The sequence below is a fragment of the Spirabiliibacterium pneumoniae genome (assembly GCF_014884995.1).
GTDB classification, from domain to species: Bacteria; Pseudomonadota; Gammaproteobacteria; order Enterobacterales; family Pasteurellaceae; genus Spirabiliibacterium; species Spirabiliibacterium pneumoniae.
This window is the reverse complement of the sequence record NZ_JABMII010000013.1, coordinates 1-57671: the sequence shown is the minus strand read 5'-3', so window position 1 is coordinate 57671 and position 57671 is coordinate 1. Positions and strand designations below refer to the sequence as shown.

50 protein-coding genes and 3 tRNA genes (1 of these 53 running past the window's edge) are annotated in these 57671 nt (G+C 48.4%); 19 read left to right on the top strand and 34 right to left on the bottom strand.

Features of this window, described 5'->3' with window-relative positions; genetic code table 11:
- A protein-coding gene (locus HPC38_RS08975; protein WP_208120957.1) for a TrkH family potassium uptake protein crosses the window boundary here: on the top strand, positions 1-1081 show its 3' portion. 362 nt of this gene lie to the left of the window's left edge; only the last 1081 of its 1443 coding nucleotides appear in the window; its start codon lies off the left edge, out of view; it ends in the stop codon at positions 1079-1081.
- A 107-nt stretch (positions 1082-1188) separates the two neighbouring features.
- Positions 1189-1593, top strand: coding sequence for a large-conductance mechanosensitive channel protein MscL (gene mscL, locus HPC38_RS08970; RefSeq protein WP_208120956.1), 405 nt, complete (start codon positions 1189-1191; stop codon positions 1591-1593).
- Positions 1594-1639: 46 nt separating this feature from the next.
- Here the strand turns inward: mscL and selB are convergent, their stop codons facing one another.
- Positions 1640-3496, bottom strand: a complete 1857-nt coding sequence (gene selB / locus HPC38_RS08965) for a selenocysteine-specific translation elongation factor (protein ID WP_208120955.1) — start codon at positions 3494-3496, stop codon at positions 1640-1642.
- Entirely contained in the window at positions 3493-4884 is a 1392-nt protein-coding gene (gene selA, locus HPC38_RS08960) for an L-seryl-tRNA(Sec) selenium transferase (protein ID WP_208120954.1), read from the bottom strand. Before selA ends, selB begins: the two co-directional genes overlap by 4 nt.
- Positions 4885-4949: 65 nt before the next feature.
- Between selA and HPC38_RS08955 the strand changes: the two genes are divergently transcribed.
- Positions 4950-5044 (top strand) — tRNA-Sec (locus HPC38_RS08955).
- Between the two features lie 134 nt (positions 5045-5178).
- On the opposite strand, the gene tusA is transcribed toward HPC38_RS08955, so the two are convergent.
- Complete coding sequence (tusA, locus tag HPC38_RS08950; RefSeq protein WP_208120953.1) at positions 5179-5418, bottom strand: sulfurtransferase TusA; 240 nt, start codon at positions 5416-5418, stop codon at positions 5179-5181.
- Positions 5419-5500: 82 nt separating this feature from the next.
- On the opposite strand from tusA, the gene pepQ reads away from it, so the two are divergent.
- The 3 genes from pepQ to hemG are packed head-to-tail and all read left to right on the top strand — an operon-like array spanning position 5501 to position 7970.
- Positions 5501-6817: a Xaa-Pro dipeptidase gene (gene pepQ, locus HPC38_RS08945; protein WP_408021852.1), complete on the top strand. Its 1317-nt coding sequence runs from the start codon at positions 5501-5503 to the stop codon at positions 6815-6817.
- Positions 6817-7422 carry a YigZ family protein gene (locus HPC38_RS08940; protein ID WP_208120951.1) on the top strand — a complete coding sequence of 202 codons (606 nt, stop codon included), beginning with the start codon at positions 6817-6819 and terminating at the stop codon, positions 7420-7422. Before pepQ ends, HPC38_RS08940 begins: the two co-directional genes overlap by 1 nt.
- A 17-nt stretch (positions 7423-7439) precedes the next feature.
- Positions 7440-7970 carry a menaquinone-dependent protoporphyrinogen IX dehydrogenase gene (hemG, locus tag HPC38_RS08935; protein ID WP_208120950.1) on the top strand — a complete coding sequence of 177 codons (531 nt, stop codon included), beginning with the start codon at positions 7440-7442 and terminating at the stop codon, positions 7968-7970.
- A gap of 107 nt (positions 7971-8077) precedes the next feature.
- On the opposite strand, the gene HPC38_RS08930 is transcribed toward hemG, so the two are convergent.
- Both HPC38_RS08930 and HPC38_RS08925 read right to left on the bottom strand, forming a co-directional pair.
- Positions 8078-8154 (bottom strand) — tRNA-Arg (locus tag HPC38_RS08930).
- Positions 8155-8185: 31 nt separating this feature from the next.
- Positions 8186-8262 (bottom strand) — tRNA-Pro (locus HPC38_RS08925).
- Between the two features lie 148 nt (positions 8263-8410).
- Here HPC38_RS08925 and folD point away from each other — a divergent pair.
- Complete coding sequence (gene folD / locus HPC38_RS08920) at positions 8411-9265, top strand: bifunctional methylenetetrahydrofolate dehydrogenase/methenyltetrahydrofolate cyclohydrolase FolD (protein ID WP_208120949.1); 855 nt, start codon at positions 8411-8413, stop codon at positions 9263-9265.
- 41 nt (positions 9266-9306) lie between these two features.
- Here the strand turns inward: folD and HPC38_RS08915 are convergent, their stop codons facing one another.
- Both HPC38_RS08915 and cysS read right to left on the bottom strand, forming a co-directional pair.
- On the bottom strand, positions 9307-11847 hold the full coding sequence (locus HPC38_RS08915; RefSeq protein WP_208120948.1) for an autotransporter outer membrane beta-barrel domain-containing protein: 2541 nt from the start codon (positions 11845-11847) through the stop codon (positions 9307-9309).
- A gap of 53 nt (positions 11848-11900) precedes the next feature.
- Positions 11901-13280 carry a cysteine--tRNA ligase gene (gene cysS, locus HPC38_RS08910; RefSeq protein WP_208120947.1) on the bottom strand — a complete coding sequence of 460 codons (1380 nt, stop codon included), beginning with the start codon at positions 13278-13280 and terminating at the stop codon, positions 11901-11903.
- Positions 13281-13380: 100 nt separating this feature from the next.
- Between cysS and HPC38_RS08905 the strand changes: the two genes are divergently transcribed.
- The gene (locus tag HPC38_RS08905) at positions 13381-13872 is read left to right on the top strand and encodes a peptidylprolyl isomerase (RefSeq protein ID WP_208120946.1); all 492 of its coding nucleotides are present in this window, start codon (positions 13381-13383) and stop codon (positions 13870-13872) included.
- Between the two features lie 28 nt (positions 13873-13900).
- Here HPC38_RS08905 and xerD read toward each other — a convergent pair whose 3' ends face one another.
- The 7 genes from xerD to carA all read right to left on the bottom strand — a co-directional run bounded on the left by xerD (position 13901) and on the right by carA (position 22371).
- Positions 13901-14794, bottom strand: a complete 894-nt coding sequence (gene xerD, locus HPC38_RS08900) for a site-specific tyrosine recombinase XerD (RefSeq protein WP_208120945.1) — start codon at positions 14792-14794, stop codon at positions 13901-13903.
- A 17-nt stretch (positions 14795-14811) separates the two neighbouring features.
- Entirely contained in the window at positions 14812-15735 is a 924-nt protein-coding gene (locus HPC38_RS08895) for a Dyp-type peroxidase (RefSeq protein ID WP_208120944.1), read from the bottom strand.
- Positions 15736-15744: 9 nt separating this feature from the next.
- Positions 15745-16392 (bottom strand): glutaredoxin 2, encoded by a 648-nt coding sequence (grxB, locus tag HPC38_RS08890; protein ID WP_208120943.1) that lies wholly within the window; start codon positions 16390-16392, stop codon positions 15745-15747.
- A 92-nt stretch (positions 16393-16484) separates the two neighbouring features.
- A complete protein-coding gene (gene carB, locus HPC38_RS08885; protein WP_208120942.1) occupies positions 16485-19679 on the bottom strand; it encodes a carbamoyl-phosphate synthase large subunit in 3195 nt (1064 codons plus the stop codon).
- A 1-nt stretch (position 19680) separates the two neighbouring features.
- Complete coding sequence (locus tag HPC38_RS08880; RefSeq protein WP_208120941.1) at positions 19681-20289, bottom strand: GNAT family N-acetyltransferase; 609 nt, start codon at positions 20287-20289, stop codon at positions 19681-19683.
- Between the two features lie 50 nt (positions 20290-20339).
- Positions 20340-21173 carry a PhzF family phenazine biosynthesis protein gene (locus tag HPC38_RS08875; protein WP_208120940.1) on the bottom strand — a complete coding sequence of 278 codons (834 nt, stop codon included), beginning with the start codon at positions 21171-21173 and terminating at the stop codon, positions 20340-20342.
- Positions 21174-21210: 37 nt separating this feature from the next.
- Positions 21211-22371 (bottom strand): glutamine-hydrolyzing carbamoyl-phosphate synthase small subunit, encoded by a 1161-nt coding sequence (gene carA, locus HPC38_RS08870; RefSeq protein WP_208120939.1) that lies wholly within the window; start codon positions 22369-22371, stop codon positions 21211-21213.
- A gap of 294 nt (positions 22372-22665) precedes the next feature.
- Here carA and HPC38_RS08865 point away from each other — a divergent pair, with 294 nt between their 5' ends.
- Together HPC38_RS08865 and HPC38_RS08860 are read left to right on the top strand one after the other, a co-directional pair.
- Positions 22666-23412 (top strand): MlaA family lipoprotein, encoded by a 747-nt coding sequence (locus HPC38_RS08865; protein ID WP_408021851.1) that lies wholly within the window; start codon positions 22666-22668, stop codon positions 23410-23412.
- Positions 23413-23425: 13 nt separating this feature from the next.
- Positions 23426-23920 (top strand): YfbU family protein, encoded by a 495-nt coding sequence (locus HPC38_RS08860; RefSeq protein WP_208120937.1) that lies wholly within the window; start codon positions 23426-23428, stop codon positions 23918-23920.
- A 38-nt stretch (positions 23921-23958) separates the two neighbouring features.
- On the opposite strand, the gene mtnN is transcribed toward HPC38_RS08860, so the two are convergent.
- Genes mtnN through HPC38_RS08835 form a run of 5 tightly spaced genes read right to left on the bottom strand, consistent with a single transcriptional unit; the run spans position 23959 to position 28720 of the window.
- Positions 23959-24648 (bottom strand): 5'-methylthioadenosine/S-adenosylhomocysteine nucleosidase, encoded by a 690-nt coding sequence (gene mtnN / locus HPC38_RS08855; RefSeq protein WP_208120936.1) that lies wholly within the window; start codon positions 24646-24648, stop codon positions 23959-23961.
- Positions 24648-25400, bottom strand: a complete 753-nt coding sequence (locus HPC38_RS08850; RefSeq protein ID WP_208120935.1) for a thioredoxin domain-containing protein — start codon at positions 25398-25400, stop codon at positions 24648-24650. The genes mtnN and HPC38_RS08850 overlap by 1 nt, the downstream gene beginning before the upstream one ends.
- Positions 25401-25441: 41 nt before the next feature.
- Positions 25442-27151 carry a single-stranded-DNA-specific exonuclease RecJ gene (gene recJ, locus HPC38_RS08845; RefSeq protein WP_208120934.1) on the bottom strand — a complete coding sequence of 570 codons (1710 nt, stop codon included), beginning with the start codon at positions 27149-27151 and terminating at the stop codon, positions 25442-25444.
- A 42-nt stretch (positions 27152-27193) separates the two neighbouring features.
- A complete protein-coding gene (gene dsbC, locus HPC38_RS08840; RefSeq protein ID WP_208120933.1) occupies positions 27194-27880 on the bottom strand; it encodes a bifunctional protein-disulfide isomerase/oxidoreductase DsbC in 687 nt (228 codons plus the stop codon).
- Between the two features lie 9 nt (positions 27881-27889).
- Positions 27890-28720, bottom strand: coding sequence for a formate/nitrite transporter family protein (locus tag HPC38_RS08835; RefSeq protein WP_208120932.1), 831 nt, complete (start codon positions 28718-28720; stop codon positions 27890-27892).
- 171 nt (positions 28721-28891) lie between these two features.
- On the opposite strand from HPC38_RS08835, the gene prfB reads away from it, so the two are divergent.
- A protein-coding gene (gene prfB, locus HPC38_RS08830; RefSeq protein ID WP_208120931.1) for a peptide chain release factor 2 occupies positions 28892-29990 on the top strand; the annotation gives its coding sequence in 2 pieces (ribosomal slippage) (positions 28892-28966 and positions 28968-29990; 1098 coding nt in all).
- Positions 29991-30032: 42 nt separating this feature from the next.
- Positions 30033-31541, top strand: a complete 1509-nt coding sequence (gene lysS / locus HPC38_RS08825; protein WP_208120930.1) for a lysine--tRNA ligase — start codon at positions 30033-30035, stop codon at positions 31539-31541.
- 61 nt (positions 31542-31602) lie between these two features.
- Here the strand turns inward: lysS and galU are convergent, their stop codons facing one another.
- The 5 genes from galU to uspA form a co-directional block, all read right to left on the bottom strand.
- Positions 31603-32493 (bottom strand): UTP--glucose-1-phosphate uridylyltransferase GalU, encoded by an 891-nt coding sequence (gene galU, locus HPC38_RS08820; protein WP_208120929.1) that lies wholly within the window; start codon positions 32491-32493, stop codon positions 31603-31605.
- A 103-nt stretch (positions 32494-32596) separates the two neighbouring features.
- The gene (locus tag HPC38_RS08815; protein WP_208120928.1) at positions 32597-33967 is read right to left on the bottom strand and encodes a phosphohexomutase domain-containing protein; all 1371 of its coding nucleotides are present in this window, start codon (positions 33965-33967) and stop codon (positions 32597-32599) included.
- A 21-nt stretch (positions 33968-33988) separates the two neighbouring features.
- Complete coding sequence (gene csrA / locus HPC38_RS08810) at positions 33989-34174, bottom strand: carbon storage regulator CsrA (RefSeq protein WP_208120927.1); 186 nt, start codon at positions 34172-34174, stop codon at positions 33989-33991.
- A 142-nt stretch (positions 34175-34316) separates the two neighbouring features.
- A complete protein-coding gene (gene alaS, locus HPC38_RS08805; protein ID WP_208120926.1) occupies positions 34317-36947 on the bottom strand; it encodes an alanine--tRNA ligase in 2631 nt (876 codons plus the stop codon).
- A gap of 140 nt (positions 36948-37087) precedes the next feature.
- Positions 37088-37513 carry a universal stress protein UspA gene (uspA, locus tag HPC38_RS08800; protein WP_208120925.1) on the bottom strand — a complete coding sequence of 142 codons (426 nt, stop codon included), beginning with the start codon at positions 37511-37513 and terminating at the stop codon, positions 37088-37090.
- A gap of 266 nt (positions 37514-37779) precedes the next feature.
- On the opposite strand from uspA, the gene yedE reads away from it, so the two are divergent.
- The 3 genes from yedE (at position 37780) to corA (ending at position 40564) form a co-directional block, all read left to right on the top strand.
- A complete protein-coding gene (gene yedE, locus HPC38_RS08795) occupies positions 37780-38991 on the top strand; it encodes a selenium metabolism membrane protein YedE/FdhT (RefSeq protein ID WP_208120924.1) in 1212 nt (403 codons plus the stop codon).
- Between the two features lie 8 nt (positions 38992-38999).
- The gene (gene yedF, locus HPC38_RS08790; RefSeq protein WP_208120923.1) at positions 39000-39233 is read left to right on the top strand and encodes a sulfurtransferase-like selenium metabolism protein YedF; all 234 of its coding nucleotides are present in this window, start codon (positions 39000-39002) and stop codon (positions 39231-39233) included.
- Between the two features lie 383 nt (positions 39234-39616).
- The gene (corA, locus tag HPC38_RS08785) at positions 39617-40564 is read left to right on the top strand and encodes a magnesium/cobalt transporter CorA (RefSeq protein ID WP_208120922.1); all 948 of its coding nucleotides are present in this window, start codon (positions 39617-39619) and stop codon (positions 40562-40564) included.
- Positions 40565-40593: 29 nt separating this feature from the next.
- Here corA and lpxH read toward each other — a convergent pair whose 3' ends face one another.
- Entirely contained in the window at positions 40594-41313 is a 720-nt protein-coding gene (lpxH, locus tag HPC38_RS08780) for a UDP-2,3-diacylglucosamine diphosphatase (protein ID WP_208120921.1), read from the bottom strand.
- 91 nt (positions 41314-41404) lie between these two features.
- On the opposite strand from lpxH, the gene HPC38_RS08775 reads away from it, so the two are divergent.
- Positions 41405-42133: a 1-acylglycerol-3-phosphate O-acyltransferase gene (locus HPC38_RS08775; RefSeq protein ID WP_208120920.1), complete on the top strand. Its 729-nt coding sequence runs from the start codon at positions 41405-41407 to the stop codon at positions 42131-42133.
- Positions 42117-43535 (top strand): multicopper oxidase domain-containing protein, encoded by a 1419-nt coding sequence (locus HPC38_RS08770; RefSeq protein WP_208120919.1) that lies wholly within the window; start codon positions 42117-42119, stop codon positions 43533-43535. Before HPC38_RS08775 ends, HPC38_RS08770 begins: the two co-directional genes overlap by 17 nt.
- Positions 43536-43554: 19 nt before the next feature.
- Here the strand turns inward: HPC38_RS08770 and HPC38_RS08765 are convergent, their stop codons facing one another.
- Positions 43555-44721, bottom strand: coding sequence for an FAD-dependent oxidoreductase (locus HPC38_RS08765; protein WP_208120918.1), 1167 nt, complete (start codon positions 44719-44721; stop codon positions 43555-43557).
- Between the two features lie 169 nt (positions 44722-44890).
- On the opposite strand from HPC38_RS08765, the gene miaB reads away from it, so the two are divergent.
- A complete protein-coding gene (miaB, locus tag HPC38_RS08760; protein ID WP_208120917.1) occupies positions 44891-46315 on the top strand; it encodes a tRNA (N6-isopentenyl adenosine(37)-C2)-methylthiotransferase MiaB in 1425 nt (474 codons plus the stop codon).
- A gap of 35 nt (positions 46316-46350) precedes the next feature.
- Here the strand turns inward: miaB and ruvX are convergent, their stop codons facing one another.
- Genes ruvX through glnA form a run of 5 tightly spaced genes read right to left on the bottom strand, consistent with a single transcriptional unit; the run spans position 46351 to position 50342 of the window.
- Positions 46351-46773 carry a Holliday junction resolvase RuvX gene (gene ruvX / locus HPC38_RS08755; RefSeq protein WP_208120916.1) on the bottom strand — a complete coding sequence of 141 codons (423 nt, stop codon included), beginning with the start codon at positions 46771-46773 and terminating at the stop codon, positions 46351-46353.
- Entirely contained in the window at positions 46773-47336 is a 564-nt protein-coding gene (locus tag HPC38_RS08750) for a YqgE/AlgH family protein (RefSeq protein WP_208120915.1), read from the bottom strand. Before HPC38_RS08750 ends, ruvX begins: the two co-directional genes overlap by 1 nt.
- Positions 47336-48070, bottom strand: coding sequence for a 16S rRNA (uracil(1498)-N(3))-methyltransferase (gene rsmE / locus HPC38_RS08745; protein WP_208120914.1), 735 nt, complete (start codon positions 48068-48070; stop codon positions 47336-47338). The genes HPC38_RS08750 and rsmE overlap by 1 nt, the downstream gene beginning before the upstream one ends.
- Positions 48071-48122: 52 nt before the next feature.
- Positions 48123-48920, bottom strand: a complete 798-nt coding sequence (locus HPC38_RS08740; RefSeq protein ID WP_208120913.1) for a TatD family hydrolase — start codon at positions 48918-48920, stop codon at positions 48123-48125.
- A 3-nt stretch (positions 48921-48923) separates the two neighbouring features.
- The gene (glnA, locus tag HPC38_RS08735) at positions 48924-50342 is read right to left on the bottom strand and encodes a glutamate--ammonia ligase (RefSeq protein ID WP_208120912.1); all 1419 of its coding nucleotides are present in this window, start codon (positions 50340-50342) and stop codon (positions 48924-48926) included.
- A 263-nt stretch (positions 50343-50605) separates the two neighbouring features.
- Here glnA and typA point away from each other — a divergent pair, with 263 nt between their 5' ends.
- Positions 50606-52456, top strand: coding sequence for a translational GTPase TypA (gene typA / locus HPC38_RS08730; RefSeq protein ID WP_208120911.1), 1851 nt, complete (start codon positions 50606-50608; stop codon positions 52454-52456).
- Between the two features lie 86 nt (positions 52457-52542).
- Here the strand turns inward: typA and HPC38_RS08725 are convergent, their stop codons facing one another.
- The 3 genes from HPC38_RS08725 to HPC38_RS10545 all read right to left on the bottom strand — a co-directional run.
- The gene (locus HPC38_RS08725) at positions 52543-52983 is read right to left on the bottom strand and encodes a hypothetical protein (protein WP_208120910.1); all 441 of its coding nucleotides are present in this window, start codon (positions 52981-52983) and stop codon (positions 52543-52545) included.
- Between the two features lie 18 nt (positions 52984-53001).
- The gene (locus HPC38_RS08720; RefSeq protein ID WP_208120909.1) at positions 53002-53268 is read right to left on the bottom strand and encodes a hypothetical protein; all 267 of its coding nucleotides are present in this window, start codon (positions 53266-53268) and stop codon (positions 53002-53004) included.
- 179 nt (positions 53269-53447) lie between these two features.
- Positions 53448-57671 (bottom strand): Ig-like domain-containing protein (locus HPC38_RS10545; RefSeq protein ID WP_208120908.1); only part of this gene is annotated, 4224 nt, incomplete at its 5' end.

The following is a 57671-nucleotide window of genomic DNA, read 5'->3' as shown; positions in this document are numbered from 1 at the left end:
TGCACCGAGTTTATTGATGTGGCGCGCGATGTTGCAATGGATTGGCGGTCTTGGAGTGATCGTCATGGCAGTGGCCATTTTGCCGTTTTTAAATGCAGGCGGCATGACGCTGTTTCGCGCCGAATCCTCTGATTGGTCAGAAAAAAGCATGCCACACACCAAAGACATTGCTAAAAATATTGTGCAGTTCTATCTCATCCTAACCGCACTTTGCATTGTCGCCTATATGCTAACAGGCATGAATTTATATGATGCGATCAACCATACCTTCACCACTATTTCAACAGGTGGATTTTCCTCACGCGATGGCGGTATGAGTGAGTTTTCAGCCACCACTCAGTGGGTATGCACGGTATTTATGTTTTTAGGCTCTGTCCCCTTTTTACTTTACGTTCAAGCGGCACATAAAAAACGCTTATCCGTATTACTGCGCGATCAACAAGTACGCGGCTTTTTCGCTTTTGTTATGGTAGTTGGCCTAGCAATGGCGGCGGTGCTTTATTTCAACCACACCTATAATTTGCACGACAGCATTCGCATCAGTTTATTCACCTTGGTCAATATTATGTCCACCACGGGTTACACATTAGTCGATTTCGATACTTGGACAAGCACCACCACGCTGGTGTTCGCCTTTGCGTTTTTGCTTGGCGGCTGCTCAGGCTCCACCGCAGGCGGCATCAAAATTTTCCGCTTTCAAATTATCTTCACGTTGCTTAAACGCGAAATCAAAAAATTGATCCACCCTAACAGCATTCATCCGATCCAATTTAATCGCAAAAAAGTTTCAGATGACACCCTCTTAGGCATTATCGTTTTTATTTTCTGCTTTTGTGGATCTATTGTCGTTTTGTCCATTTTGCTCTCTCTGACAGGGATGGCGCCACTTGATGCCCTCAGCAGCGCTATGACATCACTTGGTAATGTTGGGCCTGGATTAGGGCCTAATGTGGGGCCTAGCGGTAACTTTGCCGATGTGTCAGATATTAGCAAATGGCTGATGTCGTTTGGCATGCTGCTCGGGCGACTCGAAATCATGACACTGCTAGTGTTATTATTCCCAAGTTATTGGCGAAAATAATGTAAAGAATTAACAACATATAAAATAGTGCTTTACATTTTTTTAATAGTGACTATAATACCGCCAATCTTTTTTATAGATTATTTTTTAACCATTAAGGACAAATTATGAGTATGATGAAAGAATTCCGCGAGTTTGCCATGCGCGGTAACGTTGTGGATATGGCTGTCGGTGTTGTAATCGGCGGTGCGTTTGGCAAAATTGTAAGCTCATTTGTGGGCGATATTATTATGCCAGTGTTGGGCATGTTCACTGGTGGTGTGGATTTCAAAAACCTGCACATCGTGTTAAAAGAAGCAGTGGGCGAAACCCCAGCTGTAACCTTAAACTACGGCACCTTCATTCAAACTGTGTTTGATTTCGTGATCATTGCATTTGCGATCTTCATGGTGATCAAAGGCATCAACAAAATGAAAAAAGAGCAACCAAAAGAAGAGCCAGCCCCAGCCGCCCCTTCTGCGGAAGAAACCTTGCTCACCGAGATTCGTGACTTGTTGAAAACGAAACAATAATCAATCCTGTAATATAAAAAACCTTCTCATATGAGAAGGTTTTTTATTAGAATACATCGCCGTCACGCAGCACATGGCGATTACCCCGCCGCCACAAAAAACCGCACTTATCATAATATTCAATCAACTGCACCGTGAGCTTGCGCCCAAAGCCGAGCGCATCGCGCAATTCATTCACTGAAATACCACCCTCGCGCTGAATGTGCGCCTTGATGAGTTTCGCAATACGCTCAATCTCTTCGGTGAGGAAAAATCTGTCACGCACGACAGGGGTTAAATAGCCCAGTTTACCTGCTTTGTAGAGGAAATTGCGCATCTCCCGCTCGGGCAACTCAAATTGATTAGCCAAATCGCGTACCCAAATCGCCTGCGCGTGAATCACGAATTCCGCATGGACTTTTTGCCACAGTACGGCTTCGTCCGTACTAAAGGCAATTTTATGACTTGGCAAATGCAACCAGCCACGACTTTGCTGCAACGCTTTTTCACTGAGTAACTGCTCAATTAAATAAAACATCACCGCACTTGGCTGCTTAATAGCCGCCATACGCGCCAAACGCGCCTTTGCCACACCAAGCTGGTCGGGGTTATCTTGATGATATTGTGCAAGGCTCTCGAGCAGCCGCTCTCGTAAGCGCCGCCCCGTTGCCTCATCAAAACAAAAATCGTTCACGCAATGAAAGCCAAGCTGTTGTTGATAAGTGTAAAATTGCGCGGATGTAAGCTGCTCGACCCAGCATAAACGCGCCTTTTCCATGCTTTTTTGCTGTAAATAAGCGGCAATTCGCAACATTTTGCTCTTGGCAGCAACCAACTGATGCAAATACTGCAAACGCTGTGGTGTGCGTTTGTAACGGGTGGGGGAATCCGTTTCAAGCACATACGCGCCTGCCAATGTTTGGCTATTATCCGCACTGCGCAAGATGAGTTTATCCTGCGCACACAAAAAAAGCCCTTGCTGTAAAGTCAGCTCCGCCAGCACTTTTTTACCGATTGCCGCGCATTGCGCCTCCAGCAAGGTGCATTTGCCCACAATATGATTTGCTGCATGATAAATATGCACATCTTGTGAAGCTTTAAGCGCAACTACGGGATTGACAAGTACCGTGATACGATCCGTGGCGAACGCATTGGGGCTATCAAACAACCAATCACCACGCTGAATTTGGCTGCTTTCTTTGCCCACCAAATTGAGCGCCAAACGCTCACCCGCAAGCCCCACCACGCTCACTTGATTTTGTGCATGAATATTTTTTACCCGCACGGGATTTGCAGACGAGGAGGATAAAAATAACACATCGTCAACTTTTACATGGCCGCTAAATGCGGTGCCAGTGACCACTGTGCCAGCGCCTTTGATGGTAAAAGTGCGGTCAATAGCATAACGAAATGGGTGCTTGTGGATGTCATCATTATCCAGCCCAGAAAGCCGTTGACTCAGCTCACGGATACCTTGCCCCGTACGGACAGAAGTCACAAAAAAAGGACTTTTGCGCAGCGCAGCATAGCGTTGTTTAAGTTCAACTTGCAACGCCTCAACCGCACTTTGGCTGGCTTTATCGGCTTTGGTGATTACCACCATAATTTGCTTGAAATCGAGCAGGGATAAAATGGTCAAATGCTCTTCTGTTTGCGGCATAATGCCTTCATCCGCTGCCACCACCAACATCGCATAATCCACGCCGCCTAAGCCTGCGAGCATATTCGATAAAAATTTAGCATGCCCTGGCACATCAATAAAGCCTAACACACGCCCATCATCGAGCGGCAAGTATGCATAGCCTAAATCGATAGTCATACCTCGCTTTTTCTCATCGGGCAAATGCGCAGTGTTTTTGCCTGTGAGCGCTTCAAGCAGTGCGGTTTTGCCATGATCTACATGGCCACTGGTTGCAATAATCATAATTCATCTACACCAGATAATAACGCATCGATGTCCGCCACCGAACGCAGATCAAGCCACAATTTTTGCTGTTCAATGCGCCCGATAATGGGTTGACTGAGCTGTTTAAGGCTGCGCACCAATTGCATTAAATCCGCATTATGCCCCGTCAACGGCGCAACGGTCACCGCATAAGAGAGAAGCTGAAATGTCGGCTGGGAGCCACTGCCAATTTGCGCGTGGCTCGGGGCAATCTCAATGCAATAGTCTTGGTGCAATTTTTCCTGCAATTTCTGCGCCAAGCGCACCGCACTTTGCTTGAGACTGGCCACATCTTGCGTTAAATGCCGCAAGGTTGGGTTGTTCTCAGCGATTTTTTCGGGCAAAAGATAATCTCGCAGTGTGCCTTCAAGTGCACTTAAAATCACTTTATCACAGCGCAGCACACGCTTGAGCGGATGGCATTGAAGCTTGTCAATCATCACTTTTTTACCCACAATAATCCCCGCTTGTGGGCCGCCTAACAGTTTATCCCCTGAAAAACAGACCAAATCCACACCCGCATGTAGCATCGCTTTAGGGGTTGGCTCATAAGGCAAACCAAATTGGCTCAAATCCACTAATGCACCACTGCCCAAATCACTCACCAGCGGAATGTTGTGCTCTCGCGCTAATTGTGCAAGCGTGTGTTCCGCCACACTTTCCGTAAAACCTGTGATTTGGTAATTACTCGGATGAACTTTCATTAAAAGTGCGGTATTTTCAGTAATATGGTTTTGATAATCGCTCAAATGTGTACGATTGGTTGTGCCGACTTCTCTTAATTCACAACCCGCCTGCTGCATAATATCAGGGATACGAAATGAGCCACCAATTTCCACCAACTCACCGCGTGAAATGACGACTTCTTTGCCACGCGCAAACGTACTCAAAATCAACAAAACTGCGGCAGCATTATTATTCACCACACAAGCAGCTTCACAATCGCACAGCTGCGCCAACAAGTCACTGACAAAAATATCCCGATGACCGCGTGTAGCATTGTGCATATCATATTCTAGCGCCACATTATTTTTCATGGCCTGCATGGCCGCTTGCTGCGCACTCTCAGGCCATAATGCACGCCCTAAATTGGTGTGCAACACCGTACCTGTAAGATTATGAACAGAGCGCATCTGCACCTGTGACAACCGATTTAGATCATGTTGTAACTTTTTATAAAGAATTGTATGGTCATTCAAATAACGAGGAAAGGGCTGCTGATTAGCAATCGCCTGGCGTGCATGGTTCAAGATCAAGCGTAACTGTGCCACCACTGCACTATGCCCAAACTTGGTTACCAACGCTTGGCCTTCAGGGGCGCTTATCACCTTGTCGACGCTTGGCAGATCACGATAAAGCTGGGTCATAAAATTTCCTTTTGCGATGAGAATAATGCTATTTTAATGAAAATAGCGTATAATGCCACTGCTTTGGAAGGTCGTCGTTTCCGGTGAAGCGGCAGGACTTCAAATCCTGTTAAGGCTGCCAGCAGTCTTGGGTGGGTTCAACTCCCATGACCTTCCGCCACCACCTTTCAAATATGTTCTCATGACCGCCACTGCATGTTTTGCCATGATCGTATTCACTCAGCGCAAAAAACACCAAACAAAAGAGTCGCAAAACTGAAGTGCGGTTGACCGCACTTTAGCTCTTAAACTCAATTAGGCGCCCTTTCTAATCCAATAACGATAAGGCTTGCGATCGGATTCTGCGCGCAGTAAGGTGTGGTCCATAAATTGGCAAAAGCTCGGCATGTCGCGCGTGGTGGCAGGGTCGTCAGCGATCACTAACAGCACTTGTCCGATGGGCATACTGCGAATCGCTTTACGCACCAACATCACCGGCTCTGGGCAACGTAAGCCTTGTGTGTCTAAGGTTTTATCTGGATTAATCTGGCACATAGATCATCCTATTTTAGGGTTTTGCGCTATAATAGCGCGAAATCCGTTTTTTTTCTATTGTGAGGTGGCTATGGAAAACACGTTGACCGCACTTTTTAAACAGCACTTGTGCGCATTACAAACGCTATTTTCGCAAGTGTGTGATGTGTGTCGTGTTGAGCAGGTGTGGCTGCATTCTGGCAGTGAACAACACTATTTTTTAGACGATAATGCTCGCCCGTTTAAGGTCAATCCGTTATTTCGCTATGTTGTACCATTGAGTGCGCCTGAGTGCTGGGTGTCGCTCAATGGGCAGGGCAAACCGCACTTGTATTTTTATCAACCCGATGACTATTGGCATGCAGTTGAGCCACTGCCAGAAGACTTTTGGTGCGCAGAATTTGAGTGGACAGTAGTGCGCAATTTAGCGGAAATACCGCACTTGGTTAAGGGTAAAAACGCCCTTTATTTAGGTGAGAATACCACTTTGGCATCAACGTTAGGGTTCACTCACATTAACCTGCAAAAGGCGCTCAATCTTGTGCATTATCACCGCAGCATCAAAACGGAATTTGAATTGGAATGTATGCGCCGTGCGCAACTGCCTGCTGTGCTAGGGCATCTGCGCGCACGCGAGGCATTTATGCAAGGGAAAAGTGAGTTTGACATTAACCTTGCCTACCTGCACGCCAGCAGCCAACGTGATGAAGAGGTGCCTTATGGCAATATTATCGCGATAAATGAACACGCTGCCGTGTTGCACTACACCAAGTTAGATCGGCAAAAACCTAAAGTGCGGTCGGGCTTTATGATTGATGCGGGCGCAACCTATTTAGGCTACGCTTCAGACATTAGCCGCACATATAGCGCGCAAGATGATGAATATGCGGCATTAATTCAGGCGATGGATAAAAATAAACTGAGTATTATCAACGCGTTGCAAGTGGGTTATAACTATCTGTATTACCATACACAAATGCACCAAATGATCGCTGAACTCCTGCATGATTTTAACTTTGTGCGTATCAGCAGTGCCGATATTTTCGAGCAAGGCATCACACGCGCATTTTTCCCTCATGGATTGGGGCATTTTCTTGGCTTGCAAGTGCATGATGTGGCGGGGTTTCAACAAAGCCCTCGCGGCACGCACAAAGCGCCACCTGAAATGTATCCAAGCCTACGCTGCACGCGAAATTTAGCCAAAAATATGGTACTGACCATTGAGCCAGGTTTTTATTTTATCCCAATGTTGCTTAAACCGTGGCGTGAAAGTGCTCTCAGCCGCGTCTTTAATTGGGAAAAAATTGAGGCCTTTTTACCTTGTGGCGGCATTCGCACCGAAGATAATGTGATTATCACCGAACAAGGTGCAGAAAATATCACCGCTAGCGCATTCGCACAGCTGACTGAGGCGAACTGATGCGGTACCTCATTCCAGCACAGCGCATTGAATTTAGTGAAGAGATTAAAAAAAGCCGCTTTATCACCTACCTTGCGCATACCGAGGGGCTTGCGCACGCACGCGCATTTTGGGCAGAAATCAAAGCCCAACACCCCAATGCACGCCACTGGTGCTGGGCGGCAGTGGCAGGCAGCCCTGACGATTGCCAGCAATTAGGTTTTTCAGACGATGGCGAGCCGTCTGGTACGGCGGGTAAACCGATGCTAAGTGCGCTGCAAGGGGCGAATATTGGCGAGATAAGTGCGGTGGTGGTACGCTATTTTGGCGGTGTTCTGCTCGGCACTGGTGGTTTAGTGCGTGCCTATGGCAACGGCGTGCAACAGGCATTGAGTTTATTGCCGACATGTGAAAAAATCTTACGTCAAAAAGCACAGCTTATCTGCCCTTATGAACAAATGCCGCTGGTTCAACAACTCATTAAGCAATTTGATGTTCTAATTGACGCACAGGACTTTGGCAGTGAAGTGCGCTTTTCACTGCTGCTAGATCCTTTATCACAAGCACAGTTTGCACAACAATTAACCGACCGCAGTCGTGGCAGTTTACAATTAACGCTTGAGTAAGGTAAAAATATCACGCTATGACAACATTATTCATTTATTCAACCCGAGAAGGGCAAACCTTAAAAATTGCCACCGCTATTGCGGAAAAATTACGTCGTACGGGAATTGACACCAAATTGATGGCACTATCTGAAGCCTTAAATTGTGATCTGCGCCGTTTTGATAGCGTCATCATCGGGGCTTCGATTCGCTACGGACATTTTGACCGCACTTTAGCGACATTTGTTAACCGCCATTATGAGCTGCTCAACCGCATCCCAAGTGCCTTTTTCAGCGTCAATCTCACAGCTCGAAAGCCTGACAAAAATACGCCACAAACGAATGTTTACACCCGAAAATTTCTCGCGCGCATCGACTGGCAGCCATCTATCAGCACCGTATTTGCAGGGGCGTTGTATTATCCACGTTATCGTCCCTTTGATCGCATAATGATCCAATTTATCATGCGCTTAACTGGCGGCGAAACCGACACAACCAAGGAAGTGGAATACACCGACTGGCATCGAGTTGATGCTTTTGCCGACGTATTAAAAAAATTGCTAGAATAACAACCGTATGAGCAACAGTAGTGATATATCATGCCATTATTCCAATGGTGCTTGATTAAATGCTAGAATAAAGGTAGAAAAACAACAAAATAAAAAAGAGAGATTATTGGCACGCCCTACTGGATTCGAACCAGTGACCTACGGCTTAGAAGGCCGTTGCTCTATCCAGCTGAGCTAAGGGCGCTTTGCAAGTTGGATATGTGAGAATGAAGAAATGGTCGGCGAGATAGGATTTGAACCTACGACCCACTGGTCCCAAACCAGTTGCGCTACCAAACTGCGCTACTCGCCGACTAGGTTTGCTATTATAAAAGGCTTGAAATTTTCGTCAACGACTTTTTATCTTTTTTCACGCAAGTGCTTAAATTTAGCACTTTTAGGCTTACCAAAACCGCACTTTTCTGACAAAATACGCAAAACTGTTGCACAAAGGAAATGCTATGACCGCGGAAATCATCTCTGGCAGCGCCGTTGCCAAACACATTAAACATGAGATCGCTGAAAAAATTCAACAACGCAAAGCGCAAGGCAAACGCGCGCCTGGCCTGGCGGTGATTTTGGTGGGGGCAGACCCCGCTTCACAAGTCTATGTGGGGAGCAAACGCCGCACCTGTGATGAGCTGGGTATTTATTCAAAATCCTTCGATTTGCCACAAGATACCACAGAAAATGCGCTGCTTTCTGTAATCGATGAGCTGAATAACGACGATAGCATCGACGGCATTTTGGTACAATTGCCACTTCCAAAGCACATTGATAGCACAAAGGTGATTGAGCGCATTCGCCCAGATAAAGATGTAGATGGCTTTCACCCCTATAACGTTGGGCGTTTATGCCAACGCATTCCATTGCTGCGCGCTTGCACGCCATACGGCATTATCACGCTGTTGAAAACGTTGAATATTGACTTACACGGGCAGCATGCTGTGGTGGTGGGGGCATCAAATATTGTCGGCCGCCCAATGGCGCTGGAGCTATTGCTCGCGGGCTGCACCGTCACTGTTGCGCATCGCTTCACCAAAAATTTAAAAGACTTGGTCAAGCAAGCGGAAATTTTGGTGGTTGCCGTGGGCAAACCGCACTTTATTCCAGGCGACTGGATCCAACCTGGCGCGGTGGTGATTGATGTGGGCATTAATCGCACCGAAAATGGCCTTGTCGGCGATGTGGATTTTGACGCCGCCAAAGCCCACGCCAGCCACATCACCCCTGTGCCTGGTGGCGTTGGCCCGATGACGGTGGCGATGTTAATGAGCAATACGCTATATGCCTGTGAGCATTATCACGATAAATAATCCTCAACAAAAAAACCGCACCTTAAAGTGCGGTTTTATTTTTACCATTGGTAACTATACCCAATTTGTAACTGTGTTTTACGTTTGAAATGTTTTCCCTGCTCACGTTGTGCTGACACAGTGAATGCGCCGAAATACGTTTGTGCTAACATACCAGCCTCCAATTGTGCTCGGCTACCAAGATGTTGTACATCAAGTGCGTAGCCATTAAGTACAATATCATGATGACCGTAGTCTTTCAGCCAATATGCTCCCACAAAAGGCTTAAATTCGATACGATTCGTTGCCCAATACGCTCGCACTTGAGCCCCTATGCGACTCTGATATAGCGTATCACCATTAAACTTAACCGCACTTAAGTCACCTTGTGGCACTAGAGAAAACTGAGCTGTCATAGGCACGATTGCACCTGTACCTAATCTTACACTGTGTGCATTCTTATGCTGCTCGTCCACACCATCAGCTTTTAAATGAACGCGTGTATAGTGATAATCGCCGTCAAGATACACACCATTTTGCCACTCTACGCCACCGTAAACACCTGCATGATAAGCACGAATACGCCCATCACCATAACCTTGTTTAACATCAATATTCGCGCGTCCTGTGCCAGCTAATATACCGAAATAATGACGAGTGCTGCCATTCAGCCAGCTTTTATCATAGCCTAGTGTTAAGGTGTGGTTGTTCTGCTCAAACCCTGATGTCTTGGCTTGTGCTGTGGTAAAGCTATCAAATTTATCCCAGCTATTGCTGTTGAGCAACCATAAACCTTGGCTTTTTTCGTTTTGATGGATCGTGTTAACTCTCTGATGTAGACTTTCGCTTTGGTGAAACAAATAAGCTTGGCTTGCTTGCATTAATGCAATGGTATTATTCGCCCATTGGCTCAATGTTTTCTCGACCACACTTTGGGCATTTTTTCCTACTGGTGCACTTTCATTCGCAACAGTATAACCAAAACCACCAGCACTCACGGAAGTAGATGGGATTTGTGGTGTTGGAGATTTATTCTCAGGAGCAGCTTTTTCACCTAAATGCGCTAATTCCCAATGATCACCTTGACGGCGAAGAAGATAGCGATAGACTCCTGCGTCGACAAACGGTTTATCTTTCAATGCAAACTGCCCATCACCACCATGTGAGGTTACGAGTATCACTTTGCCATTTGGTGCACTCGGCTCTTTGTGACTGTCACGCACCTTTAACAAATGACTACCTTTGACCAACCCTTTCACTGCGATCATATCCGCTTGCTGCGCACTTAAATCGCTGTTAAGCACGAAGATACCGTTCCCTTCAAGATCGTGATTAATCGTCAACGTATGGAATTGGCTATCCTGATCAAACTCAACAGTGGCATTGTCAACATTCAGGTTATCGACGCTACTATCACCTTTAAAACGCCAATGGCTGCCGTCACGCAGGTTAAATTTAACATTGCCATGTAGCTGAGTTGGATTAATATAACTCACCCCTGAAAGCTGCGCATTACCACTCGCATTCAAAGTGAGGGTGGTATTATCTCCTGATGCCCCCTCTCCCAGCAACGCCACCACCTGTGGATCATTGATATTCACCAACTTATTAGCCGTGAATATTCCACCTTGAATATCCACTATGGCATCATTTCGCTGGTCGCTTTGTTGTGCAAATACATTCACTCCAACGCCTGTTTTGATTTCATTGTGATCCAGCGTTGCTGTCAACTGCGCCATCGAAGCATGACTGTTGCTTCCATCCGATATGAAAGTAATAACCGCACTATCTTCATTAAGGTTAACTTTACTGTTACGCAATTCCACTTGAGTGTTATGATCTGCACCAGCAAATATGTTAAATATCTGCTGATATTTTGCATCATTACCTAAAATATCAACATTATCCGCCACAAAATGGCCGCCATCAAATAGGGTTGCTACTACCGCCCCCTCACCTTCTAACCGCACTTTATGGTTGTGACTTAATACACTAACGGTGCTGTCTTGTAAATTAAATCCTTGAGTGCTATTGCCTGCTAAGGTAATATCCGCCTGATTATCCAGCGAACTCTCTTTGTGTAAAATAAATGCTTGTCCACCTTCATCACCACTGCCATGATATTGATCAAAACTGTGCCCAATATTAATCGATACGCCTTTTTCGACAATCCCCTTTTGACCATGCCATAAATACAAAATAGAAGCAGCAGAATTTGGATAGTTATCTAACGTAATATCGACGCCTTTTTCTAATGTTATGTAGTCTTTGCGTACTTGCGTCAAAGGAAAGAGCGCATAAGCATCCATACCATGTTCCGTGATGCCATTACTTTGAGCTGGAAGGTTTTGATATTTCCCCGCTTTCACGTTTACATGAATATTTTCAGCTTCAAGCAAACGAGATGCTATGTCTGTACCAAGATAATTGATGCTATATTTTATGCGAGGCGCTTGTTCTTCATTCATCGGCCCAGCTGGATTAAACACTTGACAGCCGTAAGGACTAGCACACTCAATATCAGTATATTCTGCTCTTGCACCGCATGTCATCATCACCAGCAGCGCACCAAGAGTAAACTTAACGTTGTATGATGTTTTCATATATCCCCCTTTTAATCATCTACCAAAGTGCGGGCGACCGCACTTTTACGTCATTACCCGCGCCGCCAGGTGGTGCCTTGTGGGCCGTCTTCGAGCACGATGCCCATGGCGGTGAGTTTGTCCCGCGCGGCATCGGCTTGTGCCCAATTTTTCTCGGCGCGGGCTTGGTTGCGCTCGGCAATTAAGGCTTCGATTTCCGCCACGTCATCGTCATTCCCTGCTTGTAAAAACGCCTCGGGGTCTTGGTATAAAATCCCGAGCACGTCGCCGAGTTTACGCATTTGTGCTGCAAGACCATTGGCCTTATCAAGCGCGTTTTCTTGCTTGAGTTTGTTCACTTCACGCGCCATGTCAAACAGCACCGCCAGCGCGCCAGGGGTATTGAAATCATCGTTCATGGCCTCATTAAAAGCTTGCACAAAACACTCGCCACCACTGGCAACCGCACTTTTATCCGTGCCGCGAAGTGCGGTGTAAAGCCGTTCAAGGGCGCTGTGGGCGAGATTGAGGTTTTCATCGCTGTAATTGAGCTGGCTGCGATAATGCGCCGTGAGCAGGAAGTAGCGCACACTTTCGCCGTTGTAATGTTTAAGCACATCACGAATGGTGAAAAAGTTGTTCAGTGACTTCGACATTTTTTCTTTGTCGACCATAATCATGCCCGAGTGAATCCAGTAATTCACATAGCTCCCACCGTGGGCGCAACACGATTGAGCAATTTCATTTTCGTGGTGTGGAAACATCAAATCCGAGCCACCGCCGTGAATGTCAAAGTGCGGTCCGAGCTCTTTGAAATTCATAGCTGAACATTCAATATGCCAGCCTGGGCGGCCTTTTCCCCACGGTGAATCCCAGCTGGGTTCGTTTTCTTTCGACATTTTCCACAGCACGAAGTCCATCGGGTTTTGTTTGATGGCGGAAATCTCCACTCTCGCGCCAGCTTGTAGTTGCTCAAGGTCTTGGCGGGAGAGTTTGCCATAGTGGTCAAAACTGGCCACCGAGAACATCACATCGCCGTTATCCGCCACATAGGCGTGTTTTTTGTCAATCAAGGTTTGTACAATGGCAATAATATCTGCAATATGGTGCGTGGCGCGTGGTTCGATGTCGGGGCGTTGGATATTGAGCGCATCAAAGTCTTGATACATCTCCGCGACCATGCGATCAACAAGTTGTTCGCAGGTTTCGTGATTGGCCAACGCGCGTTTGATGATTTTATCGTCCACATCAGTAATGTTGCGCACATAGGTTAGATCGTAGCCTAAATGGCGCAAAAAGCGCGCGATCACGTCAAAACACACAAAAGTTCGCCCATGTCCGATGTGGCAGAGATCATAGACAGTCACCCCACACACATACATGCCCACTTTGCCTGCGTGGATAGGTTTAAATTCTTCTTTATTGCGTTCGTAAGTGTTGTAGATTTTTAACATAGCGCCCCTTTGTGCATGTGCTGTCGGTGGCGGCAGCACGTTTTTTATGGAATAATAACCGCACATTATAACGTTTAATCGACAAAAAAGGATCTTTAATATGGTAATTCTGCACACAAACTTCGGCGACATTAAATTGGAACTGGACAGCGCTAAGGCCCCGCAAACCTGTGAAAATTTTCTTAACTACTGCAAAAGCGGCTTTTATAACAATACCATTTTTCACCGCGTGATCGACGGCTTTATGATTCAAGGTGGTGGTTTAGAAAGTGGCATGAAGGAAAAAGCCACTAATGCGCCAATCAAAAACGAAGCCAACAATGGCCTAAGCAACAAACGCGGCACCATTGCCATGGCGCGCACAAGCGATCCGCACTCGGCTACTGCGCAGTTTTTCATCAATGTGAATGACAACGATTTCCTTGATTTCAAAGCGGAAAATATGCAAGGCTGGGGCTATGCGGTGTTCGGCAAAGTGGTGGACGGCATGGACGTGGTGGATAAAATCCGTAAAGTGAAAACGGGCAATTACGGCTATCACCAAGACGTGCCGAAAGAAGAAATCGTCATTGAGTCAGTGACTGTTGAATAATAAAAGTGCGGTTAATCGCACTTCACTTTTACCCCCGTGGATGGAATTTAGCATGGAGCTTTTTCAGCCGTTCGTTGGCAACATGGGTGTAAATTTGGGTGGTGGAGAGATCGCTGTGGCCAAGCAGCATTTGCACCACCCGCAAATCCGCGCCGTGATTGACCAAATGGGTCGCAAAGGCGTGGCGCAACACATGCGGTGAGAGGCTGTTTTGATTGATATCCGCGCGCAAAGCATAATGCTTGATGCGATGCCAAAAGGTTTGGCGGGTCATCTGCTGCCCTCTCCGACTAGGAAATAATACATCTGAACTTGTGCCATTGAGCAGTACATCTCGCCCATAAATAATAAATTCCCGAATCCAAAAATTGGCTTCATCGCCCATCGGTACCAACCGCTCTTTGTTGCCTTTGCCGATCACGCGCACCACGCCTTGATTGAGGCTGATGCTGTCTAATGTCAGCGACACCAATTCGCTCACTCGCAGCCCTGTGGCATAAAGCAGCTCCAGCATAGCTTTGTCGCGCAGCTCCAGCGGCTCGTCGGTGGCGGGCGCATTGAGCAAATCACTCACCTGCCCTTCGGTGAGCGATTTCGGCAAGCGTGATGGCAATTTCGGCGATTGCAACACCGCGCAGGGGTTGTCCGCGCGCTGTTTCTCACGTTCTAAATAAAGAAAAAATTTGCGTAAGCTACTGAGCATTCGCGCCGAACTGGTGGCTTTATAACCTTGTTTAAGGCGCTCGCCGAGAAAGGTTTGCAGGTCGTGGCTGTCAACATTGAACACCGTGCGGTGATTTTCTTTGCACCAATGAAAAAGTGCGGTCAAATCCAAACGATAAGAGGCGATGGTATTTTGCGACAGCCCTTGCTCAAGCCACAGCTCATTTAAAAAAAGCTCTAGCAGCATTTTGTCGTTCATGCTAACCGCACTTTACCTTAGCCTGCGAAATCGCCGAGCATATCTTCCGTTGGCACAAAAAACAGCGTGCCCGTTTTGGCGGTGCTGAAGTCCAAAATGCGGTCGGAATTGCCCACAGGATCGCCGATGAACATATTGGTCAGCATTTTTTTCACTGTGTCAAACGAACTGGCATAACAGATAAAATAGGTGCCCATTTCGTTATTGGCGGTGTTGCCAAAGGGCATATTATCCCGCACCACTTTGAAATCATCACCCACATTCGCCAGCGCAGAGTGGGCATTGCTCGGCTTTTCCTCATCGCTCATTTCGATGTCATCAACCTTCGAGCGCCCGATCACTTTTTCTTGCTCACTCACTGGCAAAGCGCGCCACGCCTGCATATCGTGAATGTATTTTTGCACGAAAAGATAGCTGCCGCCTTGGTAGTCAGGGTCTTCCTCGCCAATCATGCCAAAAAAGGCGCGCGCTTCGCCTTGTGGGTTTTCGGTGCCGTCCACAAAGCCTAAGATACTGCGCCCGTCCCAATAACGAAAGCCGTGGACTTCTTCCACACACTCCGCCACAGGGTTGAGCACATCGCTAATTTGTGTTGCCAAATCAATACATAAGCTCGGGTCTTGAGCACGAATGTGCAAATGTAAATCACCACGGGTAGACACAGCGGTGTGCTTTTGCCCTTTAATTTCCACAAATTTTTCAAACTGTTTAGGCAGAGGTTTTGGCAAATCCAGCAATGCCCACGCCTCAAACCCGATACCAAGCACCACACTGGCTTGCGTATTCGGAAAGCGCGTTTCAATACTGTGATTGAGATTGACCACCAAGCTACACAGGCGTTGAAAGTGCGGTTGAATGTCCTCACCCGCGCGAAAATTCCACACCATAAACACCGTATTATTATTCGGATTATCTAAAACTTTCTGTGAGTTAATACTCATAATTCCTCCCTAAAGCGCCATACCATCAAGCAGTGCAACATCTGATTTTTTCGCCATAGTGCGCACATAGGCATCAATTTTTTCAGGGAACTGAAGGCCTTTAACCAACGTGAGCGAGCGCAGGCTGGCAAAAAGATGGAAGTCATCTTCTGACAACTCGCCATTGACCGCCTCAGGGGAGACAATCAAGCTGTCTAAAAACACCAGTGCCCTGTTAAGCTGGGTGACAAAGTGCGGTGTGAAATCGAGCAATTTATCCAAATCCCCGACTTTACCTGTCATGCGCTGCACATAGCGATCATACGCCGCATCGGTTTTCAGCTCAGGGAAAGGTGCATTAGCAAAGCGCGGATAAAGCAGGCTGTTGACGGTTTCACGGTGCTCGGCTTGCCACTGCGCAATCGCAGGTACACTTTCCCCCGTGACCAATGGCTTGCCATCGAGATTATCAATAAAATGCACGATGTCCATGCTTTCAGGCATAAACGTGCCGTCATCTTTCTCTAAAATCGGAACAACTTTGCTGCCCACCATATTAGTTGGCGTATCCACATCATCTTCCATCAAAATGACTTTTTCATAGGGCACCTTTTTCAACCCAAAGATCATCATCGCCTTGACACAATACGGGCAATGTTCATACACATACAGTTTCATATTCGCCTCACTGGTTGGTTGTTTTTTATATCATAAAGGAATTGGCGCGTTTTTGAAACCTTAACAAAAGTGCGGTTAAACCGCACTTTCACTTAGTGCATATCCTGCAGGCGGTAAACTTGGGTTTGGCGTAAACTTTCTAGCCCTTGGCTGAGCGCTTCGCCACCAGCGATGGTGGTGTAAAGCGGGATACGCATTTGCAGTGCGCTGGTGCGAATTGAGTGGCTGTCGGCAACCGATTCTGGCTGGGCGCCTGCGGTGTTGATGATCATCGCAATCTCGCCGTTTTTGATGGCATCAACAATATGCGGGCGGCCTTCGCGCACTTTGTTAACAATTTGCACACCTAAGCCTTGCTCACACAAAAACCGCGCAGTGCCGCGGGTTGAGCACAAGCCGTAGCCGAGTTGTTGCAGCGCTTTGGCCAATGGCACCAATTTGGCTTTGTCGCTGTCCACCACGGAGAGGAAGATTTTACCCGAGGCTGGCAGACGCTCACCCGCACCGAGTTGCGCTTTTACAAAGGCTTCGGCAAAGGTTTCACCCACACCCATCACTTCACCCGTGGAGCGCATTTCTGGCCCCAAAATAGTGTCTACGCCTGGGAATTTGATAAATGGGAACACCGCTTCTTTCACGCTATATAAGTGCGGTATGGTTTCCTTCAGCACGCCTTGTTCAGCCAGCGAGATGCCCGCCATCACTTTGGCGGCGATTTTCGCCAGTGGCACGCCAGTGGCTTTGGAGACAAACGGCACGGTGCGTGAAGCGCGTGGATTGACTTCGAGCACATAAACATCGCCTGCTTTGACGGCAAATTGCACGTTCATCAAGCCCACCACGTTGAGGGCCTTGGCCATCGCCACGGTTTGGCGGCGGATTTCATCTTGAATTTCATCACTCAAGGAATACGGCGGCAGCGAGCAGGCCGAGTCACCGCTGTGAATGCCCGCTTGCTCAATGTGTTGCATAATGCCGCCAATCACCACCTCTTGCCCGTCACAGATACAATCCACGTCCACCTCGATGGCGTCGTTGAGGAAGTGGTCAAGCAAAATTGGGCTATCGTCGGAGACTTTCACCGCCTCGCGCATATAGCGCAGTAGTTCATCGTCGTTATAGACAATTTGCATCGCGCGCCCACCGAGCACATAAGACGGGCGCACCACCAGCGGATAACCCACTTCTTGTGCCAGCGTTAACGCCTGCTCGCTGCTGTGCGCAATACGGTTTTCAGGCTGCTTAAGATTGAGCTGCTGCAAAATGTGCTGGAAGCGCTCGCGATCTTCAGCGGCATCAATACTGTCGGCGGAGGTGCCGATAATGCGTACGCCGTTTTCGTGCAGCGCGCTGGCCAGTTTAAGTGGTGTTTGCCCGCCGTAATGCACAATCACGCCATACGGATTTTCAATGCGTACGATTTCCAGCACTTCTTCGAGCGTCAAGGGTTCAAAATAGAGCCTGTCGGCGGTGTCGAAATCGGTTGAGACGGTTTCAGGGTTGCAGTTGACCATAATGGTTTCAAAGCCCGCCTCTTTAAGCGCAAGGGCGGCGTGCACACAGCAGTAATCAAACTCAATCCCTTGCCCAATGCGATTCGGGCCGCCACCTAAAATCATCACTTTTTTGCGATCGGTTGGGCGAGATTCGCACTCTTGCTCATAGGTGGAATAGAGATACGCCGTGTCTGAGGTGAACTCCGCTGCGCAAGTGTCCACCCGTTTATACACAGGGTGTAGCCCCAGTTCGCCACGTTTGGCGCGCACCGCACTTTCATCACATTTCACCAACTGGGCAATGCGCTTGTCGGCAAAGCCTTTGCGTTTTAAGCGACGTAATTCGTGATAATCCAGATCGGCGAGCGTTTTTTGCTCCAGTGCCAGCTCGTCTTGCACCAAATCACGAATTTGCACTAAAAACCACGGGTCGATTTTGCTGTAATGATACACCTCATCAATTGACCAACCGCTGGCCAGTGCGTCCGCCACATAGAGAATTCGCTCAGGGCCTGGGTTGGAAAGCTCTGTGCGCAGTTTTTCGGTATCTTCAGTTTTGAGATTAAAGCCACAAATGCCCGTTTCCAAACCACGCAGCGCTTTTTGAAGCGACTCTTGGAAGGTACGCCCCATCGCCATCACCTCGCCGACCGATTTCATTTGGGTGGTGAGGCGGTCGTCCGCTTGTGGGAATTTTTCAAAGGCAAAGCGCGGCACTTTGGTCACCACATAGTCAATCGACGGCTCAAACGAGGCGGGAATCAACCCGCCAGTGATGTCATTACGCAGCTCGTTTAAAGTGTAACCCACCGCCAATTTGGCTGCCACTTTGGCAATCGGAAAGCCCGTGGCTTTAGATGCCAGCGCAGAAGAGCGGCTCACGCGCGGGTTCATTTCAATCACGATCATCTCGCCATTTTCAGGATTAATAGCAAATTGCACGTTCGAGCCACCTGTATCCACGCCAATTTCCCGCAGCACGGCAAGCGAGGCGTTGCGCATAATTTGGTATTCTTTATCAGTCAAGGTTTGCGCGGGCGCCACGGTGATCGAATCCCCCGTGTGCACGCCCATGGCATCGAGGTTTTCAATCGAGCAAATGATAATGCAGTTATCGGCCTTATCTCGCACCACTTCCATTTCATACTCTTTCCAGCCCAGCACCGATTGCTCGATCAGCAGTTCGTGGGTTGGTGAAGCGTCAAAGCCCCGCTCACAAATAGCTTGAAACTCATCGCGGTTGTAGGCAATTCCGCCGCCGCTGCCGCCCATGGTGAACGACGGGCGAATCAAGGTTGGAAAGCCGACCGCACTTTGCGCTTGCCAAGCCTCTTCAAAGGTGTGTGCCACAAAGGATTTTGGCGTATTCAAGCCAATTTTCGCCATCGCTTCTTTAAAGCGCCCACGGTCTTCCGCTTTATCAATGGCATCTTCCGTCGCGCCAATCAGCTCCACGTTGTATTTTTTCAATACGCCATGTTTTGCCAAATCCAACGCACAGTTAAGTGCGGTCTGCCCGCCCATGGTGGGCAAGATCGCATCAGGTCGTTCACGTTCAATGATTTTCTCCACCGTTTCCCAGCGGATCGGCTCAATATAGGTGGCATCCGCCATGTTGGGGTCAGTCATAATGGTCGCAGGGTTGGAGTTGACCAAAATCACGCGGTAGCCCTCTTCCCGCAGCGCCTTGCACGCCTGCGCGCCAGAGTAATCAAACTCACACGCCTGCCCAATCACAATCGGGCCTGCCCCGATAATTAAAATACTGTTTATGTCTGTACGTTTTGGCATCTCACTGTTTTCCTTCAATTTTATCCCATAATTGCGTGCGTAATTTGTCTTGCCACTCGTGAGCCAATATGCTCAGCACTGCGGAGTTGCGGCGGGTGCCGTCGGGGGCTTGCACGTTTTCACGCAACACCCCTTCCAATGTGCAGCCAATGCTTTTCATGGCGTTTAGGCTCACCTCATTGCGGGCATCGGCATAAAAGGTCACCCGCGCGGCTTGCAGTTGGCAAAATGCATACTCCAACATCAAAAATTTTATGCGTTTATTAATGCTCGACCCGCGCACGTTTTCATGCAGCCATGTGTAGCCAATAGCAAGGCTTTGTCGTGCGGGATCAATCTCATAAAAACGGGTACTGCCAACCACCTCGCCTGTTTCACACAGCTCGACAACAAACGGATACGCCGTACCCTTTTCCTTAGTGGCAAGTGCGGTTTGGATATAATCACACATCGCCTGCTCACTTTGCGCAGGGTTGGCAAGAGAATAACGCCATGTGTTTGGGCAATCTTTTGCAATGCGCATAAACGCCTCGAAATCCTGCCCTCTCAGTGGGCGCAACCGCACTTTGTTATCACTTAAAATGACGGGTGTATCGAAATTTTGATGCATAATCGTCCTTTTCATTCACTTTCCATCAAAGTGCGGCTTGAACCGAATGGCTAAACAAAAAACGTGCCATTGGCCACTTCAATCACATTGCCACCCACCCAGATGGTATGTTCCCTGTCCACCGTTAACGACAGCCTGTTGGGGCGGTTAATCACATCGCCTTGAGCAATTTGCCACGTCAGTGGCGTGCGTTGGTGTTTAATGGCCCAACCACCAAGATTCGCCGCCGCAGAGCCTGTGCCAGGGTCTTCCAACACCGCGCCGTGTTGCGCAAAAAACAGGCGCGATATCACCTCCCCTTGGCTTTCGTGCCACACATAAAGCGCATGGCAGGCGAAGTGCGACAAGAAAAGTGCGGTTGCAATTCGGCACGCATTAACCGCTTTGGCGCTGCTTAATTGCACTAAGGTTTGCGCGGTGCCCGTGTTCACGTTGACCACATCACCAACAATATCATCAGGCACTAACCCCAGCATATCCGCCATTTGCGCTGACGAAATGGCACTTGGTGTAACGCAAATTGAGTTGCGCAAGCCAAAGGTGACTTGTGCCTTTTGATGCACAATCTCCACCAATCCCGCTTGCGTTTCCAGCTGATACTGTGTCGGCAAATTTAACCGTTGGTGCAACACAAAAGCTGCGCCCAATGTCGGGTGCCCAGCAAAGGGCAATGCGTACTCGGGGGTAAAAATCGCCAATTTCTTGACCGCACTTTGGCTCTCTGCCTGCTGCACAAACACCGTTTCCGATAAATTAAATTGCCGCGCAATGAGCTGCATGGTCGCGTCATCCAGCCCCTCTGCTTCAGGGAACACCGCTAACGGATTGCCGCCGAAATGGCTCGTTGCAAAAACATTGACGATAACATAGGCGTAAGTCTGCATAGGCTTCCTCTATTATGCGGCTGACCGCACTTTGCAGTCAGTACCGCACCACATAGCTGGCCGCGGTGTGGGTGTGGCGTAGCCTGTCCATTTCGTGGATAAATTTATCAAATAAGCCGCCCAAATCGTGTGGACCAGGGCTGGCCTCAGGGTGCCCTTGGAATGAAAACGCCGATTGTGTGGTCAGCGCCAGCCCTTGCACGGAGTTGTCAAATAACGAGCGGTGGGTGATGCGCACATTCTCTGGCAAGCTGGTTTCGTCCACTTCAAAGCCGTGATTTTGGCTGGAGATAAACACCTGTTGGCTGTCAAGATCTTGCACAGGGTGATTCGCACCGTGGTGGCCAAATGTCATTTTGCGCGTTTTGCCGCCCATTGCCAGCGCCAACAATTGATGCCCAAGGCAAATCCCAAAGAGCGGTTTTTTGCTGTGTAATAAGGTTTTAATATTCTCAATAGCATAATCACACGGCTCAGGGTCGCCTGGGCCATTGGAGAGAAAAATGCCGTCAGGGTTATAGGCTAGCACGGTTTGCGCAGGCGTTTGTGCGGGCACAACGGTAATGCGGCAGCCCCGTTCGGCGAGCATGCGCAAAATATTGTGTTTCACACCAAAGTCATAGGCTACCACATGGAACTGTGCGCCTAAAGGTTGTTTGAAACCTTGCCCCAGCGCCCATTGGCCTTGCGTCCATTCATACGGTTTTGCGCAGCTAACCTCTTTTGCCAAATCTTTCCCCGCCATCGACCCAAAAGCTTTCGCCAGCTCGAGCGCTTTTTGCCCATCAATATCGCAGGTCATAATGCAGCCCGCTTGGGCGCCTTTATCACGCAGTTTGCGAGTGAGCGCGCGGGTATCAATATCCGCAATCGCCACCACTTTGTTGGCTTGCAAATACTCGCTTAAGCTTTGTGTCGCGCGGAAGTTGCTGTGCGTCAGCGGCAAATCGCGGATGATCAAGCCACTGGCATACACCTGGTTGGATTCGGTGTCTTCGTCGTTGGTGCCAGTGTTGCCAATGTGCGGATAGGTTAAGGTGACAAGTTGCTTGGTGTAGGAAGGATCGGTGAGAATTTCTTGATAGCCCGTCATGGCGGTATTGAACACCACCTCGCCCACGCTTACGCCAAGATGACCAATGGCCGTGCCGTGGAACACCGTTCCATCAGCCAGCACTAAAATAGCAGGTTTAGACATAACGCTCTCCCTGAATGGTGTTGTGGTTGTGTGTCAAGAGCAAAGCCCTAGGCCCAACGCATCGAGTTCAGGTCGAAACGGCTACAACTGTAGCAAAATTGAGCAAATCATTGTAATGGACAACATTACAGAATTCAAGCCTTGCTGTGATTTAAATTTTTATTCACAATATTGAATTATTATGCTTAACATTTGGGTAACATGCAAGTATAAATCACGCTAAAATTTTCTGCTGTGCTTTGCGCGCAAACTTGCTAAAATAACCACACTAATCAAAAGAGGTGATAGATGTTTTTGTCGAAATTCAAATGGCTCTGCGCCAGTGTGCTGATGACGCTTGCGCTAGCGAGCTGCTCGTCACAAATTGACCCAGTCACTGGCGAGCGACCAGACCCACTGGAAAGCTTCAACCGCACAATGTGGGATTTCAACTACAAAGTAGCTGACCCGTATTTGCTCAAGCCCGTCGCGCAAGGCTGGAAAAACCATGTGCCAAAACCGCTAACCACCGCGCTGACCAACGCAGCAAACAACCTTGATGAGCCCGCCAGCTTTGTCAACCGACTGCTTGAAGGCGAGTTCCAAAAAGCAATGGTGCATTTCAACCGTTTTTGGATCAACTCGATTTTCGGCCTGTTCGGCTTTATGGACATCGCCAGCGCAAGCGAGCCACTGCAAATCACGGGCAACCGCACTTTTGGTGACACGCTCGGCACCTGGGGCGTAGGCAGTGGTCCTTATGTGATGCTGCCGCTTTATGGGCCAGCCACGCCGCGTCAAGATCTCGGGCGCTTGGTGGATTACACCTATCCAACACTGTCGATGCTCGGACCGTGGTCTTGGTTAAAAACGGGCATTCAAGCCATCGACACCCGTGCTAAATTGCTCAGCCAAGATGCTGTGCTCGAGCGCTCACAAGACCCATACTTAACCGTGCGTGAGGCCTATTTCCAAAACTTGGAATTTAAAATTCACGACGGCAAAAGCGCACAAGACGCTCAAGAACAACTCTCAAACGATGTAATAAACGACGTAGATTAAGAAGGATTAATACATGGAAATCACCCTGACCCAACGCCTGATTTTAGTCAATCAATACGAATTGATGGCATTATTAGACCAAAACAACGCCGAAAAATATAAACGTATGCAACGCATTATTCAAGGCGGCTACAAACTGGAAATGAAAGAATTATATAAAGATTTCAGTGAGTTAAGTGAAGAAGAATGCAACACTGTGCGCGCTACCCTGGAAATGTATCAAGCCTTGCAAGTCTCCTACAACAACCTTGCAGATAAAGGCGATTTAACCGCACACCGCTTGAAGTTCCTAGGCTATTGCGGCATTCGTGAGAAAAAATACCTCAACTACCTCGGCTTTGTAGCGCAAACGGACAAAAACTTCCGCGAATTGGTGCAATGCCCGAACGGCTGCGACGCACAAACACCTATGTGGGATAAATATGTGAAAATGCTCGACGCATGGAATCAATGCCCACGCAAATTCCACTTAAGCCTTGCAGAAATTAAACAAGTATTGAATGCCTAATATGCAAAGTGCGGTTATCTTACCGCACTTTTATTGATTTAAAGCGCGTTGATAAGTGCCTGCACCATGTGCGAAGATTGCTTGGCAGCAAGCGGTAAAAATTCATCGAACGACAGGTGAGAGATTTTGTCGGCCACATCGGAAATCGCGCGAATCACGATAAACGGCGTGCCGAAAGCGTGGCAAACTTGCGCGATCGCCGCCGCTTCCATTTCCACCGCAATCGCATCAGGGAAATCTGCTTTGATACGCGCAATTTGCGCCTCGCCATTGCAAAACATATCGCCACTGCAAATCAGCCCACGCACCGCACTTTGCCCTTGCTCGCGCAACACGCGCTCACTGAGCGCAAGCAGTTTTTCATCGCTGTCAAAACGCGCAGGGTTGGCTGGCAATTGCCCTGCGGCGTACCCAAATGCGGTGACATCCACATCGTGGTGCGCTGTTTGAGTTGAAATCACCACATCGCCCACATTTAGGCGCGGGTCGATGCCGCCAGCCGAGCCTGTATTGATCACCACGCTCGGTTGTGCTTTCAGTAAAAGTGCGGTCGTGGCCATGGCAGCCGCCACTTTACCAATGCCTGATTGCACCAGCGCCACGTGTTTTTCACCTAATATGCCTTGATAAAGGGTACTGTTGCCAATATTTTCTTGCTGCACATTGTGCATGGCGCTTAATAAAATCTCAATTTCTTGCGCCATCGCGCCGATAATTGCAATGCTCATTACTTTTGCTCTGTTTTACGATTTAAAATATGGGAAATAAGATAATCTAATACGGCAAACGTGTAGTCATCATTATATAATGTGCTGCGTGTAAGCACATACTCGCCATTAATCACCACAAACGGCACAGTAAATACGCCATAACGCTCTGAGCGCTCAACAGCTTGTTTAGCCTGTTCAACAATAAGATCAGAGCGTAACATCGTTAAAAAGGCGTCAGGTGAAATATCATGCTCAACAAGCCAATAATACAGATTTTTGGCATCCACCAATGAGGTTTTACCTTGATTCACGGCGCTATCAAAAATCAGTAACTCCGCTAAATCGCGTTTATCCATTGCCACCAAGCCGTTGAACACATTGGCACTAAAAAGTGCGGTGCTGAGCGCCACAGGATAAACATTAAGCACAACTTGCTCATCGTGCAGGCGTTGATACAAAATCAAATTATCATACGCGGTCGAGCAATACGGACATTCGTATGTAAAAAAAAGGCTAATCTCAATGCGATCATCACCCGCTTTGGGTTCAAGTGCTATCGGGTCTTTGTAAGAGAAAAAATCTTTGCCATCTTTAAACACCACACCTTTGGCTGGCTGGCTTGACGGAGTTTGCGCAGGCTGCGCAACCGCACTTTGCTCATTGACCGCACTTTCACCCTTTGCCTCGCCAGATGGCACAGCCGCAAGTACCCCCCCCATCAGGCAGGTGGTTAAAATAACAATGCGAGCGATATGGCTGAAAATGTTCATGGGGCGTTCCTGTTGTACAATCGGATCTATTCTAGCGCATTTTACAGCGGTTGTAGAGTATCAACGATCAATTGCAAATTCCGTCTCCCTTGATATTCATTAATATCCAAACGATAAACTAAACGTGCACGTTTAATGGAAAAATCAGGGTAAAGTTGCGGATCAACATTAAACGCAATCGCATCAAACAGTTGGTTGCTCACCGCTGGCTGAACCAGCATTTTTAGGTGTCGCCCCGCCAGCAGCCGCTGTTGTAAGAGGATAAATTCACCGTCAAACAGCGGTTCAGGAAAGGCCTGCCCCCACGGACCTGCCGCTTGCAGTTTTTCGGCGGTTTCAAGGCAGAAGTCTGCTGCGCTCAGCTCGCCGTCAGTCCAGATCACAGAGATCAACTGTTCTGGTGTTAAAAGTGCAGTCACGGTTTGGTTCAACGCGTGTTGAAAATCATCAAAACGGGCTTGGCGAATGCTCAACCCTGCCGCCATAGCGTGCCCGCCAAATTGTAAAATCATATCGGGGTGCGTTTGATCAATGCGCTCAAGCACATCGCGCATATGAATGCCTTCAATCGAGCGTGCAGAGCCTTTTAAAATACCCTCTTGATCTTGCGTGAATGCCACCACGGGGCGATGAAAATGATCCTTAATGCGTGAAGCCAAAATCCCCAGCACACCTTGGTGCCAGTCTTCTTGATACAACGCCAGCGCCATCGGCAAATTATCCAGGGCGCTTAAGCGCTCACACACCACCATCGCCTCTTGTTTCATGCCTTGCTCGATGCTTTTACGGGTTTGGTTGAGATCATCAAGATCTTGCGCGAGGCTACGCGCGTGCGCCATGTCATCACTGAGCAGCAGCTCTACGCCAACACTCATATTATCCAGCCGCCCTGCAGCATTAAGCCGTGGGGCAATCGCAAAACCCAAATCACTGGCTGTGAGGCTTGCAAGGTTGCGCTTAGCCACTTCCACCAGTGCTTTGATGCCCATGCAACAATGTCCTGCTTGAATGCGCTGTAACCCTTGAAAAGCCAAAGTGCGGTTATTTTTGTCCAACGGCACCACATCCGCAATCGTACCGAGCGCGACCAAATCGAGTAAATCGGCAAAATTGGGGACGCGCTGCCCATCAAATGCGCCTTGTGTTCGCAATGCACTGCGCAGCGCCAACATCACATAGAAGGTGACGCCAACGCCAGCGAGCGATTTTGAAGGAAATGGACAATCGGTCAAATTCGGGTTAACAATCGCATCCGCTGCAGGCAACGTCTCTGGCGGAAGATGATGGTCGGTTATCAGCACCGAAATACCGTGAGCTTTGCACCACGCCACGCCGTCAAGCGACGACACGCCGTTATCCACGGTGATAAGCAAATCCACGCCCTTATCAAATGCCATTTTGGCAACGGCCACACTCAAGCCGTAACCTTGCTCAAAGCGGTTAGGCACCAAATAATCCACATGGGCAAAGCCAAGCATACGCAGCGCACGTACCGCCAAGGCGGTAGAAGTGGCGCCATCGGCATCGAAATCCCCCACAATTACAACGCGAGATTGTGCTAAAAGTGCGGTTTTAAGCAACTCGACCGCACTTTCAATACCCGTGAGCGCATGGGGTGGCAAAAGCGACGGCAAAGTGCGGTCAAGCGCGTCGTCGCAGGTGACGCCACGGCTAGTGTAAATCCGATTAAGCAAAGGGTCATCACAAACAGTATGCTGCGATGGCGTGCGACGTTGAATGCGTTTATTCACGGTGATCCTTAAAAATAAACCCTGCGATGCAGGGTTTGGTCATTAATGCTCGCTGTCTAATGCTTTAAGTAACTCTTTTGGCTTTAAATACCCGCCCAGCACGGTGCCAGTGTCGGTGACAATCGTCGGCGTGCCTTGTACGCCATATTGCAAACCGAGTGCGTATTGCTTCGCCACCACATTCGCTTTCACTAAATTTTTCGGCAGCTCGCCATTTTCCGCTTTATTTAAGGCTTCATTACGATCTTTAGCCACCCAAATAGCTTCCATTTGTTGCGCCGATTTTGCACTCAAGCCACCGCGTGGAAAGGCTAAGAAACGTACGGTGATACCCAAATCGTTATACTCTTTAATCTGTTGAAACAACAAATGACAGTAATGGCAGGTAATATCCATAAATACGGTTACGACGTATTTCTGCTGCTTAGCTGGATAAACAATCATGTCCTTTTCCATCGCATTTAGTTTACCGAGCAACAATTTTTCTTTGAGATTTTCAAAATCGCCATTCGGCTTAATTTTAATCAGATCCCCTTGCAGCACATAATCGCCATTTTCGCTGACATAAAACACACCTTGATCAGTAATCGCCGCTTTAATGCCCGCCAACGGTGTGGCTTGAATATCAATGTTGGTCATGCCCAGATTGGTCAGCTTATTTTCAAGTTCTCCAGCTAACGCTGAGGTTGCTGCAATACTCACAGCTAATGCAAGCGCTAATTTTTTCATGCAATATCCTTATTTTCGTCCAATTTCGTCAGTCACCTGACCATAAATCATCAACGTGAACACCACTGTGCCACCCAAAATATTCCCAAGTGCGGTCGGACCTAAAAAGGTAACAAAATAGTCATACAAATTCGCCTGTCCTTGCATCACTAAATAGGCCATTTCCGCCGAGCCCACCACAACGTGAGTGAAATCACCTAAGGCAATCAAATAGATAAAGAAAAAGATCATGGCAAATTTGCCGTTGCCCACCGTTGGCATCATCCACACAATCGAGGCAATCAAAATGCCTGCTGGAATGCCGCGGAAAATATTATCACTCACCGACATATGCGCCACATGCTGCGCAATTTCGTTCATCGCCTGCACAAACTCAGGGTTGAACACATGATGATTTTGCAAGAAAAATGCTGCGATTGCCGTACCAACCAGATTGGCAGCAAACACTGTAATCCACAACTTCGATACTGCAATGATCTTTTTTAGACTCAATGGGTTAAATAATGGCACCACAGTGGTAATCGTATTTTCTGTAAACAGCTGCATGCGCCCCAAAATCACCAGCAAAAATCCTACCGTGTATCCCATATTGCTAATCAAGGGAGACCAAATAACATCTGGCATGTAGGCTGTGAATACCGCCTTGAAAATAAAGGAAAATGTGATTACAAGCCCAGCAGTGATGCCAGAAAATACCAACGCTTTGGTCGGGCGGGACAGCTCTTCAATCCCATCTTGGCGAATAATTTCATATAGCAAACGCGGGCTTAAACGCTCGTGTTCTTCTACCGCCATACGATCGCGGTAGGACAATTTACTGTTGCTTAACTCTGATTTCATATTGCTCCTACTATCAGGGTTGTCATTGCATTTCAAAAAAGTGCGCAAACTATAGCACAACTTCGTCCAAAATTAAAAAGTTTAGTATTTTACTCAGTTAAATTTCATCTATCAAAAAAAATGAATTTAGCTTATAATTATCCCCTTATGATCCCTGATAAACTGTTAATTATGTTTGAAATAAACCCAATTAAAAACCAAATAAAAGACATCAGCGAACGCACTCGTGTCCTTCGGGGGTATCTTTGACTTTGATGTCAAAGTCGAACGCCTAGAAGAGGTCAACGCTGAGCTAGAGCTGCCCGATGTGTGGAACACGCCTGAAAAAGCGCAAGCACTCGGCAAAGAGCGGGCGAGTTTAGAGAGTGTAGTTAATACCATTAAACAGCTCGAACAGGGGCTGGAGGATGTAGACGGCTTATTAGAACTCGCCATCGAGGCCGATGATGAAGAAACATTCAACGAGGCTGTCACAGAACTGGCACAGTTAGAGCAACAGATCGCAAAGCTCGAATTTCGCCGAATGTTCAGTGGCGAGCAAGACGCAAGCGATTGCTATGTGGATTTGCAAGCAGGTTCTGGTGGTACTGAGGCGCAAGATTGGACGGAAATGCTGCTGAGGATGTATCTGCGCTGGGCAGAAAGCAAAGGCTTTAAAACTGAGCTAATGGAAGCCTCCGATGGCGATGTTGCAGGCATTAAATCGGCCACTATTAAAATCAGTGGTGAATACGCTTTTGGTTGGCTGCGCACCGAAACAGGCATTCATCGCCTCGTGCGCAAAAGCCCGTTTGATTCCAACAACCGCCGCCACACCTCGTTTAGCGCGGTGTTTGTCTACCCTGAAGTGGACGACAATATCGACATTGAGATCAATCCAGCCGACTTGCGCATTGATGTTTATCGCGCCTCAGGAGCAGGTGGTCAGCACGTTAACCGAACCGAAAGTGCGGTGCGCATCACCCACTTACCGAGTGGCATTGTGGTGCAGTGTCAAAACGACCGCTCACAACACAAAAATAAAGATCAGTGTATGAAGCAGCTCAAAGCCAAACTCTATGAAATGGAGCTACAAAAGCAAAATGCCGAAAAACAAGCCCTTGAGGACAGCAAATCCGACATCGGCTGGGGCAGCCAAATTCGCTCTTATGTGCTTGACGATGCACGGATTAAAGATCTGCGCACAGGCGTTGAAAATCGCAACACCCAAGCCGTACTCGATGGCGATTTAGACAAATTTATCGAAGCCAGCCTTAAGGCTGGGTTGTAACCGAAAAGTGCGGTTCGCCGCCACAAGATTCAGGACAAAATGATGACAGACCAACATTCAGAATTAGACCTCAACGGCGAGATGTTAGCGCGCCGTGAAAAATTAAACCAATTACGAAGCCTAGGCAACGCATTTCCGAACACCTTCCGCCGCGACAGTTTGGCAGCCGATCTCCATGCGCAATATGAGCAAGAAGACGGTGAAAAACTAAAAGAAAGTGCGGTTGACGTGGCCGTTGCGGGGCGTGTGATGACACGACGCAAAATGGGTAAAGCCAGCTTTGTGACGCTTTCTGATATGAGTGGCAAAATCCAGCTCTATATCGCTCGCGACACTTTGCCTGAAGGGCAATATGCTGACTTTATGGCGATGCTCGATTTAGGCGATATTATGGGCGCAAAAGGCACACTCTTTAAAACTAAAACAGGCGAGCTGACTGTGCGTTGCTCAGCCGTTGAATTGCTCACCAAAGCCTTGCGCCCACTGCCAGATAAATTCCACGGCCTTGCCGACCAAGAAATGCGCTATCGCCAGCGTTATCTTGATCTGATCAGCAACGAGCAATCTCGCCGCACCTTTATGATCCGCTCCAAAGTGATTGCAGGTATTCGCAACTACTTCACCAGCAAAGGCTTTATGGAAGTCGAAACCCCGATGCTGCAAGTGATCCCAGGCGGTGCGTCGGCGCGTCCGTTTATCACTCACCATAATGCGCTCGATATTGATATGTATCTGCGCATCGCCCCTGAACTGTTTTTAAAACGCTTAGTGGTTGGCGGTTTCGAGCGGGTGTTTGAATTAAATCGCAATTTCCGCAATGAAGGCGTTTCAGTGCGCCACAACCCAGAATTTACGATGTTGGAATACTACCAAGCTTATGCTGACTATCACGATTTAATGGACAACACCGAAGAGCTGTTGCGCCAATTGGCACTGGACATTCTCGGCACAACCATCGTCCCTTATGGCGAGTATGAATTCGACTTCGGCAAGCCGTTTGAGCGCATCACCATGCACGATGCCGTGCTGAAATATGGGGCGGAAAAAGGCATTGTGAAAGATGATTTATATGACCTCGAACGCGCCAAAGCTGTGGCAGAAAAATTAGGCATTGAGGTGCAAAAATCCTGGGGCTTGGGCAGCCTGGTCAATGCAATCTTCGAAGAAGTGGCGGAACATCACTTAATTCAACCGACCTTCTTAATGGCACACCCTGCGGAAATTTCACCACTGGCTCGTCGCAACGACGACAACCCAGAGGTCACCGACCGCTTTGAACTCTTTATCGGCGGTCGCGAAATCGGCAACGGCTTCTCCGAGCTGAACGATGCCGAAGATCAAAATGCCCGTTTTGATGCCCAAGTGGCCGCCAAAGAGGCAGGCGACGATGAAGCCATGTTCAAAGATGAAGACTTCGTAGTCGCCCTTGAGCACGGTCTGCCACCAACCGCAGGCGAAGGCCTAGGCATCGACCGTCTCGCTATGCTCTTTGCCAACGCTCCATCGATTCGCGATGTCATTTTGTTCCCAGCGATGAAGCATAAAGCCTAAAATCAAAGTGCGGTCAGTCGCAGTGATGATAAAGCCTAGCGTTAAGCTAGGCTTTTTGTGCTTACAAAGTCTTGGCAAATTGTTTGATGAGTGCTTTAAAATCTATGCCGAGTTTTGGGTGTTGTACGCCGTATTCGAGGATGGCTTGGAGGTAGCCGAGTTTATCGCCACAATCGAACGTGCGGCCAGTCATGTAAAAGGCCTCGACGGGCTCTTTTTCGATCAGCATGTCCACCGCATCGGTGAGTTGGATTTCATCGCCCACACCAACAGGGGTTTTGGCTAGTAACGCCCAAATGCTCTCTGAGAAGACGTAGCGGCCAACAACCGAAAGATTAGACGGCGCTTTTTCAGGGGCGGGTTTTTCCACAATGTTGCGGATGACCGCACTTTGTTGCTGTTCGTTTAAGGTTTCGCCTGCGCAATCAACAATGCCGTAGTTGCTCACTTCATCATCCGCTACGGGGGCAACCATGATCTGACTGGCATGGGTTTGCTCAAAGCGTTTTATCATCGCCGCTAAGTTTTCTGTGGCTTGATCAGCGGTGAAATCCGCCAAAATCACATCAGGCAGCACCACAGCAAAAGGCTCATCGCCCACTAGCGGCTTGGCGCACAGCACGGCGTGGCCGAGACCTTTGGCGTAACCTTGACGCACGTGCATAATGGTAACATCGTGCGGAATAATTGACCGCACCTCATCAAGCAATTGACGTTTGACGCGCTTTTCAAGTATGGATTCAAGTTCATAGGAGGTATCAAAATGGTTTTCAATTGAATTTTTTGATGAGTGCGTTACTAAAATAATTTCTTTAATACCCGCTTTAACACATTCTGTCACCACATATTGAATCAATGGCTTATCCACAATAGTTAACATTTCTTTGGGAATGGCTTTGGTGGCAGGCAACATACGTGTGCCCAGACCAGCTACAGGAATAATCGCTTTCATTGTCAATCCTTTTTGATCACATCTCGCTTGCATTCTAGCAAGTTTTAGCCAACACTCAATAAAAAATACGCCACATCATGTGGCGTATTAAGACAAAGTGCGGTTATTGGCGCAGGAGATCTAACACTTCTTTCGTTTTTTGTTCCATAAGTGCTTTATCACCGCGAGTTTCAAGGTTCAATCGCACCACAGGCTCAGTATTGGAGCTGCGCAAATTGAAGCGCCAATCTAGGTACTCAATGCTGATACCGTCGATTTCATCCACGCGCAGCGCGTCTTTTTCGAAGTGCGCGCGTACGCGGGCAATAGCGGCTTTCGCATCTTGCAATTTGCTGTTGATTTCCCCTGGTGATGGGTAGGTTTCTAGGCGATCCCCTACTAATTGTCCGAGTGATTTGCCTGTGGTGCACAGCAGTTCTGCCGCTAAAAGCCATGGGATCATACCACTATCACAATAGAAAAAGTCTCGGAAGTAGTGGTGCGCACTCATTTCGCCACCGTAAACAGCGTCAACGGCGCGCATTTTTTCTTTAATGAATGAGTGGCCTGATTTCGACATCACTGGCTCGCCACCGAGTTCTTCCACCAATTCCACCGTGTTCCAGATCAGGCGTGGATCGTAGATAATTTTCGCACCTTTATTTTTTTGCAAGAAAGCTTGAGCTAACAGGCCGACGACATAGTAACCTTCAATAAAGGTTGCGTTCTCATCGAACAAGAAGCAGCGGTCGAAATCGCCGTCAAAGGCAATGCCCATATCGGCTTTGTTGGACAGCACAGCATCAATAGTGTCTTGACGGTTTTCATGCAACAATGGGTTAGGAATGCCGTGTGGGAAGGTGCCGTCTGGGTTGTTGTAAACCTTGATAAATTCCACTGGTAAAGCTTTCGCTTTAAAACGTTTTTCCAGCTCATCAACCACATGCCCCGCCGCACCGTTGCCTGAGTTAACCACTAATTTGAGTGGTTTTTTCTTGAAATTGTCCAAATCAACATAAGTGAGGAGATGGTCAACATACTCTTGCAGTACGCTATGTTGTTTATATTCGCCACGTTTAGCCACTGCTGGGAAATTATTTTCTTCTGCTAATCGTTGGATATCCGCTAAGCCGCTGTCTGCACTGATTGGGCGGGAGCCCGCACGCACAAACTTCAAGCCATTGTAGTCCATTGGGTTATGACTGGCGGTCACTTCAATCCCACCATCAACACCCAAAAAGGATGTAGCGAAATAAATTTCTTCTGTGCCAGTAAGACCGAGATCAATCACATCCACACCCGCGTCTAACAAGCCGTTGGTCAGTGCGCTTTTTAATTCTTTGGAGCTTAAGCGTACATCCCCACCCACAACCACATTTTTCGGTTGTAAGAACTGCCCAAAAGCACGCCCAATGCGATAAGCGATGTCTTCGTTAAGCTCATCACCAAGGCGACCACGTACATCATAGGCTTTAAAACAAGTTAGTTTTGTCATTTTATACTCCAATACGTTCAATTACACGGTTTCAGGTTCTTTTTCAGCCTCTTTCAGCCGAAGATAAATTTCTTCACGGTGCACGGTGATCTCTTTGGGCGCACTCACGCCAATTTTCACTTGGTTGCCACGCACACTTAAAATAGATATTGAAATGTCTTCCCCTATCAGTAAATTTTCACCAACTTTCCTTGTTAGAATAAGCATACCTTTGTCTCCGACATTTAAATCTCTCTATGATGGTATACGTTGATAATACTTTATTTAATAAAAAAAAGTGATCAGCAAAAGTCTAAAATGTGCGGTAGTACACAAAATAAAAGCAGGTTACCCTGCTTTTATCATTTATTTAACTTAATTTATTCTCAAGCCATGTTTTCGCACAGCTCAGAGCAATAGGCACATCGTCCACTTGGCTACCACCCGCCATCGCCAAATCAGGCCGTCCACCACCTTTGCCGCCGACCGCTTGCGCCATCACATTGACCAGCTCTCCAGCTTTAAGTTTGTCGGTGAGGTCTTTGGTGACGCCAGCAATCAAGTTGACTTTGCCATCCAGCACACTAGCAAAGGCCACCACACCACTACCAAGTTGATTTTTCAAATCATCCACCAAAGTACGCAATGCTTTAGCATCTACACCATCGAGTTTGTACAAGATGACTTTCACGCCACCAATTTCTTGGTATTGTTTCGCCAAATTACTACCCGCTTGCAGTGCAGCTTGCGCTTGTAGCTGTTGTAAGCTTTTTTCATTACGTTTGTTACGCTCAAGCAGTTGCTGCACCTTGTCCACCACACCATTGACGTCGGTTTTCAACAGATCCGCACTTTGTTGCAATACGCGCTGTTGTTGGTGTAACCAATTGATGGCGTTTTGCCCCGTCACCGCCTCAATGCGACGAATACCTGAGGCAATCGCGCCTTCAGAAATAATTTTGAACAAGCCAATATCCCCTGTGCGTTTGGCGTGGATACCGCCACACAATTCGGTGGAAAAATCCCCCATCGTCAGCACGCGCACACGCTCGCCATATTTTTCACCAAACAACGCCATCGCGCCTTTGGCTTTGGCTGCCTCAATATCCATAATCTCAGTTTCGATCGGATAATTTGACCGCACTTTGGCATTCACAAGGTTTTCAATTTCAATCAGTTGCGCTTTACTGATGGCTTCAGGTTGCGAGAAGTCAAAACGCAGAATCGTGTCAGACACCAGCGAGCCTTTTTGGCTGACATGGGTGCCAAGCACTTGGCGTAAGGCAGCATGAAGCAAGTGCGTTGCCGAGTGATTAAGTGCGGTCGCCCCACGGCGATCGCTGTCCACCGTGGCGCGCAACAACTGACCAATGCGAATCTCGCCTTGTGTCAGCTCACCAATATGCCCGAACACTTTGCCATATTTTTGCGTGTCTTTCACCGCAAATTGCACACCTTCGGCTTCCAATACACCACTGTCGCCAATTTGACCGCCCGATTCACCATAAAATGGCGTGCAATCAAGCACCACCACACCGCCTTGACCTGTGCTTAAGCGTTCAACTGGCTTGCCATCGTGGAACAATGCCACCACCGATGCCTCGCCTTGCGCTTGGCTGTAGCCATTAAATTCGGTTTCGCCGTCCACGCGAATCACATTGCTGTAATCCACTGAGAAATTGCTCGCCGCTTGCGCTTGTTTGCGCTGATGATCCATTGCCGCATCAAAACCCGCTTGATCCACTTGAATGTCTTTTTCACGGCAAATATCCGCAGTCAAATCGTATGGGAAGCCGTAGGTATCATAGAGTTTGAAGACCACATCACCCGAGAGCACGCCGTCTTTCACGCTGCTTTTCAAAGCGTCGTCAAGCAACACCAAGCCACGCTCAAGGGTGCGGGCAAATTGCTCTTCTTCTTGTTTGAGCAATTTTTCGATCATCGCTTGATGTTGTTGCAATTCTTGACCAGCCTCCGCCATCACGTCAATCAAGGTTGGCACCAGCTTGTAGAAAAACGTTTCGCGCGCGCCTAATAAATGTCCATGGCGCACAGCACGGCGGATAATACGGCGCAACACATAACCACGCCCTTCGTTGGATGGCACCACACCATCGGCAATCAAATAAGCACACGAGCGGATATGATCAGCAATCACGTTAAGAGATTTATTTTTTAAATCCGTGCTGCCGACAATCTCCGCGGTGGCGGCCACAAGGCGTTTAAAAATATCAATATCGTAATTGGAGTTAACGTGCTGCAACACTGCTGCAATCCGCTCAAGCCCCATGCCTGTGTCCACAGACGGTTTCGGCAGCGGCAGCATTTCGCCGTCCGCTTGACGGTTGAATTGCATAAACACCACATTCCAAATCTCGATATAACGGTCGCCGTCTTCTTCAGGAGAGCCTGGAGGGCCGCCCCAAATATGATCGCCGTGATCGTAGAAAATCTCGGTACACGGGCCGCACGGGCCAGTATCACCCATTTGCCAGAAGTTATCGGAAGCATAAGGCGCACCTTTGTTATCGCCAATACGCACAATGCGCTCGGCAGGCACGCCGATTTCATCATGCCAAATGCCGTAGGCCTCATCATCACTTTCATACACCGTGACCCACAGTTTTTCTTTCGGCAAACCAAGCCACTGGCTGGAGGTCAAAAATTCCCAGGCAAAGTGGATCGCATCGTGCTTGAAATAATCCCCAAAGCTAAAATTCCCCAGCATTTCAAAAAAGGTATGGTGGCGCGCTGTATAACCCACGTTTTCAAGGTCATTGTGCTTGCCGCCAGCACGTACACAGCGTTGTGCGGTGGTGGCACGGGTGTAGGCGCGCTTGTCTTGGCCTAAAAATACGTTTTTAAATTGGTTCATACCCGCATTGGTAAACAGCAATGTCGGGTCGTTGTCTGGCACCAGAGAACTACTTGGCACCACTTCATGCCCGTGAGAGGCAAAAAATGCTAAGAAATCTCGGCGAATATCCGCAGTGGTTTTCATCATTATTCCTATTAACTTGCTTTCATTTAACGTACTATTTTGGCATAAAAAAACGGTAGGGGGAATTTTTTCACCGCACTTTGTCATAAAAAACCGCACTTTGATCGAAAACCAAAGTGCGGTCAAACAAAAAGTGCGGTTTATTCGTCTTTCAACGGCACCACCAACATATCAATAGTGATGTTGTTCATGACCTGACGAGTCGAGGAGATGAGTTTACTCCAGAAATCTTGGTGATGACCTGTCACCAGCAAATCGGCATCATAGCGCTTAATCGCTTCTTTCAACACTTGCTCCAAATCCCCTGTGCCACTGAGTTTTTCGGTGATAGGGTAGGGTGACGACGACGCCAGCTGATTGAGTGCATCATGGGTTTCTTGTGAGATTCTGTCTTGCATAGACGACATATTCACATCAATCAACCCCGTATAAAGGTCGGAAAAATTGACATCCACATGCACTAGCGACAATTTTGCTTGATGGCGCTGCGCAATATCCGCCGCTTTATTTAACAAAACAGCACTGTCTTCAGAAAGATCAACTGCAACGAGAATGTGTTTATACATACGCCCTCCTTGAACAAGGTTTAACCATCCATCTTCGTTGCGAGCATAATAACACGTTGAAATGAAAAAGAGAGTGTGCTGGATCACAGTTCACATAAATTTTTAAACAGGGCTAGACACCGCACTTTTTGCTTTCTATAATCGCAAGCGCTTTAATTCGTTTATTTATAGCGCAAGTTTTGTGTATAAAAAATGAATTCGCACACACGCTGCGTGTGCGTCAATTTATTTTTGTATCTGCTTGTGCCTTCGGTGAAGGACAATGTATGACAACCTGGCAACAATTTAAACAACACTATCTCATTTCGTTTTGGAATCCAACGCTCGCTGTCATAGCAGCTGGCATTCTTTCAACTTATTATTTTGGCCTAACAGGCACCTATTGGGCAGTCACTGGTGAATTCACTCGTTGGGGAGGACATCTTTTGCAAGCCTTTGGGGTGGATCTCTCTAGTTGGGGCTATTTTCAGCTCATCGGCATGCAAGGCAACATTTTCACCCGCGTTGATGGCGTGATGATTTTGGGCATGTTCACAGGCTGCTTGGCTGCGGCACTGTGGGCAAACAACGTCAAAATTCGCCTGCCGAAAAACCGCATCCGCATCGCTCAAGCGCTGCTCGGTGGGGCAATTGCTGGTTTTGGTGCACGGCTGGCGATGGGCTGCAACCTCGCGTCGTTTTTCACCGGCATCCCGCAATTTTCCCTGCACGCTTGGCTGTTTACGCTGACCACCGCCATTGGCACCTATTTCGGCGCCAAGTTCACCCTGTTGCCGCTATTTAAAAGCAAAGTCACCCTCAAAGCCTATCAAAAAGAACCCGCGGTGGTGGACGAAAAACGCAAAACGCGCCGTTTTCGCTTAGGCATGGGGATCTTTTTCACTTTTATCTTGACCGCACTTTATGTGTTCACATTTAATAGCAAGCTAGGCTTTGCGATGCTGGCAGGCTTAGGCTTTGGACTACTGATTGAACGCGCGCAGATCTGTTTTACCTCCGCATTTAGGGACTTATGGCTCACAGGGCGTGGGCTGATGCTTAAAGCGATTATCTACGGCATGTTAATCAGCACCATCGGCATTTTCAGCTATCTAGCGCTTGGTATGTCGCCCAAAATTATGTGGGCGGCACCCAGTGCGCTTATCGGCGGCTTATTGTTCGGCTTCGGTATTGTGCTTGCGGGCGGCTGTGAAACGGGCTGGATGTACCGCGCGCTAGAAGGACAGGTGCATTTTATGTGGGTTGGGATCGGTAACGTGCTTGGCTCCACCGCGCTGGCGGCAGTGTGGGACGATATTGCACCGCACTTGGTGTTCAATTTCCCCAAAATCAACTTGCTTGAGTGGGCAGGCACGCAAGGTGGCTTGTTGCTCAATTACGCGCTCATGGGCTTATTACTCCTCGCTGTCATTGCGTGGGAGCGACACTTACTGGCTCGCCGTCGCGCACAACTGAAGCAAACGTCAACCGCACTTTAGGAGGCATTATGTCATCATTCACCCCCAACTATACTTTAGATATGCGCGGCGAGCCGTGTCCATATCCTGCTATTGCCACCTTGGAAGCAATGGCGGAGCTTAAGCATGGCGAAATATTGGAAGTGATCAGCGACTGCGCGCAATCGATCAATAATATTCCCAAAGATGCGGAAAATCATGGTTACAAAATGCTCAAAATAGAACAAAACGGTGTTACAATTCACTATTTCATCCAAAAATAATCGATTTAGCATTTGCATTTGATTCTTTTCAAACAATTTGCTATACTCAAACGCAAATAATAAAGATAAGGACAGATAATAACCCTTGTCCATAATAACAACATATTTCTTAGCCACGCTTGCGTGGCTTTTTTTTGCCTAGATCAAGGGCTTTGGCGCAAATTACTTGATTTTTCACCCGCGAAAGCGTAACATTCGCAACAATTTAGTCATTCGAGGAATATACGTTGGACAGTCACAGTCGAAACTGGTTTACTTTTCGTTTTTGATACCCTCTCCATCGAGCTTCCTCGGCGAGTGTATCACTGATAAGTTACGGCTCGCCCGCCAATTTCCCATTTTCCCTGTCTAATCTATGTTCACAAGCCATAGGATAGAATTTTATGATTGGGGCTTTTGCTTTAGACAATGCACGCTTAGTGCGCGTTGATGATACATCACACAACCTAAACTCCGCCATTTGGATTGACTTGCTTGACCCAACGCGGGAAGAACGTGAAATGCTGCGTGATGCACTCGGTCAAAGTTTGGCATCCTACCTTGAATTGGAAGACATCGAAGCATCCGCGCGCTTTTTTGAAGACGAAGACGGCTTGCACCTGCACTCCTTTTTTTATTGTGAAGATGAAGATGACTACGCCGACATCGCAACCGTCGCATTTACCGTGCGCGACGGGCGGCTGTTTACCCTGCGCGATCGCGAACTGCCCGCCTTTCGGCTTTATCGTATGCGTTCACGCAGCCAAAAACTGATGGAATGTAACGCCTACGAATTGCTGCTGGATCTGTTTGAAACCAAAATTGAGCAGCTCGCCGATGTGATTGAAACCATCTACGCCGATTTGGAAAAGTTAAGCCACATTATCCTTGAAGGCAAGCAAGGCGAAGCCTTTGATGATGCGCTCGCCACGCTCACCGAGCAAGAAGACGTCAGCTCCAAAGTGCGGTTGTGTTTGATGGATACCCAGCGCGCACTGAGCTTTTTGGTGCGCAAAACACGCCTACCAGCCAGCCAGCTTGAGCAAGCGCGCGAAGTGCTGCGCGATATTGAATCCCTGCAACCACACAACGACACCTTATTCCAAAAAATCGACTTTTTGATGCAAGCGGCCATGGGCTTTATCAACATCGAGCAAAACCGCATTATGAAAATCTTCTCCGTGGCGGCGGTGATTTTCCTGCCACCGACACTGGTTTCTTCCACCTACGGCATGAACTTCGACATCATGCCAGAATTACACTGGGCGTTCGGCTACCCCTTCGCCCTTGGCTTGATGTTCTTAGTCGGCGTTATCCCATATTTTTATTTCAAACGCCGCGGCTGGCTATAACACAAACCGCACTTTTAAAGTGCGGTTTTTTATTCACAGGTAACTTCGCCCACTTGCCACTGGCCTGTGTCGCAGAGAGTAAGGTAAGGGGCGGTGGTGCGCCAGTCGCCGAGAACAAAGCGTTGTCCGTGCAAAACGCTGTGCTGTGCTTGGCGGTGGGTGTGCCCGTGAACAAGCACGCTCACGTTGTAGTGCGCCATAATGTGATCAACAAAGTGCGGTGCCACGTCCATGATATCAGCAGGCTTTTGCCCTTTCTGCCGTTGGCTGTCGCGGCGCATGTGGTTGGCAATCTTAAGGCGCCAGCGCAACGGCAAGGCGAGAAATAACGCTTGCAGCCAAGGTTGATGCACTATGCGGCGAAAGCGTTGATATGATGTGTCATCCATACACAACGTATCACCATGACAAAGAAGAATGGCTTGCCCCGCGTAGTGAATGCGATGGTAGCTTGGCAGCAAGGTCAAACCGCACTTTTGCGCAAATTGCCGCCCCAAAAGAAAATCGCGGTTGCCGTGTTGAAAATAAACCGCAATGCCTTGCTCGGTCAGCGCACGAATTTCCGCTTGCACAAGGCTGATCACACTGGATTGCTCGTCGTCCCCCACCCAAAATTCAAACAAATCACCTAAAATATAGAGCGCTTGACTGGCTCGCCCTTGCGTGCGCATAAAACGCACAAAACAGTCACTCAAGTGCGGTCGTTCGTCACTCAAATGAAGATCAGCAATGAAGGTGATGTGTGCCATATTAACGCAAGCGTGTGGATAATTACGCTCAAAGATACACATATTCTGAGATTTTCGCTATACTTCTTGCAAAAATTTTAAGGGATTTGTCATGTTAGCCATTTTAAGAACCATTGTAGTAGTGGTTTGTGCCATTCTAATTTGTGTGCTAGGCACCGTTTATTCGCTTATTCGATTTAAAAATCCGAGTAATGTCGGCGTGATTGCTCGTTGGTTTGGGCGATTGCATCCCTTATTTGGCATTAAAGTAGAGCACCGCTTTCCAGCCAATGTCAACGATTTCGGCTCATGTATTTATATTGGCAATCATCAAAATAATTACGACATGGTGACAATGGCGTATATGGTACAGCCTAAAACCGTCAGCGTGGGCAAACGTAGCCTGCTGTATATCCCTTTTTTCGGTCTGCTTTATTGGGCCAGTGGCAATATTTTGCTTGACCGTGACAACAAAAGTAAAGCCCACTCCACGATGTCGCAACTGGCAAAACGCATTCAACGCGACCAACTGTCCATTTGGATGTTCCCTGAAGGCACACGCAGCCGTGGGCGGGGTTTATTGCCGTTTAAAACGGGCGCATTTCATGCCGCACTGGCCGCGCAAGTGCCCATTGTGCCAGTGTGCTGCTCAAGTCTGCACAATAAAATTAAACTCAATCGTTGGGATAATGGCAAGGTGATTTGCGAAATGCTGCCGCCGATTGATGTCAGCGGCTTTAGTCGCGACAATGTGCGTGAGTTAGCCAACCATTGCCACGCGATTATGGAGGCTAAAATTGCCGAACTCGACGCTGAAATCGCCCATGAAAAACGCACCTAATTTGCCCCTTTCACGCAGGGCACTGCTCAAACACACCGCCGTGCTCGGTGCAGGTGCATTGTTGCCAAACATCGCGCTGGCGCAAAAAGGGCGCGCGCTGCCAATTCCGCCATTGTTGGATGTCGGCCGCGGCAAGCCAGTGTTGCTGTCGATGACGCGCACTCAAACGCGCTTTTTAGACGGCAATAAAGTCGATGTGTGGGGCTTTAACGGCGCCTATCTTGGCCCGACCATCAAATGTAAGCAAGGGGATTTTGTCCGCCTTAACTACCGTAATCAACTAGAGCAAGCGGTGTCTTTAACCGTGCAAGGCTTGCAAGCCAGCGGCGAGCTGCTCGGCGGAGTAGGCAAAGTGTTTCAGCCCAATAGTGAGTGGTCGCCCGTCATTCCCATTACACAAAACGCCGCCAGCTGTTGGTATCACGCCAACACACTTGCACACAGCGGCTATCAGGTTTACCGTGGATTACTTGGCTTGTGGCTCATTGAAGACAAAGACAGCCGCAAGGCGATGCTGCCAAATCAATATGGCGTGAATGACATCCCCCTGATTTTGCAAGATGTGCAACTTAACCGTCAAGGTGAGCAGCTGTTTAATCCGAATGTGTATCCGTTTTTAGGTAATCACTTGCTGGTGAACGGTGTTCAGGCGCCTTATCTTAACGTGGCGCGCGGTTGGGTGCGGCTGCGTGTGCTGAATGCTTCCCTTTCACGCAGTTATCAATTGAGCTTAGATAACGGCGCACAGATGGTTTTGTTGGCAGGCAATCTCGGCTTTGTGCCACAACAGCGCACTATTCAACAGCTTTTTTTAAGCCCAGGCGAACGCGCCGAAGTGCTGGTAGATATCAACGAAGGCAGTGAAGTGACCTTGATCACGGGCGAAAAACGCGGCTTTTTGCACAATCTGACCGCACTTTGGGCGGATGACAGTGAACTGAGCGACAACCGCGTGTTAACGCTGCGCCCAGAGGGCATGGTGTCTGCCTTTGCGCAAAAGCCATACATCAACGCCGCCTTGCAGTTTGACTCACCGATTGAGGTTGTGCGTGAGCGTGACTTTCACTTGGATGTGGACAACGCACTGCTCAATGGGCAACGCTTTGACCCACGACGCATCGATGTGAGCGCGAAACTCGGCAGTTATGAGCGTTGGAAACTCAGCAGCTCAACGCCAACGGGTTTTCGGATTGAAGGGGCAAAATTCTTAGTCGAGCGTGTTAATGGCAACAAGGTGGATCTAACCCAAGCCAGTTGGCGTGATACTTTATGGCTGAATGCGACCATGTCGGTGCTGGTGAAATTTGACAACATGTCCTCGAATAATTACCCGTTCACGTTTGGTGCGAGTGATTTTATCTTAGCTGACAAAGGCTGCCTGGGCATGATTGTGGTGCAATAGCGCAACCACACTTTGCCTTTTACAGCCCGAGGGCGTATTTCAGCGCGCGGTTTTTCAGCGGCGTGCATTTCTCCACCCCCAACAAAGCTAGATTGCGCGCAATTTTCAGCTGTAACAAAGGCTCTTTGAAACCCTTGTAAAATAGATCCATCCCTGTTTGCATCAGCAGATTATCTGGCTTTCTTCGCCGCTCGTAGCGCGCGAGCGTAGCGTCACTGGCAATATCTTGCCCTGCACGCTGCGCCTGTTCTATCACCGCTAAAAATACGGTAACATCTTTGAAGCCCAGATTGACGCCTTGCCCTGCCAGCGGGTTAATGGTGTGCGCTGCATCGCCGAGCAACACAATGCCGTCTTTATAATAGTCTGTGGCGTGGCGACGCACTAGTTCAAAGCTCGCTGCCTGCGTGGCTTGCACTCGTCCTAATCGAGTAGGAAACGCGCACATAATTTCATCGCTGAGCTTGTCTAAAGGTAGCCGCTGCAGCCGTTGAATGTCCGCTGGCGCGTCATACCACACTAGGCAGCCCTTGCGCCCTAACAATGGCAAAAAAGCGCGCGGCCCACTGTGATGAAACTGCTGCCAAGTGATGTCTTGTTGCTCAAGCTCAGTGTTAACCAGCACTAACATACAGCGCTGGCGATACTGCCAGCCGCTCAGGCCAATGTGAGCAATATTGCGCAACTGCGAGTTGGCACCATCGGCGGCCACCAGCAAAGGGGCGGCAAATTGCTCACCGTTGTCAAGGTGAACCTCCCAGTGCTGACCGCACTTTTGTATTTCAGCAATCGTACCGATACTGTGCGACAGCGTGTCAACATCCTCAAACGCGCGCCAAAGGCCGAGCTGCACCACGTTGTTTTCCACCATAAAACCCAACTCACTTAAGCCCAAATCTTGGGCGTTAAAGGTGGTTTCAAAGCCGTCAATTTCCCAAGTGGCGAGGCGCTTGTAAGGGCAGGTGCGCATGGCTTGAATGTGGCGCCAAGCGTTGAGCTGCTTGAGCAATTTCACCGAGCCTGCACTGATCGCCGAGATGCGAATGTCGTAATCGCTGTTGTGATCAAAGTGCGGTAGTGGGCTTCGCTCGATCAGTTGCACTGTCAATTTCTGCTGCGCCAGTCCCAACGCCGCCGCTGAACCGACCATTCCACCACCGACAACAATCACATCACACTGTTTCATATTTCACGCCCTTTCCCTTAACTTTATTATGGCTATTGTACCGAGATCGATAAATTTTACCATTAGATCGCGAAAATTTGCGTTTTTAACTAGTCAGCGAAAAAGCAAATCAGTAGAATAGCGATTTGCTTAAAATTTATAACATCCGCAATGTGCGGCAAATGAGATTATGACACAAAAACTCCATATCAAAACCTGGGGCTGCCAGATGAACGAATACGATTCATCTAAAATGGCGGACCTGCTCAACAGCACCCATGGCTTTGAGCTAACTGAAAATGCCGAAGAAGCCGACGTGCTGCTGCTCAACACCTGCTCCATTCGTGAAAAGGCGCAAGAGAAAGTGTTCCACCAACTCGGGCGCTGGAAAGATTTAAAGAAAACCAACCCGAACCTGGTTATTGGCGTGGGCGGCTGCGTGGCGTCACAAGAGGGTGCGCATATTCGTGACCGCGCGCCTTATGTTGACATTATTTTTGGGCCACAAACGCTGCACCGCTTGCCAGAAATGCTCAACCAAATTCGCGGCGGCAAAAATGCGGTGGTGGATGTCAGCTTCCCTGAAATTGAGAAATTCGACCGCCTGCCTGAGCCACGCGCTGAGGGGCCAACGGCATTTGTTTCCATTATGGAAGGCTGCAATAAATACTGCTCATTTTGTGTGGTGCCTTATACCCGCGGTGAGGAAGTGAGCCGCCCGCTTGATGACGTGCTGTTTGAAATCGCGCAACTCGCTGAGCAAGGAGTGCGCGAGGTGAACCTGCTGGGGCAAAACGTGAACGCCTATCGCGGTGCGACTTTTGACGGTGGCATTTGCACCTTCGCCGAATTGCTGCGCTTGGTGGCGGCGATTGACGGCATCGACCGCTTGCGTTTTACCACCTCGCACCCGATTGAGTTTAGTGATGATATTATTGATGTCTATCGCGACACGCCTGAGCTGGTCAGTTTCCTGCATTTGCCAGTACAAAGCGGCTCAGATCGCGTGTTAACCATGATGAAACGCAACCACACCGCACTTGAGTATAAATCGATTATTCGCAAATTGCGCAAGGCGCGCCCTGATATTCAAATTAGCTCCGATTTTATCGTTGGCTTCCCAGGCGAAAGCGCGGAAGATTTCCAACAAACCATGGATTTGATCGCGCAAGTCAATTTTGACATGAGCTTTAGCTTTATCTACTCCGCCCGCCCTGGCACGCCAGCGGCCGATATGCCTGATGATGTCAGTGAAGAAGAGAAAAAGCAGCGGCTTTATCTGTTACAACAACGCATCACCCAGCAAGCGATGCAATTTAGCCGCAAAATGCTCGGCACGGTGCAGCGCGTGTTGGTGGAAGGCCCGTCGAAAAAAGATATTATGGAACTGACAGGGCGCACCGAAAATAACCGTATCGTCAATTTCAAAGGGGACCCATCGATGATCGGTAAATTTGTCGACATTGAAATCACCGATGTGTGGACCAACTCTCTGCGCGGCAAGGTTATCCGCACCGAAGACGAGATGAACCTGCGCGTGCAACACTCACCGCAAGAGGTGATCTCCCGCACCCGCAAAGAAGACGAGCTCGGCGTTGGGCATTACCACGCCTAACCCCTGACCGCACTTTGCCTTCAAAGTGCGGTTATTCATTTAAGGGGCGCGTTTTCAAACCAACTTTCGAGAATAATGCACGCGGAAATGGAGTCAACTTTGCCTTTATCAAGCGCGCGAAAGCCACCACGGGCAAAGATTTCTGCACGTGCTTCCACTGTGCTAAGGCGTTCGTCGTGCAATTGTACACTCACCCCAAAGCGGCCGTGCAGACGTTGCGCGAATTTTTTGGCACGCTGGGTTAATGGCTGCTCGCTGCCGTCCATATTCAATGGCAAGCCAACCACCACCACTTTGGGCTGCCAATCTTTAATCACCTGCTCCACCGCCTGCCAGTTGGGTTGACCATTTTGCGCTTTGAACGCGCTCAACGCCTGCGCAGTGCCCGTAATGCTTTGCCCCACCGCGCAACCAATGCTTTTTTCGCCAAAATCAAACGCCAATGCGCAATAGCCCATCAGGCTCGCCCTCCTTCCATGCTTAGATCACTTGCTGAGATACCCAGCAGCGCAACCGCACTTTGCCAGCGTTGCGAATAAGGCGTGTCAAACAAAATGCGCGCATCACAAGGGGCAACCAGCCACATATTTTGTCGAATTTCCGCTTCCAATTGCCCAGCCGACCAGCTGCAACAGCCAATCGTCACCAAATAATGCTCAGGTGCGTTGGGCTTGCCGAGCGTTTCCAATACATCAAGGGAGCTGGTCAACCAAATATCAGAACTAATCGCTTCGCTACGCTCAAAAGGGGGAATACACTTGGAATGAAGCACAAAGCCTTTATCCAGATTGACGGGGCCGCCGAGCAGCACCACCGCATCCGAATCCACACGACGGTTATCCGCCATCATAAAATTGATTTTGCTCACCAGTTCTGCAATGCTGGTGTCGGTCATGCGGTTAAGCATCAAGCCCATGGCGCCGTCGTCGTTATGTTCGCACAAATAAATCACGCTGCGCTGAAAAAAAGGGTCGTCCATAGCAGGTGTTGCGATCAATAAATGGTGATGAAGTTGCCCCATTAGCCAAGGTCTCCAAAACAGACTTGAAGTGCGGTGATGGCGGTCAGAGCGGCAGTTTCCGTGCGCAACACGCGCGGACCGAGCAGCACTGAGCGAAAGCCGTTTTGCTCTGTCATCGCAATTTCTTGAGCCGATAGCCCGCCTTCCGCGCCAATCAAAAGACGAATGCCCGTTGCGTTAACATTTTTCAAGCCCGCGATACCGCACTTTGCTCGAGGGTGCAAGTTGAGCTTCAGTTCACCGCTCCCCTCCGCACACCATTGTTCCAGTTTCATCAGTGGACGAACCTCGGGCACACGGTTTCGCCCACATTGCTCGCAAGCGGCGATGGCAATTTTCTGCCACTGTTGCAATTTTTTTGCCATGCGTTGTTCGTCGAGCTTCACGCCGCAACGCTCAGACCACAGCGGAGTGATAACACTCACCCCAAGCTCGACCGATTTTTGAATCGTGAACTCCATTCGCTCCCCGCGCGAGATCACCTGCCCGAGGTGCAAAAATAGCGGTGACTCACGGTCATCTTGTTGCCCTTGCCCCAGCGCCACTTGCACGCGCTTTTTGCCTATTTCACGAATGGTGGCGGGAAAAGTGCGGTTGCTGCCGTCAAACAACACCAACGCATCCCCCACGTTCATGCGCAACACCCGCGCAACGTGGTTAACCGCATCGTCACTCAATTCGCAAATGGCATAATCAGATAAAGGCTCAGGGCTAAAAATTCGAGGGATTCGCATACTCTTTTCGGCTAGATAAAAATGAAATCATACCATTGAATGGCCTAAAACACTATTGAGGCGGAGAGAATAACGCAATGCTGCGCGCCCAAACCGCACTTTTGATGTCATCAGCACTTTCTTGGCGCAATTGGCACAGCGCCTCAAACACCTGCGCGATACGCGCTGGCTCATTAGGCTGACCTTGATAGCCATTAACGGGCATATCGGGGCTGTCGGTTTCTAACACCAACGCATCGAGAGGCAGCTGGCGAATCGCCTCACGGGTTTTGTTCGCGCGTGGGTAGGTGATGGTGCCACCCACGCCGATGGCATAACCGAGGTCAACAAAGCGCTTGGCCTGCACATAACTACCAGCAAAGCCGTGAATCACACCTTTTTTCGGCAAATCGATACGTTTTAAAAAGGTGTAGAGCTGATCGTGGCTGCGCCGTGAATGCAGGCTGACGGCTAATTGATGTTCTTGCGCAAGAAAAAGCTGCGCTTCAAGAAACTGGCACTGTTTGGCCCAATTTTCAGGCGTGATTAACTTCGCCACTGCGCGCTCCAGCCCGATTTCAGCAACCGCCACACAAAAGTGCGGTCGCGTTTGCAGGTGAGCGGCGAGAGTGTCTAAATCCTGCGTGCGATGGTGAGTGATAAACAAAGGGTGCAGCCCTACACCGTAGCATAAATGTTTAGGTGCTTGCGCGCATAGCGCGCTCACCTGCGAAAATTGCCCTACATCGATACAAGCAATTAAAATGCGCTGCACATCGGCTGCGCGCGCATTGTCTAACGCGCTGTTGAACGTAATGCGCTGCTCGTCAAGCAGCACATCAAAGTGCGTATGCGTATCGAAAAAATACACTGCTTAGGCGTAATACATCTCAAATTCAACAGGATGTGGCAGCATATTAATGCGCTCCACATCTTTGCTCAGCAACGCGATGTAGGCATCAATAAAGTCATCACTAAACACCCCGCCTTGGGTTAAAAATGCGCGATCTTGCCCCAATGCTGTGAGCGCTTCTTCCAATGAGCGCGCCACATGTGGCACTTGTTGTAGCTCCTCTGGTGGCAAGTCATAGAGATTTTTATCCATTGGATCGCCTGGGTGAATTTGATTGTTAATGCCATCGAGCCCCGCCATCAGCAACGCAGCAAACGCCAAATATGGGTTGGCGCATGGATCTGGGAAACGCACTTCAATGCGGCGTGCTTTCGGGCTGGTGACCGTTGGAATACGAATTGACGCCGAGCGATTGCTGGCGGAATAAGCCAACAGCACTGGTGCTTCATAACCAGGCACAAGGCGTTTGTAAGAGTTGGTGGTTGGGTTGGTAAACGCATTGAGCGCTTTGGAGTGCTTGATCACGCCACCAATAAAGTAAAGTGCGGTTTGCGACATATTGGCATACTTATCCCCTGAGAATAAATTCACGCCGTCTTTGCTCAATGAAATGTGGCAGTGCATGCCTGAGCCGTTATCACCAAAGAGCGGTTTTGGCATAAAGGTGGCAGTTTTGCCATTTTGATGCGCCACATTGTGCACCACATATTTATAAATTTGTGTTTCATCGGCTTTGAGGGTTAATGTGTTGAAACGACACGCGATTTCATTTTGCCCTGGGCTGCCCACTTCGTGGTGGTGCGCTTCAATCACAAGGCCCATTTCTTCCATCAACAAGCACATTTCAGAGCGAATATCTTGTGCGCTATCAATGGGTGGCACAGGCACGTAGCCCCCTTTTACGCGTGGGCGATAGGCTTTGTTGCCGCCTTCATATTCGGCGTTGCTGTTCCACGGCGCTTCAATATCATCAATTTCAAATGTGGTGTGCGCAGGAGAGACTTTAAAGCGCACGTCGTCAAACATAAAGAACTCAGGCTCAGGGCCGAGCAGCACTGTGTCGGCAAGGCCTGTGGATTTCAAATAATTTTCTGCGCGCACAGCAATTGAGCGCGGATCGCGGTCGTAGCCTTGCATGGTGTCAGGTTCAAACACATCGCAACGCAATGATAGGGTAGGAATATCAAAAAACGGGTCAACTAAGGCAGACTCAGCAATCGGCATCAATACCATGTCGGATTTATTAATGGTTTTCCACCCGCCGATAGAGGAGCCATCGAACATTTTGCCATCTTCAAAAAAGTCTTCATCCACAGCACTGACAGGGATTGTCATGTGGTGCTCTTTGCCGCGTAAGTCGGTGAAATGTAAATCGACAAAGCGCACATCATGCTCTTCAATTAGTGAAAATACGTGTTCAATTGCTGATAGATCAGACATAAATAACCCTCAAAATAGATAGAAAAAAAGCACAACTTAACTTTATGAAAATATCGCTTACCACACTAAAAATCAATAGATTTATGCACTCATACACGACATTGTGTGTTGAAAATAGCAACAGCAAAATAAAATGCCCAATTTCATAATAATAAATAGCCGACTACGCGCAAAAAGGCTATAATTGTCTGCTTTATATGCGATCATGGCTTTATTAGCGCCACAACCGCACTTTAGGATTATTATTTTACGAAGAATATCAAATGGATAACAAATTAGACATCAATAAATTGCGCAATATCGCAATCATTGCGCACGTTGACCACGGTAAAACAACCTTGGTTGATAAACTCCTGCAACAATCTGGCACATTCGATAACGTGCGTGGCGACAGCGACGAGCGTGTAATGGACTCCAATGATCTAGAAAAAGAACGTGGCATCACCATCCTTGCCAAAAACACAGCCATCAACTGGAACGGCTATCGTATCAACATTGTTGACACCCCAGGGCACGCCGATTTTGGTGGCGAAGTTGAACGCGTATTATCTATGGTCGACAGTGTATTGTTGTTGGTGGACGCCTTTGACGGTCCAATGCCACAAACTCGCTTTGTGACACAAAAAGCGTTTGCCCACGGCTTAAAACCCATTGTGGTGATCAACAAAGTGGATCGCCCAGGTGCGCGCCCAGATTGGGTTGTTGACCAAGTTTTTGATCTTTTCGTAAATTTAGGCGCTACCGACGAGCAGCTGGACTTTCCGATTATTTATGCCTCTGCACTCAACGGCGTGGCGGGTGAAGAACATGAAAATCTCGCACCTGACATGACACCCCTATTTGAGGCCATTGTGAAATTTGTTGAACCACCAAAAGTGGAAGCCGACAAACCATTTCAAATGCAGATTTCCCAACTTGACTATAACAGCTATGTTGGCGTTATCGGCATTGGCCGCATCAAGCGCGGCAGCATCAAGCCAAATCAACAAGTTACCATCATCGACAGTGAAGGCAAAAAACGCAATGGCAAAGTCGGCCAAGTGCTTGGTCATCTTGGGTTGCAACGCTATGAAGCTGATAGCGCACAAGCTGGCGACATCATCGCGATCACAGGCTTAGGCGAGCTTAATATTTCAGACACCATTTGTGATGTCAACAACGTTGAAGCACTGCCTGCACTGACTGTGGACGAGCCAACCGTGACCATGTTCTTCTGCGTTAACACCTCCCCATTTTGTGGCCGCGAAGGGAAATATGTCACCTCACGCCAAATTTTAGAACGCCTTAACAAAGAACTGGTACACAACGTTGCCTTGCGCGTGGAGGAAACGCAAGATCCTGACGCATTCCGCGTGTCTGGCCGTGGTGAGTTACACTTATCAGTGCTGATCGAGAATATGCGTCGTGAAGGTTATGAGCTGGCTGTATCACGCCCTAAAGTCATTTTCCGTGAAATTGACGGTCGCAAACAAGAGCCGTTTGAACAAGTCACCATCGACATTGAAGAGCAGCACCAAGGAGCTGTGATGGAAGCACTCGGCATTCGTAAAGGGGAAGTACGCGACATGGCGCCCGATGGTAAAGGTCGCACCCGTTTGGAATACATCATCCCAAGCCGCGGCTTAATTGGCTTTCGTAACGAATTTATGACCATGACCTCTGGTACAGGGTTGCTTTACTCTAGTTTTAGTCACTACGATGACATCAAACCAGGCGAAATTGGCCAACGCATCAACGGCGTGTTAATTTCCAACGCCACAGGTAAAGCACTAGCCTATGCACTCTTTAGCTTACAAGACCGCGGCAAATTGATGATCGAACACGGTACCGAAGTTTACGAGGGCCAAGTGATCGGCATTCACAGCCGCAGCAACGACCTAACCGTCAACTGCTTACAAGGCAAAAAACTGACCAATATGCGCGCAGCAGGTAAAGACGACGCAGTGGTGTTAGTCACTCCTGTGAAATATACTCTCGAGCAAGCCCTTGAGTTTATTGACGATGACGAACTGGTGGAAGTCACCCCGTCATCTATCCGTATCCGCAAAAAGCTCCTAACGGAAAACGAACGCAAACGTGCCAATCGCACAACTACCAGCACAAGTACACACTAAAACGTGCGCTTAAACAAAACACAAACCGCACTTTAACAAAAGTGCGGTTTTTTCGTATACACCGTCAAACTGATACCATTTAGGGCTTAGCGCCTTTTAATCTTACCCCCCACCAAGTCATTCACCAACGCTACGCAACAACCCATGCAAGCCGATGGAGTGGGAGGATTTGAGGAGGACGAGGTCGTCGTTTTGTAGGTGTTGGTCAAGCTGGGCTTGCAGGGCTTCGACATTGGCGACGTGGTGGCATGGGCGGTGGTGGTTTTGCCTGCGCTGCCCGTTACCCCAATCACTTGGCCTTGAAAGCCCTTGCACCTTGCTCGGCCAATATCCAGCACCGCCTTGCGCACATCTTTCACCCACAAAACGGGAATGGCGGGTTTCACTTGATAATTGGAGTCGTCGGTGATCACGCCGCTGGCTCGCCGTGCCAGTGCATTCACGCTCACTGGCGGCAAATAGCCCTTGCTCATTTCCCGCCCACGCGCCACCAGCAGATGCCCCGCTTGGAAACTTTTTGGCCACACGCACACGCCGCTGGCCTGTCAATCGCCCTCAGGCTGCACCAGCCATTTGCCTTGCGTGATGCGAGGCAAACTCTCGGCATTGAGCGCCATGTTCTCCAACACGCCCGCCACAGCTGAGCTGAGCGCCTGCGCCCGCCAATCTTCCAGCCACAGCGTTTGCACCTTGGCGCGCGCCACGCCGTCGCTTGCCGAGATAATCAGCGCATTCGACAAGGCATTCGCTGCCCTTCCCCCTGCCTGTGCCGCCACCGCCTCACACGCCTGCTGTATCCACGTTTTCTTCATTATTATTCCATCATCATTGATTTTACACATCATTGTATTACCCCTCACCTGATTACTCAACCGCACTTTTGTCCTGCCACGCAATAGGCCGTCTGAAAAGATTTTCAAACCCAAAGTGCGGTTTTACACGCACATAAAAAAGCCCACCGCCAAGGGTGGGCTTGATTCATATCATGTGATTACACGATAAATTTTGCGCTAGCCAACAAGTCATCAAGCGTTGCAGCGTCGCTACCGTTAACGGTGATGCTGTTGTGGTACTCGTGGTGGTTTGGCTCGCCTGACGTAAAGGTCAGTTTGTGCTCACCTGCATCCCACTGTGCATCGTAGTCAGACTTGAATACGTCTGCGCTAGTGATGCCCACGAAGGTCAATTTATCGCCTTCGGCTGCGTTGAAGTCGGTGATGGTGTCATCGCCGTTGCCGCCTTTGAGGTTGTAGACAAACTGATCTGCACCTGCGCCACCGGTGAGGGTGTCGTTGCCTGCACCGCCGATGATGATGTCATCACCGTTGCCACCATTGATGGTATCGTTGCCACCCACGTCGGTGTTGTCGAGCAATTTGCTCCAATGGCTTTGAACATAGTCAAATACTTGTTTCTCAGTAGCGGGCGTTACTGCGCCACCATCAAGTACGTTAGCATTTTCTGTCCACTTGATGTACTGTTGCAAGCCGCTCAAGCCCATGCCATTGTGTGAACCTGCTGGATGATCAACACCATCGTTCCAATGGAGATAATCAGTGTTGATGTTATCACCGAAGATCACATCGTTGCCGTCGCCAGCGTTGATGGTGTCATCTTTTGGTGTCAATGGTTTCACTACAACGTCACCTGTTTTCAGCGCAGTGTCGATATTATCTTTTGTTCCATTAATAATGGTAGCTTCACCTCGTGGAACCCCAGTAAAATCAAAGTCATTGTGTTTTGGCGGATTAGGATCAACAACAGCACCACTTCCATCTGCTTTTGTGTTATCAAAATAGTCCAATACGTCAGTATTTGTACCAAAGTCACTTTTGCCATTAGGTCCGTTTAAGCCAATAGCATGAACTTTTGAAGTATCTGAAAGTTCCTTAAAGGCTTTTAATGTACTTGAACCCATAGGTTTGTTTGTTGAATCACTTGCTTGTCCATCAGAAATAAAATACGTAACATTTTCAAAACTATTTTTACCTGAATATGTTTTGAAAAATTTATTAGCTGTTATAAATGCTTCTTCATAGTTAGTCGCACCTACCACACCTGTACTATTTACTCCTTTAAGTTTATCAATCTCGCTAATTACATCATTGTAATTGTCTTTTAGATTTTCAAAAGATCTTCCTCCTAAAATTTTAACATTAGAGGAAAATAGAACAATTTCTAAATTAACATTACCTTGATGATCAGCAAGATTATTAACCAATGTTTTTAAAGCTGCTTTTGCTTGATCCCATACCTTAACCTTAAATTCCATTGAGCGAGTAGCATCAAGTAAAACCACCGCATTGTAATCCGTATCAGGCGTTACGATGGTGTTCAAGCCACCTTTGTCGCCGATAATCACGTCGTCGCCTGTTGAAGCAGGTTTCGGATCATTCGGGTTCACAGGGTTATCAGTTGGGCCTGTTGGGTTTGGCTCTGTCGGATTAACCGTACCTGGTTTATTGTCATCAATCACCAAGTTACCGTCTTTCTTCGCAGGGTCAATCACCGCGCTGTCTTCGCCTTTTTCACTGGTGTGTGCAGCAGGCTGACCATCTTTATTCTTAGCTTGGTCAGTTACTGTCGCTTCCGCTTTCAGTGTTTTGCCTTCAGCTGTCACCTGATCCGCAGGCAGATGAACCGTGATGCCGTTGTCGATCTGATCTTGGCGCTCGATGGTTACTTCTTCTTCCTTGTCGAAGTTACCGTCGCCATTGGTGTCGATCTTCACAGTCACTTTATCACCGATCTGTGGCGCGGTTTTGTCGTCAGACTTATCAAAGGTTACCTTGATGTCAACGCCATCTTTGCGCTCATCCGCAGTCAGGTGGCCATCATCGTTGCCGTCTGAAGTGATTTCTACCGTTGGTTTGGCAGGCGGAGTCACATCAAGTGCGGTCGCGCTGTTGTCGCCACTGGTGTTGTTGTGTGCATCAGTAGCGTTGGCAGTCACCTCTGAGCCGTCTTTCACCTTGTCTTCAGGGATTTTCACTGTGCCCGCTTTCGGATCGGTCACTTGTAGGCCGTCTGGATTATCACCTGTGATTTTCCAGTTGCCATCATCACCTTTTTCAAGGGTAACTTTCTTCGGCTGACCTTTTTCGTCGGTGTACTCAATGTCCACTTTCTTGGTGTCAGGATCTGTCGGCGCAGTGATAGTCACACCACCGTCTTCGTCTGCTTTCACAGTCGGTGCAGCCGGTTTTGTAGTATCCACTTCCAAAGTGTAATCTTTCGGCTGAGCAGATACTTCACCTTTATTACCTGCTTCATCTGTCGCCGTGATTTTCGCTTCCACTTTCTTATCAGCGTCTTGTTGCAACTCGCTCACTGGTACGTTTACAGTAAACTTACCTTCGCCATTCACGGTGGTTTTGTGTTCTTTACCATCTACAGTAACCACAACTTCATCACCTGCTTTAAATTCGCCTTCAACATGGCCTGCTACAGGCACATTGTCGCCTTTCGCTTCTTCTAGGCTCAGCTGATTGTCATCGCCTGCAACGGTGTCGATCACCAATGTGGTGGTTTGCGCATTTGGTGCGGTGGTATCCACTTTCACCCTTGCTGGCTCAGCGTCTTCTGAGCGATTACCTGCTGGGTCTTTGACATAGGTTTCCGTCACGTTGATCTCTTTAATGCCATCCGTTGAAACTGGAATTTCAACATAATGATTTGTTAGATCACCTTCTGTGACTTCGACTGTTTTTTCTTCACCGTTGATTTTCGCAACAACGGTATCACCCACTTCTGTACCTTGTGGCAAGCTGATGCGTACAGGGGTTGATTTATCATCACCAATTTCTTTAGCGTTCAGTACACCTTCATTACCTAGTTGTGTATCTTCAGGGAAGCTGACAACTGGTTTTTCATCACCTTTACCGTCACCATCACCATCTGCGCCACCTGGCACTTTAACATCAACGTCGATGCTCTTATCATTTTTGCCAAGCTCTTTATCATCAGCATTAGTCACTTTCGCTTCAACGCTGATTTGCTTGGTGTCTTCAGTGACTGGCACTTTCACTTTCAGGCCATCTTTCAAGATCTCTGCAGTAACGGTTTCTGATTTTTCTTCACCGCCATCGACTTTATAAACGATCTTGTCGCCTTCTTTTGCACCCGAGTCTTTTGGTAAAGTGATTAACACTTCTGCGTCCTTATCGCTTTCACCACTTTTCACTTCCTTGCTGTTGAGCTTGCCATCTTCTGGCTGCTTGTCTTCAGAGAAGCTAATTTCAGGGGTCACATTACGATTGTCCTCTGCTGGTTTAGGTGCAAGTGCGGTTTCTTTCACCTCTGGAGAGGTGTTGCCCACTGGGTCTTCACCGTGCGCTTTAACTTCACCACCATCTTTTACTTTATCCGCTGGAATGGTTGCTTTATTACCATCAGGGTTTGGTATGATTTCAGGTTTATCTGATGTCCAACCATCTTTACCCTTAGTTAAGGTTACATCGGTTTTTCCTTGCCCATCTTCATTTGGCACTTTCACAACCACTTTATCACCCGGTTTCGCATCATCAGGTAAGCCAACATCAACAGAGCCGTCGTCTTTCGCGTTTAAAGTTGGTTTTGGTGCACTGAGATCAACTTCAATTGAGCCTTCACCCAAGTTAGATTCATTACCCGCGTCATCAATCACTTTGGCAGTCACTTTCAACACATCGCCATCTTTAACTGGCACTGGGTCGGTTTGAACATAGCCGTTAACCAGATCGCTGTCTTTAACAGTGATGGTTTGTTTTTTACCATTAATTGTCACTTCAACAGTGTCACCCACTTCAGTGCCTTTCGGCAGACTGATGCGCACAGGAGTTGCGTTGTCGTCGCCGACTTCATTTTTGTTCAGTTTGCCGTCTGCTTTCTCATTAGCATTATCTTCAGGGAAACTGATCACTGGCGCGCCATCTTTAGTCAGTGTTTTAGGGTCATCACTGTTATCGCCATTGTCTGCGATACCATCGCCATCTACATCACCTGGCACTTTAGTATCCACATCTAATGTTTTTTCAGGGGAAGTCGCCGACTCATTACCTGCTGGATCGGTTACTTTCGCAGTCACTGTGACTTTATCGCCATTTTTCACTGGAATATCGGTTGTCACATGACCATTTTTGATGTCATCTTCTGTGACTGGCACTTTGATGGTTTCTTTTTTGCCGTTGGTATCTACGGTGATTTCAACCGTATCACCTGGTTCGGTACCTTTCGG

What these genes read in the sequence shown, in the direction of transcription:
- mscL (WP_208120956.1), top strand. Translation starts at nt 1,189, where the DNA reads ATGAGTATGATGAAAGAATTCCGCGAGTTTGCCATGCGCGGTAACGTT.
- selB (WP_208120955.1), bottom strand. Translation starts at nt 3,496, where the DNA reads ATGATTATTGCAACCAGTGGCCATGTAGATCATGGCAAAACCGCACTG.
- selA (WP_208120954.1), bottom strand. Translation starts at nt 4,884, where the DNA reads ATGACCCAGCTTTATCGTGATCTGCCAAGCGTCGACAAGGTGATAAGC.
- tusA (WP_208120953.1), bottom strand. Translation starts at nt 5,418, where the DNA reads ATGTGCCAGATTAATCCAGATAAAACCTTAGACACACAAGGCTTACGT.
- HPC38_RS08940 (WP_208120951.1), top strand. Translation starts at nt 6,817, where the DNA reads ATGCGGTACCTCATTCCAGCACAGCGCATTGAATTTAGTGAAGAGATT.
- hemG (WP_208120950.1), top strand. Translation starts at nt 7,440, where the DNA reads ATGACAACATTATTCATTTATTCAACCCGAGAAGGGCAAACCTTAAAA.
- folD (WP_208120949.1), top strand. Translation starts at nt 8,411, where the DNA reads ATGACCGCGGAAATCATCTCTGGCAGCGCCGTTGCCAAACACATTAAA.
- HPC38_RS08915 (WP_208120948.1), bottom strand. Translation starts at nt 11,847, where the DNA reads ATGAAAACATCATACAACGTTAAGTTTACTCTTGGTGCGCTGCTGGTG.
- cysS (WP_208120947.1), bottom strand. Translation starts at nt 13,280, where the DNA reads ATGTTAAAAATCTACAACACTTACGAACGCAATAAAGAAGAATTTAAA.
- HPC38_RS08905 (WP_208120946.1), top strand. Translation starts at nt 13,381, where the DNA reads ATGGTAATTCTGCACACAAACTTCGGCGACATTAAATTGGAACTGGAC.
- xerD (WP_208120945.1), bottom strand. Translation starts at nt 14,794, where the DNA reads ATGAACGACAAAATGCTGCTAGAGCTTTTTTTAAATGAGCTGTGGCTT.
- HPC38_RS08895 (WP_208120944.1), bottom strand. Translation starts at nt 15,735, where the DNA reads ATGAGTATTAACTCACAGAAAGTTTTAGATAATCCGAATAATAATACG.
- grxB (WP_208120943.1), bottom strand. Translation starts at nt 16,392, where the DNA reads ATGAAACTGTATGTGTATGAACATTGCCCGTATTGTGTCAAGGCGATG.
- carB (WP_208120942.1), bottom strand. Translation starts at nt 19,679, where the DNA reads ATGCCAAAACGTACAGACATAAACAGTATTTTAATTATCGGGGCAGGC.
- HPC38_RS08880 (WP_208120941.1), bottom strand. Translation starts at nt 20,289, where the DNA reads ATGCATCAAAATTTCGATACACCCGTCATTTTAAGTGATAACAAAGTG.
- HPC38_RS08875 (WP_208120940.1), bottom strand. Translation starts at nt 21,173, where the DNA reads ATGCAGACTTACGCCTATGTTATCGTCAATGTTTTTGCAACGAGCCAT.
- carA (WP_208120939.1), bottom strand. Translation starts at nt 22,371, where the DNA reads ATGTCTAAACCTGCTATTTTAGTGCTGGCTGATGGAACGGTGTTCCAC.
- HPC38_RS08860 (WP_208120937.1), top strand. Translation starts at nt 23,426, where the DNA reads ATGGAAATCACCCTGACCCAACGCCTGATTTTAGTCAATCAATACGAA.
- mtnN (WP_208120936.1), bottom strand. Translation starts at nt 24,648, where the DNA reads ATGAGCATTGCAATTATCGGCGCGATGGCGCAAGAAATTGAGATTTTA.
- HPC38_RS08850 (WP_208120935.1), bottom strand. Translation starts at nt 25,400, where the DNA reads ATGAACATTTTCAGCCATATCGCTCGCATTGTTATTTTAACCACCTGC.
- dsbC (WP_208120933.1), bottom strand. Translation starts at nt 27,880, where the DNA reads ATGAAAAAATTAGCGCTTGCATTAGCTGTGAGTATTGCAGCAACCTCA.
- HPC38_RS08835 (WP_208120932.1), bottom strand. Translation starts at nt 28,720, where the DNA reads ATGAAATCAGAGTTAAGCAACAGTAAATTGTCCTACCGCGATCGTATG.
- lysS (WP_208120930.1), top strand. Translation starts at nt 30,033, where the DNA reads ATGACAGACCAACATTCAGAATTAGACCTCAACGGCGAGATGTTAGCG.
- galU (WP_208120929.1), bottom strand. Translation starts at nt 32,493, where the DNA reads ATGAAAGCGATTATTCCTGTAGCTGGTCTGGGCACACGTATGTTGCCT.
- HPC38_RS08815 (WP_208120928.1), bottom strand. Translation starts at nt 33,967, where the DNA reads ATGACAAAACTAACTTGTTTTAAAGCCTATGATGTACGTGGTCGCCTT.
- csrA (WP_208120927.1), bottom strand. Translation starts at nt 34,174, where the DNA reads ATGCTTATTCTAACAAGGAAAGTTGGTGAAAATTTACTGATAGGGGAA.
- alaS (WP_208120926.1), bottom strand. Translation starts at nt 36,947, where the DNA reads ATGAAAACCACTGCGGATATTCGCCGAGATTTCTTAGCATTTTTTGCC.
- uspA (WP_208120925.1), bottom strand. Translation starts at nt 37,513, where the DNA reads ATGTATAAACACATTCTCGTTGCAGTTGATCTTTCTGAAGACAGTGCT.
- yedE (WP_208120924.1), top strand. Translation starts at nt 37,780, where the DNA reads ATGACAACCTGGCAACAATTTAAACAACACTATCTCATTTCGTTTTGG.
- yedF (WP_208120923.1), top strand. Translation starts at nt 39,000, where the DNA reads ATGTCATCATTCACCCCCAACTATACTTTAGATATGCGCGGCGAGCCG.
- corA (WP_208120922.1), top strand. Translation starts at nt 39,617, where the DNA reads ATGATTGGGGCTTTTGCTTTAGACAATGCACGCTTAGTGCGCGTTGAT.
- lpxH (WP_208120921.1), bottom strand. Translation starts at nt 41,313, where the DNA reads ATGGCACACATCACCTTCATTGCTGATCTTCATTTGAGTGACGAACGA.
- HPC38_RS08775 (WP_208120920.1), top strand. Translation starts at nt 41,405, where the DNA reads ATGTTAGCCATTTTAAGAACCATTGTAGTAGTGGTTTGTGCCATTCTA.
- HPC38_RS08770 (WP_208120919.1), top strand. Translation starts at nt 42,117, where the DNA reads ATGAAAAACGCACCTAATTTGCCCCTTTCACGCAGGGCACTGCTCAAA.
- HPC38_RS08765 (WP_208120918.1), bottom strand. Translation starts at nt 44,721, where the DNA reads ATGAAACAGTGTGATGTGATTGTTGTCGGTGGTGGAATGGTCGGTTCA.
- miaB (WP_208120917.1), top strand. Translation starts at nt 44,891, where the DNA reads ATGACACAAAAACTCCATATCAAAACCTGGGGCTGCCAGATGAACGAA.
- ruvX (WP_208120916.1), bottom strand. Translation starts at nt 46,773, where the DNA reads ATGGGCTATTGCGCATTGGCGTTTGATTTTGGCGAAAAAAGCATTGGT.
- HPC38_RS08750 (WP_208120915.1), bottom strand. Translation starts at nt 47,336, where the DNA reads ATGGGGCAACTTCATCACCATTTATTGATCGCAACACCTGCTATGGAC.
- rsmE (WP_208120914.1), bottom strand. Translation starts at nt 48,070, where the DNA reads ATGCGAATCCCTCGAATTTTTAGCCCTGAGCCTTTATCTGATTATGCC.
- glnA (WP_208120912.1), bottom strand. Translation starts at nt 50,342, where the DNA reads ATGTCTGATCTATCAGCAATTGAACACGTATTTTCACTAATTGAAGAG.
- typA (WP_208120911.1), top strand. Translation starts at nt 50,606, where the DNA reads ATGGATAACAAATTAGACATCAATAAATTGCGCAATATCGCAATCATT.
- HPC38_RS08720 (WP_208120909.1), bottom strand. Translation starts at nt 53,268, where the DNA reads ATGAAGAAAACGTGGATACAGCAGGCGTGTGAGGCGGTGGCGGCACAG.